Raw genomic sequence first — 57,671 nt, 5'->3', positions numbered from 1 at the left:
GGAAGCGTGGACTTCGGCTCTTCGGCCGGAGCGGCGGCACTTATGGCAAAAGGTAATAACGCGCCGATCAAAAATGTGTATATTTACTCTCAGCCGGAGTGGACGGCGCTCGTCACAGCAGAAGACAGCGATATTGATTCCGTTGAGGACCTTGCCGGCAAGCAGGTCGCAGCTACGCTCGGAACAGATCCGTATATTTTCCTGATCCGCGCGCTTGATGAAGCTGGTCTTTCCGAAGAAGATATTGAAGTCGTGCCGGTTCAGCACAACGACGGCGCGAACCTGCTCGCCAATGGAGAGGTGGACGCCTGGGCCGGGCTTGATCCGCACATGGCGAGACAGGAGCTGGAGATTAACGCTGATCTGTTCCACCGCAACAAAGACTTTAATACGTACGGATTTTTAAATGTAACAGAGGATTTTGCCGAAGCGCACCCGGAAGCTGTGGAAACAGTCATCGAAGCTTACGAGGAAGCTAGGCAGTGGACGCTCGACAACCCGGAAGAAACGGTAGAAATTATGGTGCAGGAAGCCGGCATCGATCCTGCGGTAGCAGAGCTGCAGCTGGAGCGGAACACGTTTGACAATCCAGTGCCCGGTCAGGAGCATGTTGACAGCCTGACGGCAGCAGGAGAAGTTCTGCAGAAATCAGGCAACCTTGATGAGAGCCTGGATGTGGAAGAACTTCTGGATGACTTGATTGATCCATCCTTTGCTGAGAATGTAATCAACGATTAACAAGGAGGAACTACGATGGCAGTAACGCATGATACAACCGCAGACAGAGCCTTGGCAGAGGTGCCGGGCCGTATAAAGAAGGAGCAGCGTGCGCTGCCGTCGTTTTTGAAAACAACCGGACTGGCTCTTTTGTTCCCGATGCTGCTGCTCCTCATCTGGGAAGGAACGGTCCGTTTTGAACTCGTTGCAGGTCACCTGCTGCCGGCGCCCTCCGAGGTTGTCGGCACAATCGGAGCCATGGCGGCAGACGGATCGCTCTGGGGCCACATCGGCATCACGCTGTACCGGCTGCTCTGGGGTTTCTTCTGGGGCACACTTGCAGCCGTGATACTTGGCTCTATTGTAGCGATGTCCCGTAACGCAGAAACGATGTTTGATCCGCTCATTCAGGCGTTTCGGGCGATTCCGTCCCTTGCCTGGGTGCCGCTCTTTATTCTGTGGCTCGGCATCGGCGAGCCTTCCAAAGTAACGCTGATCGCACTCGGGGTGTTTTTCCCGGTTTACTTAAATGTTGTCGGAGGCATACAGTCAGTCGACCGCAAGCTGATCGAGGTCGGCAAGGCATACAGCCTGTCCCAGTTTCAGCTTGTTCGGCGCATCATACTGCCCGCCTCGCTTCCGTCCTTTATCACCGGCCTGCGCAGCGGTCTCGGCCTCGGCTGGATGTTCGTTGTAGCAGCAGAACTTCTCGGTGCAAGTCAGGGACTCGGTTATCTGCTCGTACTTGGACAAAATACGCTGGCACCAAACGTGATTCTCGCGAGCATTGTGTTATTTGCGATCATGGGGAAGCTGACAGACTATGCGCTTAAAAAAATCCAGACACGCGCCCTGCACTGGCAGGACAGCCTGAAAACGTAAGGAGGAAAGCCGTATGAGTATACAAGTAGAACGGTTCGGCCGCTCGTTTGACGGCGTTACAGCTGTAGAAGATATTTCGTTTCAGGCAGAGCCGGGTGAAATTATTGGCCTGCTTGGCACGTCCGGCTGTGGAAAGAGTACGATTCTCCGCGGGGTCGCGGGTTTGGATACAGATTATGAAGGAACGATCCGGATCAGCGGCAAAGAAGTAAACGGGCCTTCCGGAGAGCTCGGTATTATTTTTCAGGAGCCTAGATTGATGCCGTGGCTGACTGTGCTTGATAACGTCTGCTTCGGCCTGGAAGGTCCGAAAGAGGAGCAGAAAGAAAAGGCGCTTGAGATTTTGAAAGTCGTCGGTCTGGAAGATTTTACAGGCCACTATCCGAAGCAGCTTTCAGGGGGCATGGCCCAACGGACAGCGATAGCCCGGGCGCTCGTGACAGAGCCGTCCACGCTGCTTCTGGACGAGCCGTTCAGTGCACTGGACGCGTTTACGAAACTGCAGCTGCAGGACATGGTGCTGGAGCTCTGGGAACGCTACAGCCCGACGATGATCATCGTCACCCATGATATCGATGAAGCGCTCACGCTCTGCGACCGGATCGTGATTCTAAAAGGACAGCCGGGAGAGCTGCATGACAACGTAAAAGTGACACCGGCCAAGCCTCGGCGCAAAAGCGATCCAAAGCTTGCCGAATTAAAGGAATACATTCTTGAAAGCCTTGATATGACAAGAAATGCGCAGAAGGAGGTCCGTGCATGAACGTTCTGAACCCATCTCCGCTTACGGCGGCGAATGCAAACATTACGATTGACCGCCAGCAGGGAAAAACGAGCTGGGAAGACGCCGTTAACTGGCTCGGTAAAGTGCCGGAGGGAAAATGGAATGCAGCATATGAGTGCATTGACCGCCACGTCGACGACGGCTACGGAGACCGGACGGCGCTGCTTTATACCGACAGAACAGAAGAAGCTGTGTACACGTTTGAGCAGGTGAAGAATATCACCGATCACTATGCGCGCGTTCTGAAGGCGGAAGGAGTGCTGCCTGGGGACCGCGTATTTATTTTTCTGCCAAAATCACCGGACTGCTACTTTGCTGTGCTTGCCGCTATAAAAGCCGGCGCAGTGGCCGGGCCTCTCTTCGAAGCGTTTATGGAAGAAGCGGTCAAGGAACGGATGCACGACTGTGAAGCGCAATATTTGATTACCGACGATGAGCTCGGCAAACGAGTTCCGGCAAGCGAATTGCCGCACTTGAAAAAAACGTGGCTGATCGATGAACTTCAGGCAGCAGCGGTTCCTGACGAAGAGGATCCCGTTGTGTGGCGCGGAGAACAAGATGGCATGCTTATTCATTACACGTCCGGCTCTACCGGCAAACCGAAAGGCGTGCTGCATGCGCAAAAGGTACTGCCGCATCACGTCATCAGCGGCCGCTGGGTGCTTGATATTAAAGAAGATGATGTATACTGGTGCACCTCGCATCCGGGCTGGGTGACAGGCAGCGTGTACGGCGTGTTCGCTCCGTGGCTGAACAGAGCGTCTGTTGTTATCCATGGAGGCCGCTTTGACGCTGCCGACTGGTACCGGCTGATTGACCGCTTCGGCGTGACGATCTGGTACAGCGCTCCAACTGCGTTTAGGATGCTGATGAGTGAAGGCAATCTGCATAAGCAGTTCAGCCTGAAAAGCCTGCGACATATTCTGAGTGTAGGAGAGCCGCTGAATCCTGAAGTGATTCACTGGGCATACAGAGAGCTCGGTGTCCGCATTCACGATACGTGGTGGATGACCGAAACGGGCGGACATCTGATCGTGAACCTGCCGTCTGACACGATTAAACCAGGATCGATGGGAAAAGCGTTCCCGGGCATTGAGATTGGGATTCTGGATGAGAACAATCAGCCGCTTCCCGCAGGCAGACAAGGGAAGCTTGCCGTGCGCTCACCGTGGCCTGGATTAATGAAAGAAATATGGAAAAACGAGGCGAAGTTCCGCTCGTATTTCACGGAAAACGGCTGGTATTTATCCGGTGATACCGCGTTGCAGGATGAGGACGGCTACGTCTTTTTCCAGGGGCGTGAGGATGATTTAATTAAAACGGCCGGCGAGCAGGTCGGCCCGTTTGAAGTAGAGTCGAAGCTGATCGAGCATGAAGCCGTGGCGGAAGCCGGCGTGATCGGCAAGCCTGATGAGATTCGCGGCCATATTATAAAAGCATTTATTACGCTTCGCTCAGGCTATGAGGCACGGGAGGGGCTGTCCGAAGAAATACGTCAGTTTGTAAAACAGAACCTCGCCGCACACGCTGCTCCGAAAGAAATCGAAATTGTCGACGAGCTGCCGAAGACGAAAATCAGCGGAAAAATATTACGGCGGGAATTAAAGCGCCGTGAACTGGAGAAGGAGGCTGCAACATGAGTACGAGAAAATTAGGGATCCTTGGATTTGGAACCGTCGGAAGCGGTGTTTACGAAAGCCTGGAGAAGGAACGGAAGCGTGTCGAGACGCTTGCAGGCTTTTTCACGATTCCAGTCGTCGTTGTTAAAGATGCGTCAAAAGCCCGCGCCACCGGACCGGATACGCTCGTAACCGACCGGCTCGAGGCGCTGTTTGAAGCAGAGGTGGACACCGTTGTAGAGGCGGTGACAGATGCGGAGGAAGCCTATCCCGCCGTCCGGAAGCTGCTGCAAAAAGGGATCTCGGTGATTTCAGCCAATAAGGAACTGATTGCCCGGCACGGGGAAGAGCTGCATCTGCTCGCAGCAGGGTCCGGCAGCAGATTGTTCTATGAAGCGGCTGTTGCCGGCGGCATCCCCATCCTGACTTCGATCCGGCATACGCTGAAAACAAACCGCATCCTGCGGGTGGAAGGCATCGTCAACGGCACCTCTAACTTTATTTTGACGAAAATGCGGGAGGAAGGCACCGCATTTGAAGCGGCACTGGAGGAAGCAACAGCACTTGGATATGCAGAAGCGGTGCCGGATAAGGATATCGACGGATGGGATGCCTGGTTTAAAACGACGATTTTGAGCTTCTGGATCAACGGCGCGGGGCCTGAATGGACGGAAGAGCGTCCGCAGGGTATCCGGGGCATAGATGTACGCGACCTGCATTTAGCAGAAAAGCTCGGCGGACGAATCAAGCACGTTGCTTCATTAGAAGGAACGAAAGCATCTGTCGGTCCGAAGCTTGTCTTAAAGGATCATGCCCTTTACGGTGTAGAAGGCGTGAACAACGGCGTGTATGTGGAAGCATCCTTGAGCGGACCGCTTCTCTTTCAGGGACCGGGAGCCGGAAAATTTCCGACGGCAGGTGCGGTGATTGAGGACGTGATCAATCACTGGACGAATACGGCAGAGGAAGAACCGCCGTTTACAGAGCCGGCCCCTGCAGAGGAAGAACCGTTCCCGTACTGGTTTATTACCGGCAGCGCCGTTCCGGATGAACTGGAGCCTGTCAGCCGGATTGTGGAATCAGACGGCAAGTACGGAGCGGTTGTCCGCCGCAGGCCGGAAGGAAAGGCGCTTGCAGTGCTTGGCTGTCCGGAAGAGGTTTTGCAGCCGGTTTAAATACTGGCTGTTCGCTTCTCCTTTTGCTACACTACGGTCAAATGCTGAAGGAGGCTGAAAGATGAGTATAAAAGTCCGTATTTACAGCGATTTCGTTTGACCTTTCTGCTATTTAGCGGAGGCTCCGCTTTTTCGTGCAATGGAAGGAAAAGATGTTGATATAGAATGGCTACCGTTCGAGCTGCGGCCGTATCCGCAGGAAACGCTGAGTCCGCACAGCGATTATATTCAGCAGGCCTGGCACCAGCGCATCCTGCCAATTGCTGACCAGCTCGGTGTGACGATGAATCTCAATATGACCGATCCGCAGCCGCATACCCACTTGGCGCATGAAGGTCTGCTCTTTGCAAAGGAACAAGACCTGGGTAACGCGTATGCGCACCGGCTGTTTAAAGCGTTTTATGAGGAAGGACTCGATATCGGAGACTTGTCTGTGCTGGAACGTCTGGCGGAAGAAACCGGGCTGGAGTCCGCAGCATTTCGAACAGCGCTGGAGGAACGCAGGTACTCAGCTGACCGTGAAGCATCTCAGCAGCGTGCCTATGAAGAAGGTGTTCAGGCGGTACCGACCTTTTTTATCGGCGGTCAGAAATTAACCGGGCTGCAGGGACAGCAGGCGTACGAGCAGGCGCTGGCCGATGAGATGGATTAGTTTTCCATAAAAGGAGGAAATCGTTCCGTTTTCGGGACGATTTTTTGCTGTTTTCTGCATTTTTTTTCGGTTCTAAGCAAAATTGTCCGCGCGCGGTGCGCATGAATATGATAGACTGATAAGGCAGTAATTTTGACGTTAAACGATTGTTTTTTGATAGGGGACGCACGACCAGCACAGCATCAGGATGCGTAGGCGTTTACGCAGGCATCTGAGATTTTTGAGATGAACAGAGGTGTTTAAGCGTATGTTTAGTACTTTAAGAGGGATGTTTAAGGCAGGCGATCTGCGGAATAAGATTTTGTTCACGCTTTCGATCCTTGTCGTTTTCCGTATTGGCGCTCATCTTCCCGCTCCGGGAGTGAACGCGGATGCGCTCAGCTTCGACGGACTGGCCGCACTCGGCTTTCTGAATACGTTTGGCGGCGGAGCGCTCGAAAACTTTTCGATCTTCGCGACCGGAATTATGCCGTACATTACGGCATCCATCATCGTCCAGCTTCTTCGCATGGACGTCGTGCCGAAGTTTGCAGAGTGGGCGCGTGAAGGGGATGCCGGACGAAAGAAATTGGCGAATGTGACGCGTTACGGAACGATCGGCATCGCGTTTGTACAGGCGCTCGGAATGTCGATCGGGTTTAACAACCTGATGCCGGGGCTCGTACCGAATCCGTCCGTTTCGACGTACCTGATCATTGCGATCACCCTTACCGGGGGCACGGCCTTCCTGCTGTGGCTCGGTGAGCAGATTACGGCTAAAGGCGTCGGAAATGGTATTTCGATCCTCATCTTTGCCGGTATCGCAGCAGGAATTCCGAACGGCGTCATGCAGCTGTATACGATCTACATTGCCGATGCAGGAGATCAGCTCTTCTTAAACATCGTCATCGTAGCGCTGATTGTACTGGCAATTCTGGCTGTAGTCGTGTTCGTTATCTTTGTCCAGCAGGCTGAACGAAAAGTGCCTGTTCAGTATGCGAAGCAAATCGCAGCCGGCGGCCGTGCAACGGGCGGACAGTCGTCCCACCTGCCGATTAAGGTAAACGCGGCAGGGGTTATCCCGGTTATCTTCGCGATGTCGCTGTTTATCTTCCCGCCGACAGTAGCGAACTTCGTCGGAGAAGGCAGTCCGGTCTCGACGTGGATCGTGCAGACATTTGACTACACGAACCCGATCGGCATGGTCTTCTATGCGCTGCTCATCATCGCCTTTGCGTATTTCTATACGTTCGTGCAGATGAATCCGGAGCAGATGGCTCAGAACCTGCAGCGACAGAATGGCTTTATTCCGGGCGTTCGACCAGGTAAAGCAACACAGGACTACATCGTCCGCCTGCTTTACAGACTGACGTTCGTCGGATCGCTCTTCCTGGCAACAGTAGCGATTCTGCCGCTTATTTTCGGTACGCTTGCCGGCCTTCCGCCAGCGGTGCAGATCGGCGGTACCGGACTCCTCATCGTCGTCGGGGTTGCACTCGATACGATGAAGCGAATTGAAAGCCAGCTGATCGACCGGCGTTACACAGGATTTATGCGCCGTTCTTCTTAATAGCAGTACTGAAAACGCATCGGCTTATCGCCGGTGCGTTTTTCAGAGTGTGGATAAAGTCATTTTAAGTGAATAACGTTGCATCTGCCTGCATCTGCGGACACTCGCTTTCCGGAGGGAACGGCCTCAGCTAACCGCTTCCTCCTGCTGTCGGAAGCGCTGGATCTTCGCCTCGTTCTGATCCTCCTGGAGTCGAGATCCTCCGATTTGGCAGCTGGCTGTCCGGTTGAAACGCCTGGTGAGGATTCACATATGCTTGTTCCATATGGATGGAACCTTTATAAAGGCAACGCTTCGATGTCAAATAGGGATTACCTGTGCTTCAACGTATGTACCATGAAACAGTCGTATCTACCGATCGGAACGTTTTTCTCCAACAAACAAATCCATTTTCCCGTCGTGTCCGGCGTGCCCTTGGAAGCCGCGCTCTTCTTGCAGACAGGGGTTTACCCTGAGAAATAGCTGAAGGCAAGCCCACGGCAGGCTCGGTAAATAGAGGAGAAATACAACCAAACGAATAAATAGGTAAGTTGAAAGACTTTTTCAGCAGCCTGGAAAATGCATCGGCTTAGCGCCGGTGCGTTTTTGGTTTTAGCGCAATTTCAAAAATCTGTCAGACGTCTGATGTTTCCAAAGTCGCACAAAAAAGTTAGAGTTCCGAAGAAAGTCTCATAATTGCACTGACTCCCTGCTGGTACTATCAATCGTTTTTGAAGCGATTTCACATACAGACGTATAGCACCAGCTGATTATGGTAAAATCTCAAACGTAACCCTTTTTCTGTCTGGCTTCTAAGCCGGCAAAAAGAGGGCCACATACTTCAGGGGAGGTTATACATAATGGCAAAACGTTTTCCAACTTGGATGAAGCGGACAGCGCTCGCCGGTGCTGCCGGAATGATCATGTTTCCGGCTGCTGTATCAGCAGAGGAACAGCACGACTTGACGATCATGACGACGACCGACATTCACTCGTATCTGATGCCGTACGACTACATGAATGACGAGGCGGTAGACGACTACGGCTTTGTGAAAACAGCGTCGCTGATTGAACAGGTTCGGGCTGAGAAAGAAAACACGATTCTGTTCGACAACGGGGATATTTTTGAAGGAAGCATGCTCGGGGAAATGGAAATTTTGATCGAGCCGGTTGAGGAAGGCGACACGATGTCTGTCATCAAAGCGATGAACGATCTCGACTACTCAGCTGCTGCAATCGGAAACCATGAGTACAATTTCGGTCTCGATTACCTGGATAACGTGATCGAATCAGCAGACTTCCCGATTTTAAGTGCAAACGTCTATAAAGCTGGTACGGACCGGGAAGAGCACTATCACGAGCCGTATACGATCATTGAGCACGAAGTAGACGGAAAGCCGATTGATATCGGCGTCATCGGTTTTGTGCCGCCGCAGATCATGCAGTGGGACAACCTCCACCTGGAAGGCAATATTGAAGTGCGTGATATTGTGGAATCTGCTCAGCGCTACGTTCCGGATCTCGCGGAGCAGTCAGACGTAGTCGTTGCTCTCGCTCACACGGGGGTTAATACGAGCGACCGTGAAACAGAGCATGCAGCCGTATCACTCGCTGAGTCTGTAGACGGTATCGATGCCCTTGTCATGGGACACGCACACCAGACGTTCCCTGGAAACTCCGGTTATGATGAAGTAGAGGGCGTTGATGACGAGGCTGGTACGATCCACGGCATTCCGGCTGTTATGGCAGGGTCATGGGGGAGCCACCTCGGAACAATTGACCTCAGCCTGACCGAATCTGATGGGGAATGGTCAATTCAATCCTCTGCTTCTGAAGTCATCGGGGTTGAGGGCGTTGAATCAAACGACCGTATCGTTGATTTGATTATCGACGTTCATGAGAAAACAGTCGACTACATTAATGAAGTTGTCGGCTCGTTCTCGGAAGGCATGAACAGCTTTTTCTCTCTCGTTATGGATAATGAAGTGACACAGCTCGTAAACGATGCCCAGCTGTGGTACACAGAGGACTACCTGGAAGGCACAGAATATGAAGAGAAGCCGCTTCTCTCCGCAGCAGCACCATTCCGGGCCGGCTACCGCGGCGGATTCACGGAAGTGGATGCAGGTGACGTTACAATTGGTGACCTGGCAGATATTTACGTATACTCCAACACGCTGCAGGTTGTAGACATTGACGGTGCCGAGCTTGAGCAGTGGCTGGAGCGTTCTGCCGAAAATTTCGAACAGATCGATCCTGCTGCAACAGAGGATCAGGATCTGCACGCGAGCTTCTCCGCGTTTAACTTTGACGTCATCGAAGGTGTCGATTATTACCTGGATGTGACGCAGCCGGTTGGAGAGCGCGTTACGGATCTGATGTATGAAGGTGAGCCCGTCACAGAAGATATGGAATTCCTCGTCGTTACAAACAACTATCGTGCAGGCGGCGGTGGCGATCACCTGGAAGACGCGGCACTCGTTGAAGAACTGGTTGATGCAAACGTACAAAACCGACAGGTGATTGCTGAATATCTGCAGGCTCACGGTACGTATCATCCACACGCGACGTTTAACTGGGCACTGCTGCCGCAGGATATGGCAGGAGATGTTCTCTTTACGAGCTCTCCGGATGGAGTCGATCACCTGGAGCGTCTTGGTATTGATCAGGTGAGCTTCACGGGTGACTACACGGATGATGGAGACGGCGCTTACTTCGCCTACAACTTTGACGTAGACGGCACCGAATCCGATATCTATGCTGATCATCCTGGACAGACGGAAGGCGATGAAATGCCTGCTACAGCAACCGCTTATCCGTACTTGATCATTCTTGGTCTGACAGCAGCTGCTGCAGGCGCTGTGCTTCTGACTCTACGCAGACGCGCAACAGTTTAATAGGGAACATAATGAAAGCCTTCCGGTGATGCCGGAGGGCTGTTTTATATGTTGTTTGAAAAAACGGCTTAGCAGGGTCCTGCTTCTCGTTAACTGAAGACTGCCTTTAAAAGAAATGATGTTTTTACGTGAAAGTGTTCAACTTTTGAAGCAAAAGCATGAACACCATCTGTAATAAATTCACCTTTTTTCTCAAAAGGTTCAAGACTCTCTGTAATATGTTTACGAGCTTCAACTTAGAGCTGATATAACGAATAAACGTTCATCCTGTTCCGCCAAATCATTAACTTCTCAGGGAAAACGTTCAACTTTAGTCGAGTTCAGCTTTCTGTTTACGTGCCCGTGCTCCATCCCCAAGTCATCTGACGCAGCTATTGGAATGGCAATCAAAAACCCGCCGAACACTGCCGGCGGGTGTTGGATCGTCATCCTTTTTTACGAAGCAGAACTCGTTTCCAAAGCGGTGGCTTTGCAGCCTGCTTTTCGAGTTTTTCAGAGTCGGCGCGGCTATAAAGCACACCTGCAATGACCGCGGTCAGCGGAATCGCGTAGATCAGACCGATGCTTCCGGCCAGAATCCGGATGATTTCCGTTGCCATCGCTTCCATGTTGATAACCCGGTTAAAGGATACGTTGTGTGCATTCAACACGAGCAGCAGCGTCATGGAGGCTCCGGTATAGGCGAGAATCAGCGTGTTTGCCATCGTCCCCATGATATCCCGGCCGAGATTCATGCCGGATTTGATCAGCTGTCTGGCTGTTGCCGCCGGGTTGGACCGCTTCACTTCATCAACAGCTGAAGCAATGGACACACCGACGTCGAGCACTGCACCGACGGCTCCGATGATCATGCCTGCCAGAAGCAGTCCCTGAAAATCGAACGACGTGTTCGGAACGTACATAAGCATCTGAGCATCATCCGCGCCGAATCCGGTCAGCCTCGTCACGCGGGTCATCACGGAGGCGAGTACGCCGGCCAGAATCACGCCGCCTATCGTGCCGAGTACAGCGGCCGCGGATTTCCGGTTCCACCCGCTGATCAGCAGGACGGAAGCAACGGTAATAATCGACGCGATGACGATCGTCGTAAAGACTGGCGGCATTCCGCCTAAAATAAGCGGGATGAGCAGCTGCATAATCAGGAAAATAGTGAAAGCAAGGGAAATAACCGTCTTAATGCCCTTCAGTCCCCCAATCAACACGAGAGACAGAGCGAAAAAGATGCCGAGGTACATTAAATAATGATCCCGCGCAAGCTCTCTGACAAGGGAGCGGGTGATAGTGCCGTCTTCGCTTTCTATGTACACGAGCACGCGGTCGCCGGTACTGTAATAAAAATCCTGTGCCGGGTTGCCGGAGAGCGTCTGCTCCACCGTCACCGTTTCCCCGGAAAACTCTCCTTGATCAATCAGGATTTCCATCCGCTGGAAGCCGGGAGACTCTTCTTCCATCACGATGATTTCCCCGCGAACGGTCTCAGCCTCCTGTGCGGTTGCCACAGCAGGCCAGACAGCAAATGCTGTCAAAAAAGCAAGTACTATCAGTAAAGAATGTTTCAAACGTATCACGCTCCAACTTACGGCTGCTGTCATTGTATCACAGAGCCGAATGAGCAGGAGGAGCTGACAATTAAAAAAAGAAAACAGACTTTTTTTAATTTTTAGTTGCATAAACGTCAATAATTTACTATAGTAAAAGTAGTGAAAGCGCTTCTTTTTTTCATGTAAAAATGAATGAGCATTCATTCAAAAAAGAGTATTCAGGGAGGTAGCTTATGACCCGTCATATTAAAAAGGCAGCAGTTCTCGGATCCGGCGTAATGGGTTCCGGCATCGCTGCCCATCTAGCGAATATCGGTATTCCCGTGCTGCTGATGGACATCGTACCGAAAGATGCGGAAACGTCAGGCAGCCAGGTAGCCACGTTAGAGAGAAAGAAAGTACGCAATCAGCTGTCGCTTGAGGCGATCAAAAAGCTGAAAAAACAAAAGCCGGCACCGCTTGCTCGTCATGAAAATGCTGATCTCATTGAAGCAGGAAACTTTGAGGACGACATGCACCGGCTTTCAGAAGTAGACTGGATTATTGAAGTTGTCGTTGAGAACCTTGATATTAAACAAAAAGTGTTCAGTCAGGTGGAAGAGCACCGTCGTCCAGGCACGATCGTCAGCTCGAACACATCCGGCATTTCGATTGAAGCGATGGCGGAAGGCCGCTCAGAGGACTTCAAGAGTCATTTCCTCGGCACCCATTTCTTTAATCCTCCGCGCTATTTGAAGCTGCTTGAAGTGATCCCGACACAGCAGACGGACGAGCAGGTGACATCATTCATGAAGCAGTTTGGTGAGGATGTACTCGGCAAAGGCGTTGTGGAAGCGAAGGATACGCCGAACTTCATCGCAAACCGCATCGGCACGTACGGACTGCTCGTCACCGTCCGGGAAATGATGAAGCAAGGTGTAAGCGTGGGCGAAGTAGATTCCGTTACCGGACCTGCTCTCGGCCGACCTAAGAGCGCAACGTTCCGTACGCTTGATGTCGTCGGACTCGATACGTTTATGCACGTTGCGAAAAACGTGTACGATCAGGTTGAAGGAGACGAAAAAGACGTCTTTGATCCTCCTGCTTTTATGAAGAAAATGATCGAAGAGAAGATGCTCGGCAGCAAGAGTGGAAAAGGGTTTTATCAAAAAGTGAAGACCGATTCAGGGAGTGAAATTCAGGAGCTCAATTACGAAACGATGGAATATGAGTCCCGCCGAAAAATGAAAGCGCCTTCTGTTCAGCAGAGCAAGCAGGCGAAAGGAAAAGCGGCTAAAATGCAGGCGCTCGTTTATGCTGACGATCAGGCAGGTCAGCTCGTCTGGAACATTTTAAAGCCAACGCTTCTTTACGCAGCTGAGAAAGCCTACGAAGTAGCGGATTCGATTTATGACGTCGATCAGGCAATGAAGTGGGGCTTCGGCTGGGAGCTCGGTCCTTTCGAAACGTGGGATGCGATCGGACTTGAAAAGTCTGCAGCCCGCATGAAAGAAGAAGGCGAAACGCTTCCGGACTGGGTGGAAGAGATGCTATCCTCCGGGAAAACGAGCTTCTACGACGGATATGCTACCTATTACGAGAACGGCAGCTACCAAAAAGCCGCCATCAACGAAAAAGTGATTCACCTGAAGTCGTGGAAGGATGACAGCACGGTGATCATGAAAAACACCGGTGCTTCCCTCACTGATATCGGAGATGACGTGGCAGTACTCGAATTTACGTCGCCGAACAACTCGATCGGACTAGACGTGATGCAGATGATCAACAAGTCGATTGAAGAAGTAGAGAAAAACTACAAAGGGCTTGTCATTAACAACCAGGGTAAAAATTTCTGTGTCGGTGCGAACCTGATGATGATTCTGATGGAAGCACAGGACATGAACTACCCGGAAATTGACCTCGTTGTCCGTCAGTTCCAGCAGTCGATGGCTAACATCCGCTACTCGGAAAAGCCGGTCGTAACCGCACCGTTCCAGATGACGCTCGGCGGCGGAACGGAGATTGCACTTCCTTCAGCAGGGCTTCAGGCATCGATGGAAACGTACATGGGGCTTGTAGAGACCGGTGTCGGACTTATCCCTGGAGGCGGCGGAAACAAAGAGCTGTACCTGCGCCACCTGAAAGCCATTCCGGAAGGTACGAAAGTCGATTTACAGGCAGTCAGCAACAATGTATTTGAACTGATCGCGATGGCAAAAGTCAGTACAAGCGCGCATGAAGCACAGAAATACGGCTTCCTGCGACCGCAGGACGACATCAGCATCAACGACGACCACCTGCTGCACGACGCGAAGCAGAAGGCTCTTTACCTGTATGAGCAGGGGTATCGTGCGCCGAAGCGGGAGAAGATTCCTGTTGTCGGTGAACGCGGATATGCGACGATGCTGCTCGGTGCAAAAACCTTGCAGTATGGCGGACATGTATCCGAGCACGATGTGAAAATAGCACAAAAGCTGGCGTTTGTTCTCGCCGGAGGACGCGTTCCTTACGGTACAGAAGTAGATGAACAGTACCTGCTTGATCTGGAGCGGGAAGCGTTCCTCAGCCTCGTAGGAGAAGCGAAGACACAGCAGCGTATGCAGCACATGCTTACAAAAGGGAAGCCTTTGCGCAACTAGTCAAAAGGAGGGGTCGGAGTGAACGAAGCAGTTATAGTAGCAGGCGCGAGAACGCCTGTCGGAAAAGCAAAAAAAGGAACGTTTGCCAGCGTGCGGCCGGATGATCTGGCTGCCGTAACGATAAAAGAAACATTAAGCCGTGCCGGGGATTTTGATGCCTCGCGGATCGAGGATGTCATCATCGGCTGTGCGATGCCGGAAGCAGAGCAGGGCATGAACATGGCCCGTAATATTTCGGCGCTGGCAGGTCTGCCGGACCACGTACCGGCGATCACGATTAACCGCTACTGCTCATCCGGGCTGCAGAGCATTGCCTACGGGGCGGAACGGATCATGCTGGGACATTCAAGTGCAGTGCTTGCAGGCGGTGCGGAATCGATGAGCTTGATCCCGATGGGCGGTCACGTGATTGCACCGAATCCGCACCTCGTTGAAGAAGCGCCTGAATATTACATGGGTATGGGCTTTACAGCAGAGGAAGTCGCCAAGCGATTCGGCGTTTCTCGCCGTGACCAGGACGAATTTGCTGCAGAAAGCCACAAGCGTGCGGCAGCAGCAATTAAAGGCGGAAAATTTGAAGATGAAATCGTGCCGGTACCAGTGACGCTTCGCGGCGTTGATGAAAATCACAAGCTCGTTGAACGAGAAGTGACACTGGCTCAGGATGAAGGCGTCCGCGAGGATACGACAGCGGATACGCTGGCCAAGCTTCGGCCTGCGTTTAACCAGCACGGTGGCACGGTTACAGCCGGTAACGCCTCACAGATGAGTGACGGAGCAGCCTCTGTACTCGTGATGGACCGGGCAGCAGCAGAGCAGGACGGCCTGACTCCGCTCGTGAAATTTCGCTCCTTTGCGGTTGCCGGCGTCGCGCCGGACATTATGGGAATCGGTCCAGTAGAGGCCGTTCCAAAGGCTGTTAAGCAGGCAGGCCTGCAGATGGAGGATATCGGCTTATTCGAACTGAATGAAGCATTTGCCTCTCAGGCTCTGCAGGTGATCCGGCATTTAAACCTGGATCATGACAAAGTGAACGTTAACGGCGGAGCAATTGCGCTTGGACATCCGCTTGGCTGTACAGGAACGAAGCTTTCGCTCAGCCTCATTCACGAAATGAAGCGCCGCGGTGAGCAGTTTGGTGTCGTAACGATGTGTATTGGCGGCGGTATGGGAGCTGCAGGAGTATTTGAGCTAGTCTAATCCAGAAAGGATGATCATCATGGCAACAACGGAAAAGGTAAAAGGCGGCGGATTTCTGCTCGACAGCCAGACAGCAGAGAACGTATTTACACCGGAGGATTTCAGTGAAGAGCATAAGATGATTGCGAAGACGACAGAAGACTTTGTTAAAAACAAAGTAGTACCGGAAATCGAGCACATCGAGAACCATGAGTTTGACCGCTCCGTCAGACTGCTGAAGGAAGCTGGAGAATTAGGTCTGCTTGGCGCAGATGTGCCGGAAGAATTCGGTGGCATTGGTCTCGATAAAATCAGCTCCTCACTGATCACAGAAAAGTTTGCGCTTGCGGGATCTTTCTCGCTGACGCAGGGAGCACATGTCGGGATCGGCTCTCTCCCAATCGTTTTCTTCGGTAATCAGCAGCAGAAAGAGAACTACCTGCCAGCACTGGCTTCCGGTGAAAAGATTGCAGCTTACGCTCTGACAGAGCCAACTTCCGGCTCCGATGCGCTGAGCGCGAAAACGACGGCGAAGCTGACAGAAGACGGCAGCCACTACGTGCTTACAGGTGAAAAGCAGTGGATTACAAACGCCGGTTTTGCAGACGTGTTTGTCGTATACGCAAAAGTAGACGGTGAACACTTCAGTGCATTCATCGTAGAGCGCGATTACGAAGGCGTTTCGGTCGGCCCGGAAGAGAAGAAGATGGGCATTAAAGGATCCTCTACCCGGACACTGATTCTAGACGAAGCGAAAGTACCGAAGGAAAATCTGCTCGGTGAAGTCGGCAAAGGCCACGTGATTGCTTTCAACATCCTGAACGTCGGACGCTATAAGCTTGGCGTCGGCTGTATCGGCGGCGCAAAGCGTGCGATTGAGCTGTCTGCCAAGTACGCCAATGAGCGCAAACAGTTTAAAATTCCGATCTCCAAGTTTACGCTGATTCAGAAAAAGCTTGCGGAAATGGCAGCGAAAACGTACGCGATGGAATCAACGATTTACCGTACAGGTGGTCTGATTGACCAGGCGTTTGAAAACCTGTCGGAAGAAGAGCAGAAAGACGGCGCTGCTATTGGAAAAGCAATCGGTGAATATGCGATTGAATGCTCACTGAATAAATTCTTTGGCTCAGAAGTTCTCGACTTTGTTGTCGACGAAGCAGTACAGATCCACGGCGGGTACGGTTTTATGGCGGAGTACGAAGTAGAAACGATGTACCGGAACTCCCGCATCAACCGTATTTTCGAAGGAACAAACGAAATCAACCGCATGCTCGTTCCGGCTACAATTATGAGAAAAGCAATGAAAGGCGAACTGCCGCTTCTGGAGCAGGCAGGAGGTCTTCAGGAAGAGCTTATGATGATGATGCCTCAGGAAGTCGGCGATGAGCCGCTTGAGCAGGAGCGTTATCTGCTGGAAAATGCGAAGAAAGTATTCCTCATGATTGCGGGCACCGCTGCACAAAAGTACGGCGAAAAGCTGCAGAAGGAGCAGGAGCTGCTCGCGAACGTAGCGGATATCGTAAACGAAGTGTTTAACATTGAGTCGATGATTCTCCGTACCGAAAAAGCAATGGCTCGCGACGGTGAAGAAAAAGCCGCACAAAAGCTTCTCATGACGCAGGTTTACTCACAGGAAGCGTTTAATAACATTGAAGCGGTGGCGAAGGAATCGCTTGTGGCACTTGAAGAAGGGGACAGCCTGAGAACGATGCTGTCTATTCTGAAAAAGCTGACGCGCCACAATCCGGTGAACCTGATCGCAAAAAAGCGTGAGCTTGCGCAGAAGATCATTGCAGAAGAGCGTTACGTCGTTTAATTGTTAACCACTTTAGGGCGGGATGCCGCCCTAAAATAATTATAATCTTCTTTCTGGCAGCAGAAAGACATTCTCTCAGAAAACCCCGGTCCTCCTGTCTCCCCACAGGCGGATCGGGGTTTTCACATGCTTGCAGATTCGACGATTCTTCTGGCAGCGCGCTGTGCACCGGCAATGTTTCTCGCTGACGGACCAATTTCCAGTTCAGCTAAGGCACCGGTAACATACAGGCGGTCTGTCCACATAAGCGATGGGGAAAGCTTTGGATACCCGCAGTCTGCGCAAGGAAGCGAGTATGCCTCAATGAGCGGTTTGAGCCAGGATGAGCCGGGAAGCTCTCTGGAAAAGCCCGTACAGGCTGTGACCGTTTCAGCCTGGAGACTGCATCCGGATGAAAGTGCAAGCTCTATCATACCGTCCTCATGACGCGTAGAGCTTACCGCTTCATCCTGTAATATCGTCAGCCTGCCTGCGCGCTCCATTCTGCGCAGCTTAAATAAGAGTTCACGTGTCATCGAGCCGGTCCGTCTCTCCTGATGCAGACACGTCCGGCGACTGCGGTCGTCCATACGGCTGAACGCCTGCATCCGCTTCGGACCAAGCCAGCCTGGGTCACTGTCAAACTGGGAAACCTGCAGAGGCCTGCGGTGCAGCAGAACCGGTTCAGCGTCTGCCTGCTCTGCCAGAAAAACAGCCGTGTGAGCTGCTGAAATTCCGCCGCCGACAACGATGGCTCTGCCGGTTACAGCTGCCGGATCAAAAGCAGGGTCATAGACATGCACAGCGTGGGGCTGCAGAGCTTCCGGAATTATAGGCTTACTGCCGCCGCCCGGAGCTAAAAGCAGGTTCGTGGTCGAAACGATCGTGTTGTTCCCGTACACTTTCCAGCCGTCCTTGCTTTTTTCAGCCTTCACAACGGTATCCTGAATCCAGCTGTTCTGCAGGCCTGCTTCGTGAAGCAGATCCATCGACGTGTTATAAAACATGGAGCGGGAAGGACGTTTGTAGCGGCCGAGAAAGCTGTCCCCCCGCTTCTCGAGCTCCAGCGGATCCGGTGACAGATGGTGAACAAACGAGGAGCGCAAATAGGGCATTCTGATTTTTTCCGTCCGTTCCTTCCATACAGCAAGCGGTTCGGCATGCGGATCGATGACAGCAATCTTGTCAGCGGGAATGCCGGCCTTTCGGCGCAGATGAACAGCTGCCGTCATGCCTTGTATACCGCCTCCAACGATGAGCCAGGAAACGTGCTTCATTCCAATCAACTCCTAATGATCATCTTAAAACGAAATAATTACGATTTGTGAAAAGTATATCGAAATTACGTTACGTGTGCAACAGAAGATAGAACAATCGCGCAAGATACGGTAAACTTAATGAGGAAAGGAGTGAGAGCGATGAGCATGACGTTTTATCATTATCCGAAATGCACGACGTGTAAAAAAGCAAAAAAGTGGCTGGAAGGTGAAGGAGTCGAACTGGAAGAGGTACATATTGCAGAGAATCCGCCTTCCAAAGATGAGCTGAAACAGCTGCACGAACAGAGCGGTCTGCCTTTAAAGCGCTTTTTCAACACAAGCGGTCAGAAATACCGCGAGCTTGGATTAAAAGACAAGCTATCCGACATGTCTGAGGAGGAACAGCTGGAGCTGCTTGCGTCAGACGGCATGCTGATCAAACGTCCGATTGCAGCAGCAAATGGAAAAGTAACGGTCGGCTTCCGCGAAGCGGACTACGAGAAAACCTGGAAATAAGCTTCCGCCGGTTGCGGTGTCCGCGACTGTTATATTATAGTGGAAGAGGAAGTGTTTGTTTACTTACTACGCAGATGGAGGGATCCGGAGCATGAGCCTGCCAAAGGATTATAAGTATTCAGAAGAGCACGAATGGGTCAAAGAAGAAGACGGGAAAGTACGAATCGGAATCACTGATTTCGCCCAGAGTGAGTTAGGAGATATCGTATTCGTTGAGTTGCCGGAAGTTGGAGATGAACTTCAGGCAGATGAGCCATTTGGAAGCGTCGAATCGGTTAAAACCGTTTCCGAGCTTTACGCACCAGTGAGCGGAAAAGTCGTTGAAATCAATGAGGAACTGGAAGATTCTCCAGAGCTCGTGAACGAATCTCCGTATGAGCAGGCGTGGATGGTCGTCGTGGAAGTGTCCAGTCAGGGCGACGTCGACAAGCTGATGGACGCGGATGCCTACCAGAATATGATTGATCAGGACTAGTTTCTGTTAATGAAGCTTGGGTAAAAGCGTTTAAACACATGAAAAACCGGATTATCTGCTGAAGCTCGTATCAGAGCTTCAGGATAGTCCGGTTTTTGTTTTCATAATATGGGCAGCCGTCTTATCATGCAGATCCGGAAATCCTGGTGATCGTTCTGTTCCGGTCTTCAATAAAGTGATAAATACCTTCTGATGATTACAGGCATACAGATGTATTGACGGGAAACAGACTAAGCTGGAGCGGAGATGTAACAGCTACTTGAGGGCACAATCTTTTTTATTGACAACCCTAAAACGCAGTGATAACATCCATAACAGACGAAAAAAACGAATACTCTTCTTATCATGAGAGGTGGAGGGACTGGCCCGATGAAACCCGGCAACCACTGTACAGGCGTACAGAAGGTGCCAATTCCTGCGGATGACGATCATCCGGCAGATGAGAAGAAAGCTTTTCTTTCACAAGGAAGCCTTTCTGCTCATCTGTTTGGCAGAAGGGCTTTTTTCGTATGTAATATTTTTTTGCTTAAACGCGTCTGTGCGTTAAATAGACTAAAGAGGTCTGTTTAATTGCAAATAGATGGAAAGGGGTTTCTCAGTTGATTACGCTCTCGAAGCTCGCGAAAATCTTCCATACAAAGGACGGCGATGTCCGTGCGGTGGATGATATTGATCTGACAATTGATAAAGGAGAAATATTCGGTGTGATCGGCTACAGCGGTGCGGGAAAAAGCACGCTGATCCGCATGCTGAACATGCTTGAAGCGCCAACTTCCGGTGAAGTGGATGTAGCGGGCAGGCCGATGCACAGTTTATCCAAAGGAAAGCTGAGAGAAGCCCGCCAGGAAATCGGCATGATCTTTCAGCACTTTAACCTGCTCTGGTCGCGTACCGTTGCAGAAAACATTGCATTTCCGCTCGAAATTAAAGGGGTATCAAAGCAGGATCAGAAAAAAAGGGTTGATGAATTGATCCAGCTCGTCGGTCTTGACGGCAGGGGAGGCTCTTACCCGTCCCAGCTCAGCGGGGGACAGAAGCAGCGGGTCGGCATTGCACGTGCGCTTGCTAACGATCCGAAAGTCCTCTTGTGCGACGAAGCAACGTCTGCGCTGGATCCGAAAACAACGGACTCGATTCTTGATCTGCTCGTTGATATAAACGCAAAACTTGGACTCACGATCGTTCTGATCACGCATGAAATGCACGTAATTCGGAAAATCTGTCACCGGGTTGCAGTGATGGAAGCAGGTAAAATTGTCGAGCAGGGAGACGTGCTTGATATCTTCCGGCGTCCAAAGCAGGCGATGACGAAAGAATTCGTGAAGCAGGTTACGGAGCCGGAAGAAACGGAAGAGGCGCTGAACCACCTCCTGGACAGAGAAGGAATTGGCCACGTGCTGCAGCTGACGTTTGTAGGAGGCGATACTCAGCGGCCGCTGATTACGGACGTTGTGCGCAAGTTTGATGTTGACATTAGTATTCTGCAAGGGAAAATTTCGCAGACGCAGCACGGCTCTTACGGATCGCTGTTTGTCAGTATGAACGGGGAATCAGCAACCGTTCAGCAGGCGGTCGCCTATATCCGCGAGCAGGAAGTAGAAGTGGAGGTGATCCACGGTGGATAATGTGCTGATACAAGCAGCATTTCTCGGAGATGTGAACTGGGATAACATGTGGAATGCAACGGTTGAAACTTTATATATGTCCGTCGTTGCACTGCTGTTTACCTTTCTTTTTGGAATTGTACTTGGACTGCTTCTCTTTTTAACCGATCGAAAGCAGCTTTGGGAAAATAAAGCCGCACACTTTGTGATTGGGGCATATGTCAATATATTCCGATCGATTCCGTTCATTATCTTAATCGTGCTGCTCATACCATTTACACGCTCCATCGTCGGAACCTTTCTCGGTCCGTCTGCTGCACTGCCGGCGCTGATCATCGGGGCAGCTCCGTTTTATGCACGGATGGTGGAGATTGCTCTTCGGGAAATCGATAAAGGAGTTATTGAAGCATCGAAAGCGATGGGTGCAACCAATGGCCAGATTATTCGTAAAGTACTGCTTCCGGAATCGATGCCTGCGCTCGTATCAGGTATCACAGTAACTGCGATTGCACTCGTAAGCTATACGGCAATGGCAGGTGTCATCGGAGCCGGCGGACTTGGGGACCTTGCCTTCCGCGACGGCTTCCAGCGAAACAATCCGGAAATTACGCTTACAGCAACAGTGATTATTCTTGTAATTGTATTTGCCCTGCAGTTCATCGGCGATATGATTACGAATAAAATAGACAAACGATAAATCAGGAGGAATGAATCAAATGAAACGAACTATTCAACTCGCAGGTATCAGTGCTCTTTCACTCGCTTTTCTAGCAGCGTGCGGAGAAGGAGAAAATAATAACACGACCGAGATCAACAGCGGCGATAACGCCAACAACGTCGAGGACGTAGAAAACAACAGTGAGGCTGAGAACAATAATGCTGACGAAGCGAACGAAGAAAATGATGCTAATGCAGGAAACGAAGAAGCTGCCGAAGATTTCGAGCCGTTTACGGTAGGAGCTTCCAATATTCCGCACGCTGAAATTCTGGAATTTGCCGCTCCAATGCTTGAAGAGGAAGGCATTGAGCTTGAGATTGTGACATTTAACGACTACATTCTTCCTAACCAGGCGCTCGATGAAGGAGAGCTGGACGCGAACTACTTCCAGCACGTTCCGTATCTCGAATCGCAAATTGATGAGTTCGGCTACGACTTCGTAAACAAAGGCGGCATTCACATCGAGCCAATCGGTCTTTATTCTCAGGACTACGATACGCTTGAGGATCTGCCGGAAGGTGCAGATATTATCATGAGTGATTCCGTAGCTGACCACGGACGTATTCTGACAATGCTTGAAGAAGAAGGTCTTATTACGCTGGAGGAAGGTGTCGGTATTGAAGCAACTGTCGACGATATCGCAGAAAACCCGAGTGACTTTAACTTCCAGGCAAACGTAGAGGCAGCACTGCTGCCGACTGCTTACGAGAACAACGAAGCAGATGCGATTCTGATCAACTCGAACTACGCGCTTGATGCAGGACTCAATCCACAGGAAGATGCGATCGCCCTGGAATCCGCTGAAGACAATCCGTATGCTAACGTCATTGCTGTCCGCGGTGAAGACGAAGAAGATCCACGAGCGGATATTCTCGTCGATGTCCTGCTTTCTGACGATGTCCGTGACTTTATTGAAGAAGAATACGAAGGCGCCGTTATTCCAGCCGAGTAATGACGTCATCCACCAGGACCGTCCTTCACCTGAAGGGCGGTCTTCAAAGTGTTGATAAAGTCATTTTAGGTAAATAAGATTGCATCTGCCTGTATCTGCGGACACTCGCTTTCCGGAGGGAACGGGCTCAGCTAACCGATTCCTCCTGCTGTGGGAATCGCTGGATCTTCGCCTCGTTCTGATCCTCCCGGAGTCGAGATCCTTCGATGCCGGCAGCTTGCAGTGCGTTTCATGTGCTCGTTATGAAGGCACGATCGGCTTCAATACAGGATCGAATACATTTCGATGTTAAATAGGGATGCCCGTCCTTCATCGAATTCATGATAAATGGAATGAAAGCAGTCGCGTCTGCCTGTTGTGACGTTGTTCTCCACGAATCAGAGCCGTTTCCCCGATGTGTCCGGCGGAGGCGCAACAAGCAGTCTGAAGATTCAGTGCCGTTCAGATCTGCGAACGGCATCAACGCACGAGCGGAGCCGGACTGGCTTTTGAAGGCTTCTTGTAAGAAGCCTGTGTCCGAGTGAAGCCTCATAGCCGTTCGATCTTGAACGGCATGAAAAGCGCGAGTGGAGCCGGACCGGGTCTTAAAGGCTTCTCGCGAGAAGCCTGTGTCCGAGTGAAGCCGTGCCCTTCTTCTTTTGATCCAGGGGTCACCCTGAGAAATAGCTGAAGACAAGCCCACGTCAAGCTTCCGCCGGTAAACAGAGGGGAAATACCATCAAACGAATAGATAGGTAAGTTGAAAGACTTTTTCAACAGCCTGGGGACCGTCCTTCACCTGAAGGGCGGTCTTCCGTCTGTCCAAAACATCCTTTCTCTCTATGCGTTTATAATTCGATGGCATAAGGTCAGCTGCCGGAAATGTATGATCCAAAAGCAATTGAACTCGCAGCTAAAGCAACACTGCGCCCTGAAAAGCCGCACCCGCTCGAATGTACGACGAATTCATGCAGAGGAACAGCTGCGGGCAAGTGCGCAAGTTAGGCAGATAAGCGAAAGAGAGGTGCGTCATCGTAAATGGGTGTTTCTATGTTAATCCACATTTCAAAGACTTCCTTCTCAAAAAGACGCCTTTTCCTATGACCAGGTTTTTTTCATGCCCTAGCTTCCTGCGTTTGAAAAGGGAGGTTTTCCTCCTTTTCAAGGAGGGGAGGCGTAAGCTGGGATCCTTACGGGCCCAAGGGATAGACAAGTACGTCACTATGTAAGCGCTTCATTTGTGAAATGCAGAGCATATGAGAGAAAATATGCCAAAATGTACAGATAGACGACTTGAATCCGGAAAATGAGTAAGGAAAGTGAATTGTCAGAAAATATAACGTTCCATGCGCATTGGTTCACATACGATTCCATACTATACTTAAAGCATCCCTTAAACCAAGAGGACAAATTATCTGGAAGGAATGTGATGAGCTATCCATCTTATTGCGACGAAACACACTGTAGAAATGGAAAAGGCAATGCAGTCATCCCACGGAATGTGCTACGGAGAATATAATTCCAAGCTTGAGAACAGAATGCAGGTAGAAGCTGCAAGGGATCAGGAGTATGCAGAGAGCCAGAAAATCGTACAGCAGTTTCTTCACGGATAGAACAAAACAGCCATCCTATACATGAAAAAAAGCATGCCGGGACAGAAGTCTCCAGGCATGCTTTTTATGTGCTGCGCGAAACATAGCGCTTTTAATTAAGATTGATTATCAATTACAATTAAAAAAGCACATTCTATTGAGAATGTACAAGCTGGGATGTTCAGTAAAAAGGATGTTATAAAACTTCCGGATTAGCTGATACAGCTGACTTACTATGAATTTATCTCTTTTCCTTGAACTCAGTTAATAGATAAGATAAGATTAGAATGAAAATAATTTGAGAATCTATTGAAGGTTCCTATGTTATGATAGAAACGTGCTGCGGCACAGCGTTTATTATAACATGTCTATAAACTAACTTTCAAAAAATATGGAGGTATCATTCATGACTAAGCCAAGCCTGAGTGTGAAAGATCTGCACGTATCCATCGAGGAAAAAGAAATTCTGAAAGGATTCGGCATTGAAGTAAAAGGTGGCGAAATTCACGCTATCATGGGACCAAACGGTACAGGTAAATCAACACTTGCCTCTGCCCTTATGGGACACCCTAACTATGAAGTAACGAGCGGGGAAGCAACGTTCAATGGTGAAGACCTGTTTGAAATGGAAGTTGACGAGCGTGCTCGCGCCGGACTTTTCCTGGCGATGCAGTATCCAAGTGAAGTATCTGGTGTGACAAACGCAGACTTCATCCGTTCTGCTATGAACGCAGACCGCGGCGAAGATGACCAGGTTTCCCTCATGCAGTTCATCCGTAAGATTGATGAAAAGATGGGCACGCTTGAGATTGACCAGTCGTTCCAGCACCGTTACCTGAACGAAGGTTTCTCCGGCGGTGAAAAGAAGCGGAACGAAATTCTGCAGCTGCTCATGCTTGAACCGAAAATCGCTATTTTGGATGAAATTGACTCCGGTCTGGACATCGACGCACTGAAAGTAGTAGCAAAAGGAATCAACGAACTTCGCAGCGACGACTTCGGCTGCATGATTATCACGCACTATCAGCGTCTGCTCAACTACATTCAGCCGGACTTCGTTCACGTTATGATGCAGGGCCGCATCGTGAAATCCGGCGGACCTGAGCTTGCTCAGAAGCTGGAAGAGCAGGGTTATGACTGGATTAAAGAAGAGCTCGGTATCGAAGACGAAACGGTTGGGCAGTAATCACTGCAGGAGGAGGATGTAGACTATGACAACGGAATTGACGTTTCCAGTAACAGAACAGCAGCTGCAAAGCTTTTCCCAAGGTCGCGATGAGCCGAAATGGTTCACAGACCAGCGTCTTGCAGCGCTTGATAAGGCAGGGAAGCTCGAGCTTCCGAAGCCGGATAAAACGAAGATTGCGAAGTGGAACTTCACTTCTTTCTCATATGATGCAGATACAGAAGCGACTTCTTCCTACAGCGGACTGTCTGATGCTGTCCGCACGCTTGTAGGAGAAGAAGCGGACGTTGGCAACCTGCTGACGCAGAAAAACGGCGTGACTCAGTTTGGGTCCGTTCAGGACGAGCTGAAGGCAAAGGGCGTCGTTTTCACCGATATGGCTACTGCGGTAAAAGAACATGGAGATCTCGTTCAGAAGTATTTCATGCAGGATGCTGTATCTTCAGATGAACACAGCCTGACAGCAGCACACGCTGCTTTGCTTAACGGCGGAGCATTCATCTATGTTCCGGAAGGTGTCGAAGTGGAAGCACCGCTTCAGGCTATCTTCGCTCATGAAGGCAGCTTCGGTTTGTTCAACCACGTGCTGATCGTGGCAGAGGCGAACAGCCGCCTTACGTATATCGAAAACTACCTGAGCGAAGGCTCCGGCGATGCTGCTGTTGCCAACATCGTTTCAGAAGTGTACGTCGGTGATGGAGCAGTCGTTCGCTACGGGGCCGTTGATAACCTGACGGACAGTGTCACAACGTACGTGAACCGCCGCGGCTACGTAAGCGGCATCGACGCGAAGCTCTACTGGGCACTCGGTCAGATGAATGACGGAAATACAGTATCTGAAAATACAACGTATCTGCACGGACAAGGTTCCTATGGCGACACGAAAACGGTATCCATCGGACGCGGCAAGCAGATTCAGAACTTTACGACGAACGTGATCCATTTTGGAAAAGATACAGACGGCCAGATCCTGAAGCACGGTGTCATGAAGGAAGCAGCCACGTCGATCTTTAACGGTATTTCGAAAATTGAGCACGGCGCTACAAAAGCAAACGGAGAGCAGACGGAACGCGTTCTGATGCTGAGCGAAAAAGCACGCGGCGATGCGAACCCGATTCTTCTTATTGATGAGGACGACGTAACGGCAGGCCACGCTGCATCTGTCGGACGAATCGATCCGCTGCAGATGTTTTACCTGATGAGCCGGGGACTCAGCCGTACTGAGGCAGAGCGCCTGATCATTCACGGTTTCCTGGAGCCGGTTGTGGGCGCACTTCCAATCGACTCTGTAAAAGAGCAGCTGTACGACGTGATTGAAAGGAAAGTGTACTGATTATGAATGTGCAGGACGTCCGCAAACGTTTCCCGATTCTGGACCAGGAGGTAAACGGTCATTCGCTCGTTTATCTTGACAGCGCAGCGACTTCCCAGAAGCCTTCCTCGGTCATTGAAGCAGTAGAGGACTATTACAACCGCTACAATTCGAATGTTCACCGCGGCGTCCACACACTCGGTTCAATGGCTACGGACGGCTACGAAGGTGCCCGTGAAAAGGTTCGCCGGTTCATCGGTGCCTCCAGCATGGAAGAAATCATCTTTCTTCGCGGCACGACGACAGCGATCAATTTGATTGCATCGAGCTACGGAAAAGAGAACGTCGGACCTGGAGATGAGATTGTCATCACCCCGATGGAACACCACAGTAATATTATTCCATGGCAGCAGCTGGCGAAAGCAACCGGAGCGGAGCTGAAGTATATTCCGCTGCAGCCAGACGGCACTATTTCGATAGAAGAAGCTGAAGAGACGATCACGGATAATACGAAGATCGTTTCGGTCATGCACGTTTCAAACGTGCTCGGCACCGTAAATCCGATTCAAGAGCTGACAGAAGCGGCTCACCGCCATGGTGCGGTGATGGTCGTGGACGGTGCTCAGTCGGTACCGCATATGAAGGTCGATGTTCAGGAGCTGGATGCAGACTTTTATGCTTTTTCCGGTCATAAAATGTGCGGACCAACCGGTATCGGCGTGCTTTACGGCAAGAAGAAGCTGCTGAAAAACATGGAGCCGGTTGAATTCGGCGGTGAGATGATTGATTTTGTTGACCTGTATGACTCGACGTGGAAAGAGCTCCCGTGGAAATTCGAAGGCGGCACACCGATCATCGCCGGGGCCATCGGACTGGCAGCAGCAATCGATTTCCTGGAGGAAATTGGTCTTGACCACATCGAGGCTCACGAGAAAAAGCTTGCGCGCTATGCGCTTGAGCAGCTTAAAGACGTGGACGGTGTAACGGTTTACGGACCGGAAGACCGAGCTGGAATCATCACCTTTAACGCTGATGACGTCCATCCGCACGATCTCGCTACCGTTCTCGACTCTGAAGGTGTCGCTGTCCGCGCAGGTCATCACTGTGCACAGCCGCTCATGAAGTGGCTGGATGTGACAGCAACGGCAAGAGCTAGCTTTTATCTTTATAATACGGAAGAAGATGTGGACCGCTTCGTCGCGTCTCTTCACAAAGCAAAGGAGTATTTCGGCGATGTCTTTGGGTAATCAGCTGGACACACTCTACCGTCAGGTAATTATGGATCACTATAAAAATCCGCGTAACAAAAAAGTGCTTGAAGGCGATACGCTGTCGGTTGACATGAATAACCCGACTTGCGGCGATCGTATTCAGCTTCAGATGAAGGTCGATGACGGTCACATCGCCGAAGCTGCTTTCACTGGGGACGGATGCTCCATCAGCATGTCTTCCGCGTCGATGATGACACAGGCAGTTAAAGGCCTTCCGGTGGACGATGCTCTGCGGATGTCCAGTCTTTTTTCTGACATGATGCTCGGAAAAGAAATTGAGACAGCAGGCCTTGATCTCGGGGATATCGAAGCGCTGCAGGGCGTTGCGAAATTCCCGGCGCGGATTAAATGTGCCACTCTCGCATGGAAAGCGATGGAACAGGGACTTGAAGAAGAGGATCAGTCATAGTCGTTTTTTGTAAGTGATGCCGATATGATGTAAAATGAACCTACAGCGTTTAACAACGCCTGAATGAACAGGAACGAACAGACCGTCAGTGCTGTTTTTTTGCAGATAGATTTATAAGGAGGGTTTCACCATGGCGAAGAAAATGCCGGAAATGGAAGAGTATCAGTACGGCTTTTCGGATAAGGACGTTTCGATTTTCCGTTCGAAAAAGGGTCTGACCGAAGAGATCGTGCGCGAAATCTCCAAGATTAAAGATGAACCTCAGTGGATGCTCGATTTCCGACTGAAGTCACTGGAACAATTTTATAAGATGCCGATGCCTCAGTGGGGCGGCGATCTTTCCGAGCTCGATTTTGATGAGATCACGTATTACGTGAAGCCGTCCGAGCGTTCCGAGCGTTCTTGGGATGAAGTGCCGGAAGAAATTAAGAACACGTTTGACAAGCTTGGTATTCCGGAAGCAGAGCAGAAGTACCTTGCTGGTGTGTCTGCACAGTATGAATCTGAAGTTGTGTATCACAACATGAAGGAAGAACTGACCGAACAGGGTATCATTTTCAAGGATACCGATACAGCGCTTAAAGAAGATGAAGAAATCTTCCGCGAGCACTTCGGTAAAGTCATTCCTCCATCAGATAACAAGTTTGCTGCGCTGAACTCTGCCGTATGGTCCGGCGGTTCCTTTATCTATATTCCTAAGGGAATTAAAACGGACACGCCGCTTCAGGCCTACTTCCGAATTAACTCAGAGAACATGGGTCAGTTCGAGCGTACGCTGATCATCGCGGATGAAGACAGCTCCGTGCACTATGTGGAAGGTTGTACAGCACCGGTTTATACAACGAACTCTCTCCACAGTGCCGTTGTTGAAATCATCGTAAAGAAAGACGCTTATTGCCGTTATACGACGATTCAGAACTGGGCACCGAACGTATTCAACCTGGTAACGAAGCGTGCCGTTGCGGAAGAAAATGCCGTAATGGAGTGGGTCGATGGAAATATCGGTTCGAAGCTGACGATGAAGTACCCGGCTGTCGTGATGAAAGGCCGCGGTGCACGCGGAAACGTTCTTTCCATTGCGATTGCAGGTAAAGGTCAGCATCAGGATGCTGGTGCTAAGATGCATCACCTTGCTCCGGACTGTTCTTCTTCGATCGTATCGAAGTCCATTTCCAAGCATGGCGGTAAAGTAACGTACCGCGGGATCGTGCACTTTGGCCGTAAATCAGAGCGTTCCCGTTCCAACATTGAGTGTGATACGCTCATCATGGACAACGAGTCAACGTCTGATACGATTCCGTACAACGAAATTTTAAACAACAACATTTCGCTTGAGCACGAAGCGACTGTTTCCAAAGTATCGGAAGAGCAGCTCTTCTATCTGATGAGCCGCGGTGTTTCCGAGCAGGAAGCTACAGAAATGATCGTAATGGGCTTCATTGAGCCATTCACGAAGGAGCTTCCAATGGAATATGCGGTTGAAATGAACCGTCTCATTAAATTTGAGATGGAAGGTTCAATCGGTTAAGACGCATTTGCTCTGAAGCGGATCTGCCTGTCGGCGGATCCGCTTTTTGTTTCGAATTCTCTCTTCCCGGGGAAAAGAAGGTCAGAGCAAATAAGCGAAAAAGCACTTGAAAGGAGCAGGTATCATGGGCAGAATAGATGTAGGACTGACCGGCTGGGGGGACCATGACTCGCTGTACGAGGATCTTCCATCGAAAGCATCCAAGCTGGAGGCATATGCCGGCCACTTTCCGGCAGTTGAACTGGATTCGTCTTTTTACGCCGTGCCGCCTGCAAAAAACATTCAGAAATGGATCAGTGAGACGCCGGTAGGTTTTCAGTTTATCCCTAAAGCCTATCAGGGTATGACCGGCCATCAGCGCGGCAAAAATCCGTTTGATTCACGGGAGGAAATGCTCGAAGCCTTCAGGCTTGCGTTTAAGCCGATGCTGGAAGCCGGCAAGCTCGCCTATGTGCTCTGTCAATTTCCGCCCTGGTTTGACTGCACACAAAAGCACGTGCAATACATAAAGTGGCTCCGGGAAGAGCTGCGGCTTTTTCCGGCGGCTCTCGAATTTCGTCATGCCTCGTGGTATGAAGAAGCGTACAAGGAAAAAACGCTAGACTACATGAAGCAGGACAACTGGATTCACAGCGTCTGTGATGAACCGCAGATCGGTGAACGGTCGATTCCATGGGTAGGAGAGGCCACGCAGGAAGACCATACGCTGGTGAGGCTGCACGGGCGGAACAAAGCAGCCTGGCAAAAACCTGCACCGGGACAGAAATGGCGGGAAGTCCGCTATTTGTATGACTACAACGAAGAAGAACTCCACGATATACTCGAAAAAATACAGGAATTAACGAACCAATCACGCACGGTGACAGTCGTATTTAACAACAATTCAGGAGGTCACGCAGCCGGCAACGCAAAGCGGCTGCAGAAAATGGCCGGACTGCCGGTAAAGGGTCCGGCTCCAAAGCAGCTTGGATTATTTGATAACGAAGACTGACATCCGCTGCTTTACAGAGGAGTACGTTACGGATGGAATGGATTGCACTTGCCGTCCTCGGTCTTGCTGCTGCGATAATCGGCAGCGTCATGGGCCTTGGGGGAGGCATTATTATTGTACCGGCACTGATGGTGCTGGGAGGCTATACGGAACTGCTGAGCGGAATCACACCGCAGACAGCAGTAGGAACATCGCTGCTTGTGATGATCTTTACCGGTCTGTCCTCCACCCTCGCTTACATGAAGCAGAAGGTGGTTGACTTGAAGAGCGGACTGCTGTTTTTTGCAGGCAGCGGACCCGGAGCGCTGTTTGGCGTCTGGCTGAACAGCGGCATTGATGTTGCAAGCTTTTTAATCGCCTTTGGTGTGTTTATCATTATCGTATCGTTTATTCTGCTGATCCGGCATCGGATTAAGCCGATTCCGCTTCGCCCGGGAGGCATTAAAAGGACCTTCCGCGAGCCGGACGGCACGATCCGGGAATATGGCTATGAAGCGTGGCTAGGCATTTCAATCGCTTTCTTTGTCGGCATGTTTTCCGGACTTTTCGGAATTGGCGGAGGCTCGCTCATGGTGCCCGCGATGATCATTCTCTTTGCGTTTCCGCCTCATTTTGCCGTTGCAACTTCCATGTTTCTCGTTTTCCTGTCTGCGCTCGTGAGCTCTGCATCGCACGTAGCCCTCGGAAACGTCGACTGGGTGTACGCAGCTGCTCTTATTCCGGGGGCCTGGTTCGGCGGTAAAATCGGAGCGTGGATCAACCGGCGTTTGAAAAGCGATACGCTCGTCCTTGCCCTGCGCGTCGTGCTTCTGCTGATCGGAATCAGGCTGATTTATGAAGGCATCACCGGGCTATAATAAAGGAGGTCTCTGCGTGGCGACAGTAACGATACTGCATACAAACGATCTTCACAGCGAGCTGGACCAGTGGCCTTCTGCCGCTGCGCTGCTGAAGCAGAAACGAAAAGAAGCAGAGGCAAGAGCAGAACACGTGCTTTTATATGATATAGGGGACCACTGTGACAGAGTTCATCCATTAACAGAAGGATTGATGGGGCGGGGAAATACTGAGCTGTTAAACGAAATGCGCTATGATGCGGTGACAATCGGCAACAATGAAGGAATCACGCTTCCTAAAAAGGCGCTGGAATCCCTTTATGAAAACGCGAATTTTGATGTGCTCGTTGCAAACCTGTTTCATCCGGATGGTTCCCGGCCTGCCTGGTGCAAGCCTTGGGAGCTGTATACGCTCCCAAACGGATACCGGCTTGCGGTCGTTGGATTAACGATTCCGTTTTATCAGTTTTACGAAGAACTGGGCTGGAAAGTGGAGGATCCGCTAAAAGAAATGGGCGGACTTCTTCCCGAAATGAAGCTGAAGGCAGACGGTATCATCTGCCTGTCTCACCTCGGCCTGCGGCTTGACCGCGAACTGGCCGAGGCATTTCCGGATATCTCGATTATTCTGGGGGCACATACGCACCACGTCCTTGAGAACGGGGAGCTTCATCATCAGACGTGGATTCATCAGTGCGGCCGTTCCGCTTCACATGTCGGCGAAATCTCGATAAAAGCAGAGCAGGGAAGTCCTGTACACGTGGAGAATATTCATACGCATGAAGTGAAGGGTGTGAAAGGAGACGGTGAAACAGGACGTCATCTGGAGCGGCTGGAGGCCGAAGCGCTGCCTCAGCTTTATCATCCGGTCGCTGAGCTTCCGGAGGCGCTGCACGTCTCCTGGTATGAACCGTCTCCGCTGACTGCTCTTGCTGCACAAGGTCTGCGGGAATGGTGCGGTGCAGACGCCGCTATGTTTAATGCGGGACTTTTATTAAACAGTCTACCTGCAGGTCAGATTACGCGGCACCATCTGCACCAGATTTGTCCGCATCCGATTAATCCGGCTGTTGTGAAAATCGAAGGAACCGACTTAAAGAAGATCATCCGCCTTTCCAATGAGGAAACAATGATTCACTACCGCCTGCGAGGCTATGGTTTTCGAGGGAAGGTGCTTGGAATGACAGCTTTTTATGGAAGGGAAGGCTTTATAAATGGAGATGCCGAGCGGTTGATTGAGGACCGCCGTATATACAGTCTGGCGGTTCCGGATTTATTCACGTTCAGTCACCTTTATCCGCTGATGAACGATCTTCATTCGAAACAGTACTTTATGCCGGAATTTTTACGTGACGTGCTTGCCTGGAAGCTGGAAACGACATATGGAAAGGCGTCACCGGTGACGAAATAAAAGGAGGATTCTCATGAAAACCTATCACGATTTATGCAGGCATGTCCTTGAGAACGGAACTGCTAAAGAAGACAGGACTGGAACGGGCACAATCAGCACGTTCGGGTACCAGATGCGCATGAACCTGGAAGAAGGCTTCCCGCTTGTGACGACAAAAAAGATGGCTGTAAAAGCGATGATTTACGAGCTACTCTGGTTTATCAAGGGCGATACGAATGTGAAGTACCTGCAGAATAACGGCGTGCGAATCTGGAACGAGTGGGCCGGGGAAGACGGAGATCTCGGACCGGTATACGGCAGACAGTGGAGAAGCTGGCCGGCACCGGACGGCAGACAGATCGACCAGCTCCGGAACGTGATTGAAACGATCAAAACAAATCCGGATTCACGGCGGATGGTCGTCAACGCCTGGAACGTTGGCGAGCTAGACCAGATGGCGCTTGCGCCGTGTCACTGCCTGTTTCAATTTTATGTGGCAGACGGAAAGCTCTCCTGTCAGCTCTATCAGCGTTCGGCAGACGTGTTTCTCGGGGTGCCGTTTAATATCGGCTCCTATTCTCTGCTGACGATGATGATTGCCCAGGAATGCGGTTTGAAGCCTGGAGATTTCGTGCATACGTTTGGAGATGTACACATCTACAACAATCACGTGGAGCAGGTGAAAGAGCAGCTGTCCCGTGACCCGCGTCCACTGCCTGTCATGACGCTAAATCCGGACGTGAAGCGAATCGAAGACTTCACGTTTGACGACTTTGAGCTGTCCGGCTATGATCCGCACCCGGCAATTAAAGGGAAGGTATCGGTATGATTTCGATGATTGCAGCGATGGACCGCGGCAGAGTCATCGGCAAAGACGGGGGCATGCCTTGGAGCCTTCCGGGAGATCTGGCCTTTTTTAAAGCGACGACGCTCCATAAAACAGTCGTGATGGGAAGGAAAACGTTTGAATCGATCGGCAGACCGCTTCCGAAACGGCGAAATATCGTCCTGACGCGAAACAGCTCGTTTTCGCATGAAGGAATCGAAGCGCTCAGTGACATGAACGAGATCCTCGCGCTTGCAGCGGAAGACGAAGAAGTCGTCATTATGGGCGGAGCAGAGCTGTACGAAATGTTTCTTCCCTATGCGGCACGAATGTACCTGACGCGAATTGATGCCGAATTTGAAGGGGATACGTTCTTTCCTGCATTCGACGAAAAGGAGTGGGCCGTGACGGCAGAAAAAACCGGTCAGACGGATGAAAAAAATCAGCATCCTCACACTTTTCAGACTTTGGAGAGAGTGGTTGATGACGGGCAAAATCTGTGATATGATTCCACAGTCATAATGAATATTTGGTAGATACCTCACGTCACGTGAGGTGGAGGAGCAGCTGCGATCAGTACTGAATCCGAGTCCGGCAGGGCAGGGACGATTCAGGAAAGGCAAAGCTGCCGAAGCGAATGGACTGCCGGTCTGTTCAGCTGGGGCTTTATTGAACAAATAAAGCACTGTCACAGGGAACTGTGGAGAGCTGCCTGACGGAGGAATCAACTGTGATACAAAGAGCAGGGGCTTCCCCTGCTCTTTTTGTATGGATAAAAGGGAGGATGACGAACGTGGAACATGGTATTTTATCACTGCTGCCGCCGGTGCTCGCACTCGTACTCGTATTAATTACAAAGCGTGTGCTGCTGTCACTTGGAGCAGGGATTATTGTCGGTGCGCTGATGGTGCATCAGACAGAGGATATGTTTGTAAATGCGGCAATTGCCGATATAGCAGGAACCGTTACGTCTATATTCTGGACAGCTGACGGAGTGAATACGTGGGAATTTTACATCATCCTGTTTCTCTTTCTGCTCGGCATGATCGCAGCCTTGATCACGATCACCGGTGGCGGCCGTGCATTTGGCGAATGGGCGCTTGCGCGTGTGAAAACCCGGGCAGGAGCACAGTTCACTGCTGGTTTTCTTGGCATCATCATCTTTATCGACGATTATTTCAACAGCCTGACTGTTGGAAACGTGAGCAGGCCGCTGACGGACCGGCACCGTATCTCGAGGGCAAAGCTTGCTTACGTCGTCGATTCGACAGCAGCGCCGATGTGTGTCATTTCACCAGTGTCCAGCTGGGGAGCGTACATCATTACGATCATCGGCGGGATTCTGGCCACTCACGGTGTAGCTCAGTACGGCTCGCTGCAGGCTTTTCTAATGATTGCACCGATGAACTTCTATGCGGTATTTGCGATTATCGCCGTATTTGCCGTCGCCTACTGGAAGCTGGACATTGGGCCGATGCGCACGCATGAACACCGGGCAATGGAGACAGGCGAACTGGTGGACCGCTCCCGCGGGGCTATTCCCGGCGAAAACGAAGAGACTGTTCCGCAAACGGATGGGAAGGTTGCCGATCTGGTTATCCCGATTTTAATTCTCATTGGTGCAACCGTTCTGTTTATGGTGATCACTGGCATCCAGGGAACCGAAGGAGACGCCGGACTTCTGGCCATATTTGAAAACACAGACGTCGCAGCCGCCCTCCTGTACGGCGGATTAATCAGCTTCGCCTCTGCGCTGATTCTTGCTTTCGTCCGCCGCATCCGGGTCTCTCAAATCGGTCTCGGGCTTTGGAGCGGTGTGAAGTCGATGCTTCCTGCCGTTTATATTCTCGTGTTTGCATGGACGATTATTGAAGTCATTGATGCGCTTGGGACAGGAGAATATTTGGCATCGCAGGTGGATACATTTATTCCAGCAGCGCTGCTTCCGGTTCTGCTCTTTGTACTGGCAGGGTTCATGGCGTTTAGCACAGGGACATCCTGGGGCACGTTTGCCATCATGCTTCCGATTGCAGGCGACATCGCTGCAGCTGTCGATATCACGCTGATGCTGCCGGTGCTCGCAGCTGTTCTGGCAGGCTCGATCTTTGGCGATCACTGCTCGCCAATTTCAGATACGACGATTCTTTCTTCAGCCGGTGCAGGAAGTCATCATATCGATCACGTACTGACACAGCTGCCGTATGCGCTGTTAATTGGTATCACAGCCTGCGGCTCGTTCCTCGTACTCGGTCTGACCGGCAGTACGCTGCTCGGACTGGCTACGGGAGCCGCACTGCTGGCACTGCTTCTGTTTGCAGTTCGAATCTACACCAAGCGCTTGGATAACAGTTCAGCTGCAGTATCCTAAGCTGAAGCTCATTTACTACAGAGTGTCTTTCCGTCTCATAGCGGGAAGACACTCTTTTTTGACGTGTAAGGAGGATGGAAGAAGAATGGAGCATGTACGAAGTGGTTTAGTGTGCGCCATTCTTTCCTGGGTGGAATCATTTATACGCGCGTGTATACATTATGAGAAAAAAATAATTAAATTTCTGCAGGAGATTCGCAAATCGTGTAGAAAACCGTCGAAAACGTTGATATATCAACGAAAATTTCAATTTTCTACATAAAAGAAATATTCAGAAAAGTCTTTGACAATTTTCCATTATATAATTATAATGAAATAGCAAAGAAGCCTTTTTTTGATTAATTATGGAAATCGATAAGGAGGGAAGTATCAGGGGGAGATCATACGAATAGAGTGCCATGGTTCGATAAATAGAGAGGGAGGGATTTCATCGTGGTTACCAATCAACGTGAACAATTTGCTACAAAACTTGGCTTTATCCTTGCGGCAGTTGGGTCCGCTGTCGGACTCGGAAACATCTGGCGCTTTTCCTATGTCGCCGGCGAAAGCGGGGGTGCCGCTTTTCTGCTCATTTATGTGCTGTGTATCTTCCTGATCGGTCTGCCGGTTCTGCTTGCGGAATTTTCTGTCGGACGCCGCGGTCAGTCTGATGTAGTCGGTTCCTACAACAATATTGCTCCAGGGAAACCATGGGTCATCGGTGGTATTCTTGGGGTTCTGACATCCTTTTTGATTTTGTCCTTTTACGGCGTTATCGCCGGCTGGGTCGTGTACTACTTTTTCGCCTATCTGACGGGACAGGCAACTGGTGTCGGGGAAGGCAATTATGCTGATTTCTTCGTTACCTTTATCGGCGGAGCTACAGCACCGGTCGTCTGGCAGGTCATTTTCATGGCGCTTGTGCTCGGTATCGTCTTCTTTGGAGTAAAGAAGGGGATCGAGCTGTCAAACAAAATCTTTATGCCGCTCCTTGCCATTATTCTTATTTTCCTTGCTGTTTACAGCCTCACGCTTGACGGCGCAGGAGAAGGTCTTGCCTTCCTCTTCACACCGGACTGGTCCGCGTTTGCTGAGCCTGGTGTATGGTCTTCAGCTGTCGGCCAGGCGTTCTTTACGCTCTCACTCGGTATGGGAGCAATGATCACTTACAGCAGCTATCTGTCGCGTGAAGCGAATCTGACAACTGCAGCAGGAAGTGTTGTCACGCTCGATACGTTGTTTGCAATTGTCGCTGGTATCGTGATTTTCCCAGCTGTGTTCACGTTCGCTAACGTAGAGCCGGATGCAGGTCCTGGATTGATCTTTATCGTGCTTCCGGAAGTCTTCAACCAGATGGGCGGAGCAGGAACAATCTTTGCGATCTTCTTCTTCTTCCTGGTTGCAATCGCTGCGCTTTCTTCTGCGATTTCCCTGCTGGAGGTAAGCGTATCGTATGTGATGCGACAGCTGAACTGGAATCGTCGGAAAGCAACGCTGCTTGCAGGTATTGCGGTTACCGTATTCGGTATTCCGTCGGCACTCAGTCAGGGCGGACCGCTCACGTTCGAATTTTTCGGACTGCCGTTCCTGGATCTGATCGACACAGTTACGGATCAGTATACGCTTCCGCTGGCCGGAATGATCGTAGCGCTCTTTGTCGGCTGGGGCTGGAACCAGGTTGATGCTCTGAAGGAAACAGGTCTGACGAATTCACCATTCGGCGTTCTCTGGCTCTGGTTGCTTCGCATCGTCGCGCCGCTCGGAATCGCCTGGATCCTGTTCCAAAACATTTTCGGAGCTTAAACACTACTGAAAAAACTGGTATTGAACGAGTTTATTTCATGAGAGCAGCCCATATTTAGGGGGCTGCTTTTTTTATAGTAACCTCCAGCTTCAGGAGTTTTTCACTTTACTAGGCTTTCAGCGGGACACTCATTTTCACACGAAGCGCTATCACGGTGACCTGATGGAGCAGGTTACGGAGGATGGTGCAGGAAAAAGGAACGAGTTCTTGCATAAATCACACCTCGTACCTTGGAGAAGAATGCATTATTATGGTAAAGTAATAATGAATCTAATGAAGGGGCGTGAGCTTCTATGGCGAAGCAGGAGGAGTATCTGCGCAAGCCCGAGTGGTTAAAGATAAAGCTGAATACGAATGAGTCTTATAAAGGGTTAAAAAAGCTGATGCGGGAAAAACGTCTTCATACAGTGTGTGAAGAAGCAAAATGTCCGAATATCCACGAGTGCTGGGCAGAACGTAAAACGGCAACATTTATGATTTTAGGAGATATCTGCACGAGAGCCTGCCGGTTCTGTGCCGTAAAAACAGGTCTCCCGAACGAGCTTGACTGGGATGAGCCGCAGCGAGTAGCGGAATCCGTTCAGGTAATGGGACTGAAGCACGTTGTTATTACAGCTGTAGCGCGCGATGATCTTCGTGACGGCGGAGCCGCTGTGTTTGCCGAAACGGTCCGTCAAGTCCGCGCCATGAATCCCGGTACGAGCATTGAAGTGCTGCCTTCTGACATGGGTGGTAAAGAAGAGAACGTCAAAACGCTGATTGATGCGAAGCCGGAAATTTTCAACCATAATATTGAAACAGTCCGCAGTCTGACGCCGCGTGTACGTGCACGAGCCACATACGACCGTACGCTCGGTGTACTAAAAAAGGCGAAGGAGCTGGACCCGACGATCCCGACAAAGTCGAGCCTCATGATCGGCCTCGGTGAAACGAAGGAAGAAATCATTGAAGTGATGGACGATCTTCGCGCAGCTGATGTTGATATTATGACAATCGGACAGTACCTGCAGCCGACGAAGTCTCATTTGAAAATCAAAAAATACTGGACGCCTGAAGAATTTGCAGAGCTGAAAGAAATTGCGCTCTCAAAAGGGTTCAAGCACTGTGAGGCAGGACCGCTTGTCCGTTCCTCTTATCATGCAGATGAACAGGTGAACGCAGCGCAGGCGAACGCCTGAGTAAGCAACATTAACTCAGACATCAGACAGGGAGGTGAAGCCGTTGATTACAATATCAGGAAATACGTATGAAATCGTAGAAGACGTACGGGACGGCTGGGACGAAGAAGCATTTAAAAACCGTTACAGCGATATTTTAAATAAGTATGACTATATCGTAGGAGACTGGGGATATGAGCAGCTCCGTCTGAAGGGCTTCTTTGAGGAGCAGCATCGTAAATCGTCTCCTGATACGAAGATCAGCTTTCTGCAGGAGTATATCTATGAATATTGTAATTTTGGCTGCGCCTACTTCGTCTTGCGAAAAACGAAGGCTAAAGAAAAGGGAAGCTCTGAAAGCAAACAGGAAGCAGAGCAAGTATAATAAAAGCACGTCCGGATACCGATTCCGGACGTGCTTTAGTTGCTATTCGGTTTCCTGAAGATGCGGCTTGCGGTTAAGGCGGTGGTGGGCTTTAATAAAGCGCACGGTACCTGTTTTCGCCCGCATCACGATCGTGTCGGTTTCCACAAGATCCTGACCAAGAAAGCGGACCCCCTCCAACAGCTCGCCGCTTGAAACACCGGTAGCAGCAAAGATGGCATCTTCTCCTTTTACAAGATCGTCCAGTCCAAGCAGGCAGCGCGGATCCTTCAGCCCCATACTGACACACCGCTCATACTCGTCGTCGTTGTGAGGAACGAGCCTGGCCTGCATATCCCCGCCGAGCGCTTTGATCGCAGCGGCTGAAATAACACCTTCCGGCGCGCCGCCGGTTCCGACAAACAAATCAATACCGGTTCTGGGCATGACTGTCGCAATGGAAGCGCCGACGTCCCCGTCACCAAACAGCTTGACGCGAGCTCCTTTTTCCTGAACACGGCGGACGAGATCGCTATGCCGCTCCCGTTCCTGAATGATGACTGTCATATCACGGACGCGCTTATCATTCATTTTTGCGACGATGTCAATTGTCTTTTCAATCGGATCATCCAGCCTGACCAGACCTGCCGCTTCCGGACCGACAACGAGCTTTTCCATATACATATCAGGTGCATGAAGCAGGGTCCCCCGATCACCGACGGCAATAACGGCCATGGCATTTGGATGACCTTTTGCCACGATATTCGTGCCTTCAAGCGGATCGACGGCAATATCGACTTCCGGGCCGTTCCCGGTGCCGAGCTTTTCGCCTATGTAAAGCATAGGAGCCTCATCCAGCTCCCCTTCCCCGATTACAACAGTTCCGTTCATATTGACGGAATCAAACATGCTTCTCATCGCTGTCGTAGCTGCATCGTCCGCCTCGTTCTTCAATCCTCGTCCCATCCATTGAGCAGAAGCAAGTGCCGCAGCTTCCGTCACCCGTACGACTTCCAGTGCCAGTTCTCTGTCCATTCTCATTCCTCCAAATCATTCATAAAAACATGTATAATAGAGTCGTTATGTAAATCCTTACTTATAGTATCAAACAATACATACAAATTAAACGATATTCAGGCAATAAATGATGAATATTTCGGTTAAACGCTTTCAATGTGACATACTAATTAAGGAGGCAAGGTTATGTATTTTGTAGATCGGAAGCTGATAGAAGAACGGCTTCAGTATATAGAGACACTAACAGATTATCTTTACAGCGATTCGCGAACCGACACCACAGCTGGAAAGCTTGCGTTTGAGCGGGCTGCTCACATGACGGTCGAAACGATGATGGATGTCGGCAATCAGATGATTGACGGATTTATCATGCGCGATCCCGGGAGCTTTGAAGACATTGTGGCGATCCTGCTTGATGAAAAAGTCGTGACAAAAGAAGAAGCAGACAGCATTGAAAAGCTGCTTCCGCTTCGTAAAAAGCTATTACAGGATTATACGAGAACGAATTGGGAGGAGCTTACGACGATGGCTGATGCAGGAAAACAGGCGGTTGAGTCCTTTCCAAGCCGTGTTCGGACGTACCTGACAAACGAGCTGGGCCCTGTCTCCGCTTTCCTGCCCGAGGAAGAGGATCGGTCATGAAGCAGTTCACCGGTTACCTGCTGGACCTTGATGGCACGATGTACCGCGGTACAGAGAGAATCGATGCTGGGAAGCGGCTCGTGGACCGGCTTGCAGATGCGGGCATTCCCTATTTATTTGTGACGAACAATTCGTCGAAAACGCCGGAGCAGATCGCGGAGAAACTGCAGGAAATGGAGATTAAAGCAGAACCGTCGCAGGTGATGACGTCGGCAGAAGCATGTGCTTCGTATTTAAAGCGCAAGCACGGTGAACTGAATGTGTATGCGATCGGTGAACATGGTCTGCTGACGGCACTTGAGTCGGAAGGACATACCCGTGTAAGTGAAAAGGCAGATGCTGTCGTGATGGGGATCGACCGCCAGCTGACGTATGAAAAATTGGCAGACGCCTGTTTGCAGGTGAGGAATGGAGCGAAGTTCGTTTCTACAAATGCGGATAAGGCGGTCCCGACCGAGCGGGGGATGCTGCCCGGTAATGGTTCTCTCACATCCGTCGTTCACGTTTCCACCGGCGTGGAGCCGCTGTTTATCGGCAAGCCGGAGGCGATCATTATGGAAGAGGCGATGAAGCGTCTCGGCACGGATCCTTCCTTAACGGTCATGGTAGGAGATAATTATGAAACGGATATCATGGCAGGAATGCGTGCAGGCATTGCCACACTGCTCGTATTTTCTGGTTTCACGAGGCCGGAAGACCGGGCATGGCAGGTAAAGAGACCTGATTTTACGGTCACGACCCTTGACGATTGGAGTGTGTAAACGACATGACCAGACCTTATGTATACGTGACGAGAAAGCTTCCTGACGAACACCTGGAGTCGCTGCGGGAACATGCGGAAGTGGAATGCTGGGAGAAAGCGGATGAGCCTGTTCCGCGGAACATTCTGCTTGAAAAAGCAGCCGGAGCAGATGCGCTGCTGACGATGCTGAGTGATCAAGTGGATACAGAACTGCTCGAGCAAGCACCTAACCTGAAGGCAGCTGCGAATCTGGCGGTCGGGTTCGACAATATCGATGTCGATGCTTGCAGCAGGTATGGCGTTGTTGTCTGCAACACACCAGACGTGCTGACGGAGGCGACAGCTGATCTGGGATTTGCGCTTCTGATGGCCTCAGCGCGCAGGATGACAGAAGCTGAGCAGTATATAAAAGACGACAAATGGACGCAGTGGGGACCTTACATGTTTGCGGGAGCAGATGTTTACGGAGCTTCTTTGGGCATCATCGGTATGGGTCGAATCGGGGAAGCGGTAGCTGCACGAGCTTCCGGCTTCCGGATGAAGGTGAGCTACAACACACGTACCCGGAGAAAGCAGGCCGAGAACGAACTCGGTGTCACGTACCAGGATAAAGAAACGTTATTGAAGGAAAGTGATTTTGTTATGCTGACGGCACCGCTGACCCCGGAGACGAAGCATATGATCGGCCGCAATGAACTTGCACTCATGAAGCCGGAAGCACATTTAATTAATATCGGACGAGGACCTCTGGTGGACGAACAAGCGCTGTACGAAGCTCTAAAAAATAAGGAGCTTGCCGGAGCCGGACTTGACGTTTTTGAAGAGGAGCCGATACGCGCATCGCATCCATTGCTCGAGCTGCCTCAGGTGACTGCACTTCCTCATATCGGAAGTGCGACGACCAGTACACGAAATGAAATGATCCGGCTGGCTGCCCGTAACATAGCGGGGGTACTGAGCGGGGAGGGAGCTTTGACGCAGGTTAACGGTGCAGAAACACAATAACAAAAGAAAAAACGCTGCCTGTAACGGCAGCGTTTTTTTATGCGGTATGTGAGTTAGAATACCTGTTCAAGCTCGGTGAAGCCTGGCACTTCTTCAAGAAGGGCACGCTCAATACCAGCTTTTAGTGTGATTGTCGAACTTGGGCATGAACCGCAGGCGCCCATCAGACGAACTTTGACCACACCTTCTTCAATATCTACGAGCTCTACGTCACCGCCATCACGAAGAAGGAACGGACGCAGTTTATCGAGTACTTCCTGAACTTGTGACTCCATTGTATCTGTTGTCATAACATACACTCCTTTCCTTTGTTCCCATTATAGTATTAGTCAGTTTAAAAATCTATGTATGAGGCTTAAAATCTTTCCGACTTGTTTTGGGAAATGGTAAAATGAAGGCAGGAAAGGGAGTGGGAAGGCATGAAAGTAACCGTATACGGGGCCGAGCAGAAATGTGCCAGCTGTATCCACCTGCCGAGCGCGAAAGAGACGATGGAATGGCTCGAGGCCGCTGTGTCGAGAAAGTATCCGGACCGGGAGATACATTTTCGTTACGTGGATATAGAAGCACCGGAATCCGATGAAGAAAAATCGTATGCTGAACGAATTTTAGACGACGAATATTTCTACCCGCTCGTCGTATTAAATGGAAAAGTCATTGCAGAAGGAGACCCGCGGCTGCCGCAAGTGTATAAATCGATCGAACAAGCACATCCCGAATAAAAGATATCATTGATGCCATACACTCGAATTTGTTGACAGACTGACGCACCGGCTCCTTGCTGGTGCGTTTTTCAAAGTTATTAAAACGGATTATTTACTCGTATACAGTTGAATGGATTCATCTTCGCATGGTTGGTTTTTGAATGAAATACGTTCAGATAACCTGCCAGCTTGAACAGTAACGGTAGTCGAAGGGAAAGCAGCTTAACGCCATGTGAAAGGAACGTAACGGCGAGTAATAGGAACACAGCAGCGAGCAAACGCAGCGGACGCAACTTAACAGAGCGTTATAACGAATAAAACAACGTAAGCCCTCTTAATAGGAACGTAAAACCGTTCGAAAGCAACTTTCACCGCCAGCCAGAATATCAGGCCAGTACCCGTTTTTCTCGAATGAAGCCGACGAGGAAGCTTTCGGCTTGAACAGCGAGAGGCAGCAGCCTTAAAAAACTTCCTTGCTGCCTTTATCAACACATCAAAGAACGCACCGGCAGTGAGCGGGTGCGTTCTTCTGCTTACGTGCTAAAACGCTGCTGTGGATCAGGAGCCTGAATGATGCTTGTACATCCAGAGCACGCCTGATTTGAGTACGCGCGGTACGCGGCCGATCAGCTGACGTTCACCCATGAGGCCGAAGCCGTGCTTTTTGCCAAGTGATCCAAGGACGCCCTTAAGCTTCATTTTTGGCATCGTCTCCGGATACGGCTGGCCGTTCCACTTGTGACGGAGCAGAACAGCAATCTGATCTCCTTGCGCTTCTGCCAGCTGGGCGCTTGGAGCATGATCAGAGGCAGCGCAGTCGCCGACCATGAAAACATTATCGAATCCGGGAATCGTATGGTACTTTGTCACATGGACACGGCCGATCCGGTCCGTTTCAAGGTTGTGCCGCTCGGAAATGTCGCGCACGAGCTTGTTCGGCTGAATCCCGGCTGTCCAAATGATGGCATCGAGTTCTTCCGGTTCTCCGTGGTTATACAGTGTTTTCCAGTCCACCTCTGTGATATTGGCCCGATTGATAATGGTAATGTTATTATCAATAAACCAGTCCGTCACATAGTTGTACAGCTTGGGAGGAAACATGGATAAAATGTTTTCACCGCGGTCATAAAGACGAATGTCGAGGTCAGTGCGGCTTTCACGAAGCTCGCTTGCTGTTTCAACACCGCTTAATCCGCCGCCTACAATGGCAACTTTTCCGCCATGAGGCACGTTTTGAATGATCTGGTTTGTTTTTCGCGCACGGCGCATACTTTGAATGCTGAGTGTTTTTTCCTGGGCTCCGGGTACACCGTGATGCTTGTCTTCGCATCCGAGCCCGATGAGGAGGTCATCGTAGGAGAGGACGGTACCGGATTTGAGTTCTACTTTTTGTGCGTCAATATCAATCGATGTGACGGTTTCGCAGAGATGCTCGATACGGTCGTCGTCCGGAAAAGGAATCCGCAGGTGTCTGTCTGCCACTGTACCTGCTGCCAGTGCATAAAACTCGGTCTTTAAACTATGATACGCTTCCCGCTCGACCAGAGTTATTTTAACATCGTTCACTTCTTTATCGGCTAATAATCTCTGGATGACGCGAAGCCCTCCGTAGCCACCACCTAATACAACAAGATGATGCACGGGATCACCCCTTTCCATCGTGCAAAAGGAGAAAAAACGGCTGCACATCGCTTCTCTCTTCTGAACTTAGTTAATTATTTTCAACACCAGTATCAATATACCAGTTTTTAATGGTAACTACAATAAATAGTGAAAGCGTTTTAACTGCCGGTCCAGCTTCTGTGAAACATCATTGTTGACAAATGACAGGGCAGGGACGTAGCATATACAAAGATACAACAGCTGTGAGGTGAGAAAGTATGAAACCAATCATTGAATTTTGCGTCAGCAACCTCGCCAGCGGAACCCAGCAAGTGATGGAGGAGCTCGAAAAAGACCCGGATCTTGATGTCATCGAATACGGCTGCCTGAGCTACTGCGGCATGTGCGCTCGTAATCGCTATGCGCTTGTAAACGGTGATATGGTCGTTGGAGATACGAACGATGAACTCCTTCAGAATATATATCAGCACCTCGAAGAAAACCCAATGTTTTGATGAGGGGGTACAGCACTGGTGAAAATAATTCCATTCGACCATACATGGCCATATGAGGTGCAGATGGGGGACATTTACGTAGATGAATGTCCGTACTGCGGTGCATACAGCGTTTTGACGCACATGAAGCAGGCGACGTTGAAGCGTGCGCGTGACGGCATTAAAACGCGGTTGAATCTGCCCTGCTGCCGCAGCACGATGGTGATATTGGAAGCTGATGACGACTACTTCTGGGCGGACGAACCGCTGCGAAAAGCATAAAGCATGAGAAAAGACCGGTACTGGAATTCTCCAGACCGGTCTTTTTTTAGTAAGTTTTAATGACGTTGTAAAAGGTATCGCGCTCCACCGGTGTTTTGCCGGCGCCTTTAATCATGTGTACAAGCTCGCTGCGCGTCAGGCTCTGAGAAGTCAGTGCGCCAACAGAGTGTGAAATGCGCTCTTCGATAAGCGTCCCGTGAATGTCCGAGCTTCCGAAAGTAAGCGACATCTGCGTGAGCTGAACTCCGATGTTAATCCAATACGCTTTAATATGATCGAAGTTGTCCAGCATTAAACGGCTGATCGCAACGGTGCGGAGATCATCATAGGCAGACGTGCGTCGCTTCAGACCGGCTGTTGCTTTACGCGGCTGCATCGCCAGTGGAATAAATACCATGAATCCGTTTGTTTTATCCTGCAGCTGGCGGAGACGATCCATGTGAATCAGGCGCTCCTCTTTCGACTCAATGGAACCGTAAAGCATCGTTGCGTGTGTTTTCATACCAAGATCATGGGCAATTTCATGTGCCTCGAGCCACTGATCTGTCGATGCTTTATCCGGGCTCATCTTCGCGCGGTAGTTCTCCGTCAGAATTTCAGCGCCTCCGCCTGGAAGCGTATCAAGTCCGGCTTCCTGGAGCTGTTCAAGCACCTGGCGCATCGTCTGATTCGAATGGCGGGCAAAGAACTCAATCTCTGCTCCGGTATAGGCTTTGATGGTCACGTTCGGATAGTGTTTTTTAAGTGTGCGGACCGTGTTCAGGTAGTAATCGAACGGAACATCGGTGTTATGGCCGCCAACGATGTGAAATTCCTGGATGTTGTCATTCCAGCGCTTCTGAACGTAATCAAGAAGCTCTTCTTCGTGCATCGTGTAGGCGCCTTCTTCACCCGGTTTACGCTTGAAGCCGCAAAACGCACAGCTTGCTTCACAGACGTTGGTCGGGTTTATATACAAATTCTCGATAAAATAAACATTGTTTCCATTGATGCGGTCGTTAACCATGTTGGCCATCTGAGCTACGCCAAGCAGATCCGGCGTCTCATAAAGCTTCAACCCGTCTTCGATCGTCAAACGTTCTCCGCGCTCTATCTTTTCCCGTATCTCATGCAGCTGATCATCCATTATGATCGTACTCATTATCTCAATCCCCTGCCTTTTGTAAAATGACACGTACATGCGCTTCGCAGTACGAAACTTCTTTCATTCTATCACCTTCCGTGACGGGTTGCCAAACAGAACTGCTGAACGGCACATTTGCCGACGAGGGGGGACTGCTGATATACTTAATACACAATAAAGCTATATAGAGGAGGAATCCGCATGATTACCATTACAGAAGCAGCGACTGCTCAAATCAAAACGATGATGGAGCAGAATGACGAGGCTAATTATATGCGTGTCGGCGTTCAGGGCGGCGGATGCACCGGTCTTTCCTACGGGATGGGATTTGAATCTGACGTGCACGATGACGATCAGACGCTTGAAGTGAACGAGATTAAGCTCGTCGTCGATAACGAAAGTGCGCCAATGCTTGACGGCGTTACGATTGATTATAAAACGAACATGATGGGCGGCGGATTTACACTCGACAATCCAAACGCCATTGCCAACTGCGGATGCGGGGCGTCTTTCCGCACAGCGACAAACGCAGGCACACCTGAAAACTGTTAATAGACAAAATGAAGAGCGATTCCAAACTGGAATCGCTCTTTCAGACTGTGGATAAAGTCATTTTACGTGCATAAGATTGCATCTGCCTGTATCTGCGGACCCTCGCTTTCCGGAGGGAACGGGCTCAGCTAACCGCTTCCTTCTTCCGTCGGAAGCGCTGGATCTTCTCCTCGTTCTGATCCTCTCGGAGTCGAGGCCCTTCGATGTCGGCATCTGCAGTGCGTGTCACGTGCCTGGTTAGGACTGCACGATCGGCTTCCGTACAGGATAGAACCTTCCCGATGAGACGTTTCAATGTTGAATAGGGGTGTCCGTACTTCCTAGAAATCATGATACACGTAAAAAAGCAGTCGCGTCTGTCGTGACGTTGTTCTCCACGAAGCAGAGCCGTTTTCCCGATGTGTCTGGCGGAGACGCCAGTGGAAGCCGCGCAGTCTGAAGATCCTTTCTCAGGGGTCACCCTGAGAAATAGCTGAAGGCCAGCCCACGGCAAGCTTCCGCCGGTGAGTAGAGGGGAAATACAATCAAACGAATAAACATGTAAGTTGAAAGGCTTTTTCAACAGCCTGGAAGAGCGATTCCAAACTGGAATCGCTCTTTTTAGTGCGAAGACGGTATAGCTGCTACAGAGTTTGGCTCCGATGTGAAGAGCGTCTGTTCAACAAATAAAAAACCCGCCCTGACTATAGGCGGGTTCGAATTTTGTTAAAAGAGGCTTGTGCTGTGGCCGGCTGTCGCTTTCGCTTTCGGGTCTACTAGCACCTTCGCCTTGTTTACCGCGGTAGGGGCTTCCCCAAAGCCTGTGGCGATCAGCTTCGCTTTGCCGTCATACGTGACGATGTCACCGACACCGTAGATGCCTTCGATATTTGTCTCTGTATTGGAATCGACGACGATTGAATTCTTTTCAATATTCAGCCCCCACGTTTTGATCGGACCGAGGTTTGAAACGAATCCGTAGTTGACGATGAGCGAATCAATATCGACCTGCTCCGTAACTTCGCCGTCTTTATGCTTGAGCGTAACGCTCTTGATCTTTCCGTCTTCTACATGCAGCTCTTCCACGCTGAACGGAGTTTTGATGTTGATTTTCTCGGAATCCTCCATCTGGCTGACACTGTGCTCATGCGCCCGGAACTTATCGCGCCGATGGACAATCGTGACCTCTTCAGCAATATCCTCGAGCATCAGCGTCCAGTCAACGGCTGAATCTCCACCGCCGGCAAGCACAACGCGGTCACCTGCAAATTGATTAATATCGTTAACAAAGTAGTGCAGGTTAGCATCCTCAAACTGCTCGGCACCTTCGATTTTCAGGCGGCGCGGCTGGAAGGCACCCACTCCTGCTGCAATAACGACTGTTTTCGTATAATGTTCCTCTTTATCCGTGCGAAGTGTAAAGATTCCTTCAGCATCCTTCTCAATGTCCTGTACAGACTGATCAAGAACAACCTCCGGATCGAACTGCATTGCCTGGTCTGTTAAGTTATCGACAAGTTCCTGAGCACGGACTTTCGGATATCCGGCAACATCATAAATGTACTTTTCCGGATACAGCGCGGACAGCTGTCCGCCGAGCTGTGGCATGGCTTCAATGATCTTCACGTTCATTTGTCGAAGTCCTGCATAAAATGCCGTATATAATCCGACGGGGCCGCCGCCGATTATCGTTATATCATATACTTCCCGTTCGTGTGACACGTTCATCAGCACCTCCGTGTTATTGATTGTACGAACCTATTATAGACGCTATGCGGATGAAAGAAAAGGCGCCTGCCTGCAAAACAGCGCTTTTCTTGAACGAACAAGCCGGAAACGTTAGAATAGACACTATAGATGAAATAGTTCAGACAATGTTCAAAAAGTAGTTGAAATGCGGCTTTAAACGTCCTATGATTGTAGAGGGTTTTACCTTAACATGGATGAATCACGTGCAGCTCATCTTCAACTGCGTTTCTTTTTGCCATAGTACGTGAATAAAATCACATTCTATTGATCTTCTTCTCTTACTTGCAGAGCGGGAGATGAAGCTGTAAATTATTCGACTGGAGTGAGTGGAATGAAGAGTAAGCCGAAAATAGTCATTCTCGGTGCCGGGTACGGCGGTATGATCGTAGCAGCCCGCCTGCAGAAATCAACGGTCGTAAAAGATGCGGAAGTTACGCTTGTTAACAAGCATAACTACCATTATCAGACGACGTGGCTGCACGAACCGGCAGCAGGAACGATGCATCATGACCAGACTCGCATGAAGATCGATGACGTTATTGATACGAAAAAGATTAACTTTATTAAAGATTCTGTCGTGGAAATTAAGCGCGACGAAAAGAAAGTAGTATTAAAGGACTCTGTACTTGATTACGATTATCTTGTATTAGGCCTCGGTTCCATACCGGAAACGTTCGGTATCCCGGGTGTCCAGGAACACGCCTTTTCCATTCGCAGCGTGAACTCTGTCCGTCTCATTAAAGAGCACATTGATTATCAGTTTGCGAGCTACAACAAGCAGGATGAGAAATTTGATGAAACACTGACATTCGTTGTTGCAGGCGCAGGCTTCACCGGAATCGAATTTGTCGGAGAAATGACGGACAGAATTCCTGAGCTCTGTGAAGAATACGACATTCCGCGCGACAAGGTCCGCCTGATTTCAGTAGAGGCAGCACCGACAGCACTTCCAGGCTTTGATGAAGAGCTGGTTGAGTACGCGATGAACGTACTGGAGTCCCGCGGTGTGGAATTCATGATCAATACGCCGATTAAGGAAGTACGCGAAAACAGCGTTGTACTCAACGATGATTCTGAAATCAAAACGAATACAATTGTCTGGACGACGGGCGTGCGCGGCAACCCTGTGGTAGACAATTCCGGATTCGATGCAATGCGCGGCCGTATTAAAGTAACAGACGATCTCCGAAGCCCGGAGAACGATGACATTTTCGTTATCGGCGACTGCGCGCTTATTATCAATGAAGAAACAGAGCGGCCTTACCCTCCAACAGCCCAGATTGCGATTCAGCAGGCATACACGACTGCGAACAACCTGAAGGCACTCGTTGAAGGAAAGAAAGAGCTTGAGACATTTAAGCCTGACATAAAAGGAACCGTAGCCTCACTCGGCGGAAAAGAAGCGATCGGTGTGGTAGGCAAGCGTAAAATTTACGGCAATTCGGCATCTGTTGTGAAAAAGATGATCGATAACCACTATCTGTTCCTTCTTGGCGGCATGCCGCTTGTCATTAAAAAAGGAAAGCTTAAAATGTTCTAAACAATATACAAGCAGAAGGGCTGTCCGCCAGACGGGCAGCCCTTTTTTACGTGAGGCAGGGGCAAAGCTTTTCATCAGCCGGAATGGCACTTTCCTGACACCAAGGCAACAATCGCTGTGGAAAGCTAAACGGAAATAACGTGAAAATATGCGAAAAAACTATTATGTTGCAGGAAAAGAATGATGATTACGCTTACATGAACGCTTTTAAGCGATAAAGAAGTTTTGTCTTTGTCAGATTATCTGATATATTATCAGAAATATCAGATAATTATAAAAGGAGAGATAGATGATGTACCAGCGTAAGCATACGAAACGAACGCAGTGTCCATATTGCTCGGGTAAAGGATATTATCAGCTGCTGCTTGGCGGTACGGAAACGTGTCCAGCCTGCGGGGGGTCCGGAAGACCTCAATAAGTAGCTGGTGATTGACGTTTCGCTTTCGATTCAGTACACTGATTCTGACTGAAAGAAAGGGGAACATCACCGTGCTATCCATTCCACAGCTCATTATTGCTGTTCTGCTCTATTTTGTTTTGTTTTTTGGAATTGGCTTTATTTTGAATATGCTTCTCCGTTCCACGTGGGTGATGGCTGTGCTTTACCCGATTGTCATCATTTTTCTTGTTACGGATATCGGTTTTTTCAGTGTATTTACGTCACCGGTTAATACGCTGTCAAGTGTCGGGGGCAGCCTGGCTTCGCTGGCACTGTCCGACATTGTTATTCTGTCAGCAGGGATGATCGGCGCCATTCTGGCCGGTATTGCGATTCGTATGCTGCGGGTGAGAGGTTACCAGATGTTTTAAATGCACAAAAAACGGATCGGGCGGCTGCCCGGTCCGTTTTTATTAGATGTGCATATACTGCGGCTCTTTTATACCGGGAAGATCATGTAAAATGTAATTGAGATGACAACCCCGAGCAAGCCACCGAAAAATACTTCGATCGGCTGATGGCCGAGAAGTTCTTTCAGTTCGTTCCGCTTCTCTTCAGCCTGCTTATCAGGCCAATGCTTCATTTCCTCGCTGAACTTATTAAAATCGGTTACAAGCTGATTCACGACAGTAGCCTGATAACCAGCGTGGCGTCGAATTCCTGTTGCGTCAAACATGACGATAATGCCAAAAATTGCTGAAATAGCAAAGTAGGGGGAATCGAACCCGTATTCAATAGCCAAAGCGGTAGCCAGGGCGGTTACAGCCCCGGAATGCGAACTCGGCATGCCGCCTGTACTCGTTAAGAGCTCCCACTCGACTTTACGTGTGGCAATGTACTGCAGCGGCACTTTAATAAACTGCGCGAATCCGATTGTAAAGAGTGCGATTAACAGCGGGATATTTGCGAAAAACTCCATCGGGCGGATCGTCCTTTCTCCGTTTCAGCATCGCTGGACTTTGTACAGTTTAGTATACCACAAGGGCCCTGTGCAAAAACGAGGCTTTCTTTGATTGATCAAAAAACGAAGAATGCGGAACAAATGTTTAAAAAGATGTCAGATCGGGAATTTGGCAATCAAGGCGGCATGTGCCTGAATTGTACGTTGTGGACAGATGTCTCATCGTAAGTCGTTCTGAGCAGGTAATTTGGCTGAAAAACGCGACATACCGATTTTGTGGTGTCGACAGGCTTGTATTATCCTATTTAATAGGAGTACTGACGGTACTTTCGGGCATGCTCTACATACTATATAGGTACCGTGAGTTTAAAGGAAACAACATCAAACTTGTTTCCTTTCTTCTTTTTAGAAGGAAATAGGGAGCTCCAGAGCGAAATACTATGCATGAAAGTAGAAGGGGGGATGGGCATTTGAAAAAGGGTATGCAATGGCTTGGAGCTGCATTGATAGCAGTGTGGGGAGTGGTGCGAAAAGGACTGCTCTTTCTGGACTCGGCGCTCCATTCGGTTGAACTGTTCATTTTGAAGTGGTCGATTATTGCGATTTCCGTCCTGACGTTTGGAAATGTTATTTACCGGATGGTCACAGGAGACAGCTGGTTTTTTGCAGCAGAGCTGAGCAGACTTTCTGTTATCGTGGCGAGCTTTATTGGAATCAGCTATGCCGCACGTAAGGGACGGCATATCAGCATGTCGGCATTTTTTGATCTTTCACCTCGGAAAGTTAAGAAAACCCTTGCTATCATCATTCCGTTTGTTACTGCAATCGTTCTGTTTGCAGTCGGATACTATGCGGTACTTTACACGCACGGTATTTACGTTAGCGGGAGAACGACTGCTGCAATCGGATTTCCTTTCTGGCTGATGGTAGTCGCTATTCCAATCGGATGCTTCCTCGGAGGGATTCAGTTTTTACGGAATATGTGGATTAACCTCGTTAATAAAGAAATCTATCTTGCCCAGGACAAAAAAGACTATAGTGAACAGTAAAGCCGCATAAGAGGCAGAGAGGAACATGCTATGCTTTGGACATTATTAGGGGTCATGGTGCTTCTGCTCCTGCTGGGCTTTCCAATGATGATACCGCTCATTGCAGGACCGCTCATCATCATCCTCTTTTTCATGGATGGACTTGAGCCGACCATCATGATCCAGCAGATGGTGGAAGGGATATCTTCCTATGTACTGATTGCCGTCCCGCTGTTTATCTTCGCGGCAGACATCATGACGTCAGGGCGCACCTCCCAAAAGCTTCTGGACTTTGTTGGCGCCTTCGTCGGACATCTTCGCGGCGGGTATGCAATTACGACGGCCGCAGCTTGTACGATGTTTGGTTCCATCTCAGGGTCAACCCAGGCGACTGTTGTCGCGATCGGTAAACCGATGCGCGAGCGTCTGCTGAAGGTAGGGTACAAAGATTCCAGTGCAATCGCGCTTATTATTAACTCGAGTGACGTGGCGCTGCTTATTCCGCCAAGTATCGGAATGATCATTTATGCACTCGTGGCAGATGCCTCAGTAGGGGATCTGTTTATTGCAGGTATCGGACCTGGTGTACTTATTTTTATCTTTTTCGCTGTTTATTCTTATATTTACGCAAAGATTTTTAACATACCGCTCGCTCCAAAACTGCCTTGGAAAGACAGAGGGGACGTCACCTTAAAAGCACTTCTGCCTCTCGGGTTTCCTATCATTATTATCGGTGGTATTTATACGGGGCAGTTTACGCCGACCGAGGCAGCTGGAGTATCCGTGTTGTACGCACTGATTCTGGAAGTGTTCATTTTCCGCTCTATTAAACTGACGGAAATACCGAATATCGCTTTATCTTCCGGGATTGTAACAGCAGCGGTTTTTGTGCTCGTTGCAGGAGGCCAGGCGTTCTCGTGGGTCATCTCGTTTGCCCGTATTCCGGGAATGCTGACAGACGCCGTTCTGCCGGCGGATCCGACTGCGCTCAACGTGCTGATTATCGTTGCAATCTTTTTCTTTATCGGATGTATGTTTGTCGACCCGATCGTCGTCATTCTCATTTTGACACCAATTTTTGCACCAATCGCAACAGCTGCAGGAGTCGATCCGATTCACCTCGGTGTCGTTATCGTTTTCCAGGCAGCACTAGGTTCGGCTACGCCGCCGTTCGGGGTGGATATCTTCACCGCCAGTGCGGTGTTCAACAAGTCCTATCTGGACGTTATCAGGGGGACACCGCCTTACATTATCATGCTGTTGATTATTTCAGTGCTTGTTATACTGTTTGAAGATATTTCTCTCTTCCTGCTGAATATCTTTTAATCAGCAGGAAGAGCAGGGAGTATTTTTAAAATATTAACTACATTTTATTTGGGGGTATTTACTTTATGATGAAAAAGACTGGACTGATTACAGGTGCTCTGTCGCTTAGTCTTGTACTTGCTGCCTGCGGCGGCAATGATGAAGGGAACGTAAACGAAGACAACAACGGCGCAGACAACAATGCCGGCGGAGATGAGGAAGCAGCAGATGGGGAAGCAGCTGACGTTGAGCCGCAGCAGTGGCGCTTTGTCGTAGAAGAAACACAGGGGCAGGTGCAGTACGTTTACGCTGAAGAATTTGCAGAGCTTGTCAGTGAAAAATCAGATGGTGCACTTGAGATTGATGTATATGAGTTTGGTGCACTCGGCAGTGAGGTCGACCAGGTTGAACAGCTGACGGACGGCATTGTGGAGTTTGCTATTATTTCTCCAGGTTTCACGGGTACGCTTGTGCCGGAAGGAAATATTTTCGCACTTCAGTTTCTCTTCACTGATGATCAGGAAGTTAATCAGGATATTCTGAATGAATCAGAAGCAATTAACGAGCATCTTGCAGCCCGTTACGAAGAGCAGGGCATAATGCCGCTCTCATTCTGGACAGAGGGTGCTATGCAGTGGACTGGTAACTCAGAGCTGCGCACGCCGGATGACTTTCAGGGATTCCAGATGCGTACACAGGAATCTCCTTTAATTCTTGAATCCTACCGTGCCTACGGTGCCAGCCCGACAGCAATGAGCTGGGGCGAGCTGTACACAGGTCTTCAGCAGGGAGCCGTTGATGGGCAGGAGAATCCAATCTTCTTTATTGCAGACGCAAACTTTAACGAAGTTCAGGATCACATGACGATTTCAAATCACAACATGTATGTCACGATGACGACCGTTAACCCGGATTTCTACAACGGTCTGGATGATGCAACACGTGATATCATTGATGAAGCAACGGAAGAAATGCGTCAGCGTGGATTTGATATTCAAGAAGAGCAGAACGAGGAATTTCTCGCTCAAATTGAAGATGACGATGAGAACCCAACTGAAATCTACGAGCTTTCTGAAGATGAGCGCGATGCCTTCCGTGAGTTGGCAATCCCGGTTCGAGACATCTACCGCGATGAAGAAGGCGGCGAAGAGGGTGAAATGATCCTCGATATGCTTGAAGAAGAAATTGCGGATATGTCCGGTGAAGATCCAACAGAGACCGATGGCGATACAGAAGAAAACGAAGACGAAGAATAAACGTAAAAAGCCTCGCGATCCTTTTAGGAACGCGAGGCTTTATTTTGGTTCAGGCGGCTTTTCGAAGGGCGGGTCTGGAGGTGTGATGCGGCTTCAGTTTGACAGCGAGGGCCGCTGTGAAGAACACGAGAATAAAATCTTTAATGAAAAAAGGTATCATCCCGGCAGCGACTGCCCAAAACGCAAGATCAGGCACGCCAAGAATAAACGTAGAGTGTAAGTAGACGTAAGGGACGCCTATTCCATAGTTTGCCGCGAGCCCGGCAAGGCCTGCCGTGAAGTAGACCGCCTTCGTGCTTGAAGCTGAACGGTCTGAGATCAACCCTGTGACAAAGGCGATAACCGGAAAGGATAAAATGAAGCCGAACGTAGGGGAGGCGAGTGCCGCCATCCCGCTGGAGAAACCAGCAAACACTGGAGCACCTGCGGCACCGAGCAGAATATAGCCGATAATTGCAAACGTACCGAGCTTTCTGCCTAAAATAAGACCGGCGAGAACTGCGACGACTGTTTGAAAGGTGAGCGGGACCGCGCCGATTGTAACGATAGCGGCCATGTTTGCGCCGATTGCCATCAGCGCAATGAACATCGCAGCAAAGGTGATAGCACGCGCTTTCGAATAATGCTTCATTAGTAAACACTCCTTTAAGATAATTTGTTAACCAAAATAAATATGTAAGGTTAACAAAAGAGTAAGACGAAAGCTGAACTTTGTCAATTCTTTCTTTCATCATTCAGGTGAAGAAGGTGATGAGGGTGATGAAACATAGGTATAAAGCTTTCGTGGGTCGCCCGCAGAATTAATTCAGCATCATACAGTAAAAATGTAAACGAGGCGATGCATTGTATAAGAGTCTGGTTTATTGTGCGGAAGAACTTCAATCTGCAGGTTGCGGCTGTTTATCCGGATCGCTGCTCGTGTCAACAGTGTATTTAATATAGGAGTGAGATCTTCTTTCACCAGTGGCATCAGCCTTGAAATATGTTTTTGTGGATAAAGAGCGTATAGAATGCCTTCTTGGACAAAACATAAGGGTACAAGGAAAATCTGCTAAATCATTATTGACTTTCCATCTTACAGCTATTAGAATATGAAAGGTCGTCAAAACGGCAACATTTACTCATTCAAAAAAGAGTAGAAAAAAATAATATAATCTATTGCGAGCCAGATATTATCGTGATATATTATTAACTGTCGCTCAAGACGGAGCGCGAAAACACAGCGTTTTTCTTGATAAAAAGTTATTGACGGCTAATCATCATAAATGCTATGATTAAAAAGTCGCCAAAACGAGCGGCGCCAAGCAATACGGCCCTTTGAAAACTAAACAAAAGACGAGAAGAAGGAAAGAGAATGAATCATTCTCTGTCAATTTTTGAAATACAGGAATCTTTAGCCAGATTC

The 57,671-nt window shown here is 49.9% G+C and carries 55 protein-coding genes, 1 pseudogene and 2 riboswitches (1 of these 58 running past the window's edge); of the genes and pseudogenes, 44 read left to right on the top strand and 12 right to left on the bottom strand.

The window, feature by feature from the left end:
- From HCN83_RS12130 to secY, 7 genes and pseudogenes are all read left to right on the top strand, one after another.
- Window positions 1-738, top strand: partial view of an aliphatic sulfonate ABC transporter substrate-binding protein gene (locus tag HCN83_RS12130; protein WP_168007664.1) — the 3' portion only. 246 nt of this gene lie to the left of the window's left edge; the window shows 738 of its 984 coding nt (coding positions 247-984); its start codon lies off the left edge, out of view; its stop codon occupies window positions 736-738.
- 15 nt (window positions 739-753) lie between these two features.
- Window positions 754-1,599, top strand: coding sequence for an ABC transporter permease (locus HCN83_RS12125; RefSeq protein WP_168007662.1), 846 nt, complete (start codon window positions 754-756; stop codon window positions 1,597-1,599).
- A 13-nt stretch (window positions 1,600-1,612) separates the two neighbouring features.
- The gene (locus HCN83_RS12120) at window positions 1,613-2,362 is read left to right on the top strand and encodes an ABC transporter ATP-binding protein (protein WP_168007660.1); all 750 of its coding nucleotides are present in this window, start codon (window positions 1,613-1,615) and stop codon (window positions 2,360-2,362) included.
- Complete coding sequence (gene acsA, locus HCN83_RS12115) at window positions 2,359-4,023, top strand: acetate--CoA ligase (RefSeq protein WP_168007658.1); 1,665 nt, start codon at window positions 2,359-2,361, stop codon at window positions 4,021-4,023. Before HCN83_RS12120 ends, acsA begins: the two co-directional genes overlap by 4 nt.
- Window positions 4,020-5,177, top strand: coding sequence for a homoserine dehydrogenase (locus HCN83_RS12110; protein ID WP_168007656.1), 1,158 nt, complete (start codon window positions 4,020-4,022; stop codon window positions 5,175-5,177). Before acsA ends, HCN83_RS12110 begins: the two co-directional genes overlap by 4 nt.
- A gap of 112 nt (window positions 5,178-5,289) precedes the next feature.
- Window positions 5,290-5,829: pseudogene (locus HCN83_RS12105) on the top strand (DsbA family oxidoreductase); the annotation flags it as partial.
- A 247-nt stretch (window positions 5,830-6,076) separates the two neighbouring features.
- Window positions 6,077-7,378, top strand: a complete 1,302-nt coding sequence (secY, locus tag HCN83_RS12100; RefSeq protein WP_168007652.1) for a preprotein translocase subunit SecY — start codon at window positions 6,077-6,079, stop codon at window positions 7,376-7,378.
- Between the two features lie 130 nt (window positions 7,379-7,508).
- On the opposite strand, the gene HCN83_RS18620 is transcribed toward secY, so the two are convergent.
- Complete coding sequence (locus HCN83_RS18620) at window positions 7,509-7,643, bottom strand: hypothetical protein (protein ID WP_281351728.1); 135 nt, start codon at window positions 7,641-7,643, stop codon at window positions 7,509-7,511.
- A gap of 574 nt (window positions 7,644-8,217) precedes the next feature.
- On the opposite strand from HCN83_RS18620, the gene HCN83_RS12095 reads away from it, so the two are divergent.
- Window positions 8,218-10,254, top strand: a complete 2,037-nt coding sequence (locus HCN83_RS12095) for a bifunctional 2',3'-cyclic-nucleotide 2'-phosphodiesterase/3'-nucleotidase (RefSeq protein WP_168007650.1) — start codon at window positions 8,218-8,220, stop codon at window positions 10,252-10,254.
- Window positions 10,255-10,545: 291 nt separating this feature from the next.
- Here HCN83_RS12095 and HCN83_RS12090 read toward each other — a convergent pair whose 3' ends face one another.
- Both HCN83_RS12090 and HCN83_RS12085 read right to left on the bottom strand, forming a co-directional pair.
- On the bottom strand, window positions 10,546-10,683 hold the full coding sequence (locus tag HCN83_RS12090; RefSeq protein WP_168007648.1) for a hypothetical protein: 138 nt from the start codon (window positions 10,681-10,683) through the stop codon (window positions 10,546-10,548).
- Window positions 10,680-11,813 carry a YibE/F family protein gene (locus HCN83_RS12085; RefSeq protein WP_168007646.1) on the bottom strand — a complete coding sequence of 378 codons (1,134 nt, stop codon included), beginning with the start codon at window positions 11,811-11,813 and terminating at the stop codon, window positions 10,680-10,682. The genes HCN83_RS12090 and HCN83_RS12085 overlap by 4 nt, the downstream gene beginning before the upstream one ends.
- Before the next feature lie 215 nt (window positions 11,814-12,028).
- Between HCN83_RS12085 and HCN83_RS12080 the strand changes: the two genes are divergently transcribed.
- The 3 genes from HCN83_RS12080 to HCN83_RS12070 are packed head-to-tail and all read left to right on the top strand — an operon-like array spanning window position 12,029 to window position 17,411.
- Window positions 12,029-14,413, top strand: coding sequence for a 3-hydroxyacyl-CoA dehydrogenase/enoyl-CoA hydratase family protein (locus HCN83_RS12080; protein WP_168007644.1), 2,385 nt, complete (start codon window positions 12,029-12,031; stop codon window positions 14,411-14,413).
- 18 nt (window positions 14,414-14,431) lie between these two features.
- On the top strand, window positions 14,432-15,613 hold the full coding sequence (locus HCN83_RS12075) for an acetyl-CoA C-acetyltransferase (RefSeq protein WP_168007642.1): 1,182 nt from the start codon (window positions 14,432-14,434) through the stop codon (window positions 15,611-15,613).
- Between the two features lie 19 nt (window positions 15,614-15,632).
- On the top strand, window positions 15,633-17,411 hold the full coding sequence (locus HCN83_RS12070; protein ID WP_168007641.1) for an acyl-CoA dehydrogenase family protein: 1,779 nt from the start codon (window positions 15,633-15,635) through the stop codon (window positions 17,409-17,411).
- 122 nt (window positions 17,412-17,533) lie between these two features.
- Here HCN83_RS12070 and HCN83_RS12065 read toward each other — a convergent pair whose 3' ends face one another.
- Window positions 17,534-18,667 carry an FAD-dependent oxidoreductase gene (locus HCN83_RS12065; protein WP_168007639.1) on the bottom strand — a complete coding sequence of 378 codons (1,134 nt, stop codon included), beginning with the start codon at window positions 18,665-18,667 and terminating at the stop codon, window positions 17,534-17,536.
- A gap of 141 nt (window positions 18,668-18,808) precedes the next feature.
- On the opposite strand from HCN83_RS12065, the gene HCN83_RS12060 reads away from it, so the two are divergent.
- The 5 genes from HCN83_RS12060 to HCN83_RS12040 all read left to right on the top strand — a co-directional run bounded on the left by HCN83_RS12060 (window position 18,809) and on the right by HCN83_RS12040 (window position 22,914).
- Entirely contained in the window at window positions 18,809-19,165 is a 357-nt protein-coding gene (locus HCN83_RS12060; protein WP_168007637.1) for a Spx/MgsR family RNA polymerase-binding regulatory protein, read from the top strand.
- Window positions 19,166-19,256: 91 nt separating this feature from the next.
- Window positions 19,257-19,640 carry a glycine cleavage system protein GcvH gene (gene gcvH, locus HCN83_RS12055; protein WP_168007635.1) on the top strand — a complete coding sequence of 128 codons (384 nt, stop codon included), beginning with the start codon at window positions 19,257-19,259 and terminating at the stop codon, window positions 19,638-19,640.
- A gap of 337 nt (window positions 19,641-19,977) precedes the next feature.
- Window positions 19,978-20,086: riboswitch (SAM riboswitch) on the top strand.
- A 153-nt stretch (window positions 20,087-20,239) separates the two neighbouring features.
- Window positions 20,240-21,265, top strand: coding sequence for a methionine ABC transporter ATP-binding protein (locus HCN83_RS12050; RefSeq protein WP_168007633.1), 1,026 nt, complete (start codon window positions 20,240-20,242; stop codon window positions 21,263-21,265).
- A gap of 7 nt (window positions 21,266-21,272) precedes the next feature.
- Window positions 21,273-21,941 carry a methionine ABC transporter permease MetI gene (locus HCN83_RS12045; protein WP_168007676.1) on the top strand — a complete coding sequence of 223 codons (669 nt, stop codon included), beginning with the start codon at window positions 21,273-21,275 and terminating at the stop codon, window positions 21,939-21,941.
- 19 nt (window positions 21,942-21,960) lie between these two features.
- Window positions 21,961-22,914 (top strand): MetQ/NlpA family ABC transporter substrate-binding protein, encoded by a 954-nt coding sequence (locus tag HCN83_RS12040; protein WP_168007631.1) that lies wholly within the window; start codon window positions 21,961-21,963, stop codon window positions 22,912-22,914.
- Window positions 22,915-23,143: 229 nt separating this feature from the next.
- Here the strand turns inward: HCN83_RS12040 and HCN83_RS12035 are convergent, their stop codons facing one another.
- Window positions 23,144-23,374 carry a hypothetical protein gene (locus HCN83_RS12035; protein ID WP_168007629.1) on the bottom strand — a complete coding sequence of 77 codons (231 nt, stop codon included), beginning with the start codon at window positions 23,372-23,374 and terminating at the stop codon, window positions 23,144-23,146.
- Window positions 23,375-24,362: 988 nt separating this feature from the next.
- On the opposite strand from HCN83_RS12035, the gene HCN83_RS12030 reads away from it, so the two are divergent.
- From HCN83_RS12030 to HCN83_RS11960, 15 genes are all read left to right on the top strand, one after another.
- Window positions 24,363-24,506, top strand: coding sequence for a hypothetical protein (locus tag HCN83_RS12030; protein ID WP_168007627.1), 144 nt, complete (start codon window positions 24,363-24,365; stop codon window positions 24,504-24,506).
- A gap of 385 nt (window positions 24,507-24,891) precedes the next feature.
- Window positions 24,892-25,671: a Fe-S cluster assembly ATPase SufC gene (gene sufC, locus HCN83_RS12025; RefSeq protein ID WP_168007625.1), complete on the top strand. Its 780-nt coding sequence runs from the start codon at window positions 24,892-24,894 to the stop codon at window positions 25,669-25,671.
- Between the two features lie 25 nt (window positions 25,672-25,696).
- On the top strand, window positions 25,697-27,004 hold the full coding sequence (gene sufD / locus HCN83_RS12020; RefSeq protein ID WP_168007623.1) for a Fe-S cluster assembly protein SufD: 1,308 nt from the start codon (window positions 25,697-25,699) through the stop codon (window positions 27,002-27,004).
- 2 nt (window positions 27,005-27,006) lie between these two features.
- Window positions 27,007-28,230 carry a cysteine desulfurase gene (locus tag HCN83_RS12015; protein WP_168007621.1) on the top strand — a complete coding sequence of 408 codons (1,224 nt, stop codon included), beginning with the start codon at window positions 27,007-27,009 and terminating at the stop codon, window positions 28,228-28,230.
- Window positions 28,217-28,663 carry a Fe-S cluster assembly sulfur transfer protein SufU gene (gene sufU / locus HCN83_RS12010; RefSeq protein ID WP_168007619.1) on the top strand — a complete coding sequence of 149 codons (447 nt, stop codon included), beginning with the start codon at window positions 28,217-28,219 and terminating at the stop codon, window positions 28,661-28,663. The genes HCN83_RS12015 and sufU overlap by 14 nt, the downstream gene beginning before the upstream one ends.
- A 130-nt stretch (window positions 28,664-28,793) precedes the next feature.
- Window positions 28,794-30,191: a Fe-S cluster assembly protein SufB gene (gene sufB / locus HCN83_RS12005; protein ID WP_168007617.1), complete on the top strand. Its 1,398-nt coding sequence runs from the start codon at window positions 28,794-28,796 to the stop codon at window positions 30,189-30,191.
- 124 nt (window positions 30,192-30,315) lie between these two features.
- Window positions 30,316-31,182, top strand: a complete 867-nt coding sequence (locus tag HCN83_RS12000; RefSeq protein WP_168007615.1) for a DUF72 domain-containing protein — start codon at window positions 30,316-30,318, stop codon at window positions 31,180-31,182.
- Window positions 31,183-31,214: 32 nt separating this feature from the next.
- A complete protein-coding gene (locus HCN83_RS11995) occupies window positions 31,215-32,039 on the top strand; it encodes a sulfite exporter TauE/SafE family protein (RefSeq protein ID WP_168007613.1) in 825 nt (274 codons plus the stop codon).
- A 16-nt stretch (window positions 32,040-32,055) separates the two neighbouring features.
- The gene (locus HCN83_RS11990; RefSeq protein WP_168007611.1) at window positions 32,056-33,429 is read left to right on the top strand and encodes a 5'-nucleotidase C-terminal domain-containing protein; all 1,374 of its coding nucleotides are present in this window, start codon (window positions 32,056-32,058) and stop codon (window positions 33,427-33,429) included.
- A gap of 13 nt (window positions 33,430-33,442) precedes the next feature.
- Window positions 33,443-34,237 (top strand): thymidylate synthase, encoded by a 795-nt coding sequence (locus tag HCN83_RS11985; RefSeq protein WP_168007609.1) that lies wholly within the window; start codon window positions 33,443-33,445, stop codon window positions 34,235-34,237.
- Window positions 34,234-34,737, top strand: a complete 504-nt coding sequence (folA, locus tag HCN83_RS11980; RefSeq protein ID WP_168007607.1) for a type 3 dihydrofolate reductase — start codon at window positions 34,234-34,236, stop codon at window positions 34,735-34,737. The genes HCN83_RS11985 and folA overlap by 4 nt, the downstream gene beginning before the upstream one ends.
- Before the next feature lie 45 nt (window positions 34,738-34,782).
- Window positions 34,783-34,953, top strand: a riboswitch (Lysine riboswitch).
- A 74-nt stretch (window positions 34,954-35,027) separates the two neighbouring features.
- Window positions 35,028-36,602, top strand: a complete 1,575-nt coding sequence (locus HCN83_RS11975) for a Na+/H+ antiporter NhaC family protein (RefSeq protein WP_168007605.1) — start codon at window positions 35,028-35,030, stop codon at window positions 36,600-36,602.
- A 429-nt stretch (window positions 36,603-37,031) separates the two neighbouring features.
- On the top strand, window positions 37,032-38,384 hold the full coding sequence (locus HCN83_RS11970; protein WP_425483622.1) for a sodium-dependent transporter: 1,353 nt from the start codon (window positions 37,032-37,034) through the stop codon (window positions 38,382-38,384).
- Between the two features lie 294 nt (window positions 38,385-38,678).
- Window positions 38,679-39,563 (top strand): lipoyl synthase, encoded by an 885-nt coding sequence (gene lipA, locus HCN83_RS11965; protein ID WP_168007601.1) that lies wholly within the window; start codon window positions 38,679-38,681, stop codon window positions 39,561-39,563.
- Between the two features lie 43 nt (window positions 39,564-39,606).
- Window positions 39,607-39,927, top strand: coding sequence for a YutD family protein (locus HCN83_RS11960; protein ID WP_168007599.1), 321 nt, complete (start codon window positions 39,607-39,609; stop codon window positions 39,925-39,927).
- A gap of 42 nt (window positions 39,928-39,969) precedes the next feature.
- On the opposite strand, the gene glpX is transcribed toward HCN83_RS11960, so the two are convergent.
- A complete protein-coding gene (gene glpX, locus HCN83_RS11955; protein WP_168007597.1) occupies window positions 39,970-40,941 on the bottom strand; it encodes a class II fructose-bisphosphatase in 972 nt (323 codons plus the stop codon).
- A gap of 168 nt (window positions 40,942-41,109) precedes the next feature.
- Here glpX and HCN83_RS11950 point away from each other — a divergent pair, with 168 nt between their 5' ends.
- The 3 genes from HCN83_RS11950 to HCN83_RS11940 are packed head-to-tail and all read left to right on the top strand — an operon-like array spanning window position 41,110 to window position 43,312.
- Complete coding sequence (locus HCN83_RS11950) at window positions 41,110-41,565, top strand: DUF86 domain-containing protein (protein ID WP_168007595.1); 456 nt, start codon at window positions 41,110-41,112, stop codon at window positions 41,563-41,565.
- Window positions 41,562-42,326 (top strand): TIGR01457 family HAD-type hydrolase, encoded by a 765-nt coding sequence (locus tag HCN83_RS11945; protein ID WP_168007593.1) that lies wholly within the window; start codon window positions 41,562-41,564, stop codon window positions 42,324-42,326. The genes HCN83_RS11950 and HCN83_RS11945 overlap by 4 nt, the downstream gene beginning before the upstream one ends.
- A gap of 5 nt (window positions 42,327-42,331) precedes the next feature.
- Window positions 42,332-43,312, top strand: a complete 981-nt coding sequence (locus tag HCN83_RS11940; protein ID WP_168007591.1) for a 2-hydroxyacid dehydrogenase — start codon at window positions 42,332-42,334, stop codon at window positions 43,310-43,312.
- A gap of 53 nt (window positions 43,313-43,365) precedes the next feature.
- Here the strand turns inward: HCN83_RS11940 and HCN83_RS11935 are convergent, their stop codons facing one another.
- The gene (locus HCN83_RS11935) at window positions 43,366-43,602 is read right to left on the bottom strand and encodes a NifU family protein (protein WP_168007589.1); all 237 of its coding nucleotides are present in this window, start codon (window positions 43,600-43,602) and stop codon (window positions 43,366-43,368) included.
- A gap of 129 nt (window positions 43,603-43,731) precedes the next feature.
- On the opposite strand from HCN83_RS11935, the gene HCN83_RS11930 reads away from it, so the two are divergent.
- Window positions 43,732-44,034 (top strand): YuzD family protein, encoded by a 303-nt coding sequence (locus HCN83_RS11930; protein ID WP_168007587.1) that lies wholly within the window; start codon window positions 43,732-43,734, stop codon window positions 44,032-44,034.
- 540 nt (window positions 44,035-44,574) lie between these two features.
- Here HCN83_RS11930 and HCN83_RS11925 read toward each other — a convergent pair.
- Window positions 44,575-45,657 (bottom strand): FAD-dependent oxidoreductase, encoded by a 1,083-nt coding sequence (locus HCN83_RS11925; RefSeq protein ID WP_168007585.1) that lies wholly within the window; start codon window positions 45,655-45,657, stop codon window positions 44,575-44,577.
- Between the two features lie 239 nt (window positions 45,658-45,896).
- Here HCN83_RS11925 and HCN83_RS11920 point away from each other — a divergent pair, with 239 nt between their 5' ends.
- Complete coding sequence (locus tag HCN83_RS11920; protein WP_168007583.1) at window positions 45,897-46,133, top strand: YuzB family protein; 237 nt, start codon at window positions 45,897-45,899, stop codon at window positions 46,131-46,133.
- 18 nt (window positions 46,134-46,151) lie between these two features.
- Window positions 46,152-46,394, top strand: a complete 243-nt coding sequence (locus HCN83_RS11915; protein WP_168007581.1) for a hypothetical protein — start codon at window positions 46,152-46,154, stop codon at window positions 46,392-46,394.
- Window positions 46,395-46,440: 46 nt separating this feature from the next.
- On the opposite strand, the gene mqnE is transcribed toward HCN83_RS11915, so the two are convergent.
- Window positions 46,441-47,535: an aminofutalosine synthase MqnE gene (gene mqnE / locus HCN83_RS11910; RefSeq protein WP_168007579.1), complete on the bottom strand. Its 1,095-nt coding sequence runs from the start codon at window positions 47,533-47,535 to the stop codon at window positions 46,441-46,443.
- Window positions 47,536-47,718: 183 nt separating this feature from the next.
- Here mqnE and HCN83_RS11905 point away from each other — a divergent pair, with 183 nt between their 5' ends.
- Complete coding sequence (locus HCN83_RS11905; protein ID WP_168007577.1) at window positions 47,719-48,069, top strand: HesB/IscA family protein; 351 nt, start codon at window positions 47,719-47,721, stop codon at window positions 48,067-48,069.
- 705 nt (window positions 48,070-48,774) lie between these two features.
- On the opposite strand, the gene HCN83_RS11900 is transcribed toward HCN83_RS11905, so the two are convergent.
- Window positions 48,775-49,770: an FAD-dependent oxidoreductase gene (locus HCN83_RS11900; RefSeq protein WP_168007674.1), complete on the bottom strand. Its 996-nt coding sequence runs from the start codon at window positions 49,768-49,770 to the stop codon at window positions 48,775-48,777.
- Between the two features lie 358 nt (window positions 49,771-50,128).
- Between HCN83_RS11900 and HCN83_RS11895 the strand changes: the two genes are divergently transcribed.
- The 3 genes from HCN83_RS11895 to HCN83_RS11885 all read left to right on the top strand — a co-directional run bounded on the left by HCN83_RS11895 (window position 50,129) and on the right by HCN83_RS11885 (window position 52,147).
- Entirely contained in the window at window positions 50,129-51,337 is a 1,209-nt protein-coding gene (locus HCN83_RS11895; protein ID WP_168007575.1) for an NAD(P)/FAD-dependent oxidoreductase, read from the top strand.
- A 292-nt stretch (window positions 51,338-51,629) separates the two neighbouring features.
- Window positions 51,630-51,755 carry a YuiA family protein gene (locus tag HCN83_RS11890; protein WP_168007574.1) on the top strand — a complete coding sequence of 42 codons (126 nt, stop codon included), beginning with the start codon at window positions 51,630-51,632 and terminating at the stop codon, window positions 51,753-51,755.
- A 71-nt stretch (window positions 51,756-51,826) separates the two neighbouring features.
- Window positions 51,827-52,147 (top strand): YuiB family protein, encoded by a 321-nt coding sequence (locus HCN83_RS11885; RefSeq protein ID WP_168007573.1) that lies wholly within the window; start codon window positions 51,827-51,829, stop codon window positions 52,145-52,147.
- Window positions 52,148-52,215: 68 nt separating this feature from the next.
- On the opposite strand, the gene HCN83_RS11880 is transcribed toward HCN83_RS11885, so the two are convergent.
- Window positions 52,216-52,695, bottom strand: coding sequence for a divergent PAP2 family protein (locus HCN83_RS11880; RefSeq protein WP_168007572.1), 480 nt, complete (start codon window positions 52,693-52,695; stop codon window positions 52,216-52,218).
- A gap of 452 nt (window positions 52,696-53,147) precedes the next feature.
- On the opposite strand from HCN83_RS11880, the gene HCN83_RS11875 reads away from it, so the two are divergent.
- From HCN83_RS11875 to HCN83_RS11865, 3 genes are all read left to right on the top strand, one after another.
- Window positions 53,148-53,726, top strand: a complete 579-nt coding sequence (locus HCN83_RS11875; protein ID WP_246238217.1) for a TRAP transporter small permease — start codon at window positions 53,148-53,150, stop codon at window positions 53,724-53,726.
- A gap of 30 nt (window positions 53,727-53,756) precedes the next feature.
- Complete coding sequence (locus HCN83_RS11870) at window positions 53,757-55,031, top strand: TRAP transporter large permease (protein ID WP_168007571.1); 1,275 nt, start codon at window positions 53,757-53,759, stop codon at window positions 55,029-55,031.
- 65 nt (window positions 55,032-55,096) lie between these two features.
- Complete coding sequence (locus tag HCN83_RS11865) at window positions 55,097-56,266, top strand: DctP family TRAP transporter solute-binding subunit (protein ID WP_168007570.1); 1,170 nt, start codon at window positions 55,097-55,099, stop codon at window positions 56,264-56,266.
- Between the two features lie 49 nt (window positions 56,267-56,315).
- Here the strand turns inward: HCN83_RS11865 and HCN83_RS11860 are convergent, their stop codons facing one another.
- Window positions 56,316-56,897 carry a biotin transporter BioY gene (locus HCN83_RS11860; RefSeq protein WP_168007569.1) on the bottom strand — a complete coding sequence of 194 codons (582 nt, stop codon included), beginning with the start codon at window positions 56,895-56,897 and terminating at the stop codon, window positions 56,316-56,318.
- Between the last annotated feature and the right edge of the window lie 774 nt (window positions 56,898-57,671).

The organism is Alkalicoccus luteus (assembly GCF_012034335.1).
Taxonomy (GTDB): domain Bacteria; phylum Bacillota; class Bacilli; order Bacillales; family Salisediminibacteriaceae; genus Alkalicoccus; species Alkalicoccus luteus_A.
This window is presented reverse-complemented; position numbering and strand designations above follow the sequence as displayed.

What these genes read in the sequence shown, in the direction of transcription:
- sufC (WP_168007625.1), top strand. Translation starts at nt 24,892, where the DNA reads ATGACTAAGCCAAGCCTGAGTGTGAAAGATCTGCACGTATCCATCGAG.
- HCN83_RS12090 (WP_168007648.1), bottom strand. Translation starts at nt 10,683, where the DNA reads ATGACGATCCAACACCCGCCGGCAGTGTTCGGCGGGTTTTTGATTGCC.
- HCN83_RS12035 (WP_168007629.1), bottom strand. Translation starts at nt 23,374, where the DNA reads ATGCCGTTCGCAGATCTGAACGGCACTGAATCTTCAGACTGCTTGTTG.
- sufB (WP_168007617.1), top strand. Translation starts at nt 28,794, where the DNA reads ATGGCGAAGAAAATGCCGGAAATGGAAGAGTATCAGTACGGCTTTTCG.
- gcvH (WP_168007635.1), top strand. Translation starts at nt 19,257, where the DNA reads ATGAGCCTGCCAAAGGATTATAAGTATTCAGAAGAGCACGAATGGGTC.
- HCN83_RS11940 (WP_168007591.1), top strand. Translation starts at nt 42,332, where the DNA reads ATGACCAGACCTTATGTATACGTGACGAGAAAGCTTCCTGACGAACAC.
- HCN83_RS11865 (WP_168007570.1), top strand. Translation starts at nt 55,097, where the DNA reads ATGATGAAAAAGACTGGACTGATTACAGGTGCTCTGTCGCTTAGTCTT.
- HCN83_RS12125 (WP_168007662.1), top strand. Translation starts at nt 754, where the DNA reads ATGGCAGTAACGCATGATACAACCGCAGACAGAGCCTTGGCAGAGGTG.
- HCN83_RS11935 (WP_168007589.1), bottom strand. Translation starts at nt 43,602, where the DNA reads ATGACAACAGATACAATGGAGTCACAAGTTCAGGAAGTACTCGATAAA.
- HCN83_RS12095 (WP_168007650.1), top strand. Translation starts at nt 8,218, where the DNA reads ATGGCAAAACGTTTTCCAACTTGGATGAAGCGGACAGCGCTCGCCGGT.
- HCN83_RS12015 (WP_168007621.1), top strand. Translation starts at nt 27,007, where the DNA reads ATGAATGTGCAGGACGTCCGCAAACGTTTCCCGATTCTGGACCAGGAG.
- acsA (WP_168007658.1), top strand. Translation starts at nt 2,359, where the DNA reads ATGAACGTTCTGAACCCATCTCCGCTTACGGCGGCGAATGCAAACATT.
- HCN83_RS12110 (WP_168007656.1), top strand. Translation starts at nt 4,020, where the DNA reads ATGAGTACGAGAAAATTAGGGATCCTTGGATTTGGAACCGTCGGAAGC.
- HCN83_RS18620 (WP_281351728.1), bottom strand. Translation starts at nt 7,643, where the DNA reads ATGGAACAAGCATATGTGAATCCTCACCAGGCGTTTCAACCGGACAGC.
- HCN83_RS11985 (WP_168007609.1), top strand. Translation starts at nt 33,443, where the DNA reads ATGAAAACCTATCACGATTTATGCAGGCATGTCCTTGAGAACGGAACT.
- HCN83_RS12030 (WP_168007627.1), top strand. Translation starts at nt 24,363, where the DNA reads ATGGAAAAGGCAATGCAGTCATCCCACGGAATGTGCTACGGAGAATAT.
- HCN83_RS11995 (WP_168007613.1), top strand. Translation starts at nt 31,215, where the DNA reads ATGGAATGGATTGCACTTGCCGTCCTCGGTCTTGCTGCTGCGATAATC.
- sufD (WP_168007623.1), top strand. Translation starts at nt 25,697, where the DNA reads ATGACAACGGAATTGACGTTTCCAGTAACAGAACAGCAGCTGCAAAGC.
- HCN83_RS11920 (WP_168007583.1), top strand. Translation starts at nt 45,897, where the DNA reads ATGAAACCAATCATTGAATTTTGCGTCAGCAACCTCGCCAGCGGAACC.
- HCN83_RS11890 (WP_168007574.1), top strand. Translation starts at nt 51,630, where the DNA reads ATGTACCAGCGTAAGCATACGAAACGAACGCAGTGTCCATATTGCTCG.
- sufU (WP_168007619.1), top strand. Translation starts at nt 28,217, where the DNA reads ATGTCTTTGGGTAATCAGCTGGACACACTCTACCGTCAGGTAATTATG.
- mqnE (WP_168007579.1), bottom strand. Translation starts at nt 47,535, where the DNA reads ATGAGTACGATCATAATGGATGATCAGCTGCATGAGATACGGGAAAAG.
- secY (WP_168007652.1), top strand. Translation starts at nt 6,077, where the DNA reads ATGTTTAGTACTTTAAGAGGGATGTTTAAGGCAGGCGATCTGCGGAAT.
- HCN83_RS11930 (WP_168007587.1), top strand. Translation starts at nt 43,732, where the DNA reads ATGAAAGTAACCGTATACGGGGCCGAGCAGAAATGTGCCAGCTGTATC.
- HCN83_RS11880 (WP_168007572.1), bottom strand. Translation starts at nt 52,695, where the DNA reads ATGGAGTTTTTCGCAAATATCCCGCTGTTAATCGCACTCTTTACAATC.
- HCN83_RS12080 (WP_168007644.1), top strand. Translation starts at nt 12,029, where the DNA reads ATGACCCGTCATATTAAAAAGGCAGCAGTTCTCGGATCCGGCGTAATG.
- HCN83_RS12065 (WP_168007639.1), bottom strand. Translation starts at nt 18,667, where the DNA reads ATGAAGCACGTTTCCTGGCTCATCGTTGGAGGCGGTATACAAGGCATG.
- folA (WP_168007607.1), top strand. Translation starts at nt 34,234, where the DNA reads ATGATTTCGATGATTGCAGCGATGGACCGCGGCAGAGTCATCGGCAAA.
- lipA (WP_168007601.1), top strand. Translation starts at nt 38,679, where the DNA reads ATGGCGAAGCAGGAGGAGTATCTGCGCAAGCCCGAGTGGTTAAAGATA.
- HCN83_RS12120 (WP_168007660.1), top strand. Translation starts at nt 1,613, where the DNA reads ATGAGTATACAAGTAGAACGGTTCGGCCGCTCGTTTGACGGCGTTACA.
- glpX (WP_168007597.1), bottom strand. Translation starts at nt 40,941, where the DNA reads ATGGACAGAGAACTGGCACTGGAAGTCGTACGGGTGACGGAAGCTGCG.
- HCN83_RS12040 (WP_168007631.1), top strand. Translation starts at nt 21,961, where the DNA reads ATGAAACGAACTATTCAACTCGCAGGTATCAGTGCTCTTTCACTCGCT.
- HCN83_RS11870 (WP_168007571.1), top strand. Translation starts at nt 53,757, where the DNA reads ATGCTTTGGACATTATTAGGGGTCATGGTGCTTCTGCTCCTGCTGGGC.
- HCN83_RS11860 (WP_168007569.1), bottom strand. Translation starts at nt 56,897, where the DNA reads ATGAAGCATTATTCGAAAGCGCGTGCTATCACCTTTGCTGCGATGTTC.
- HCN83_RS12070 (WP_168007641.1), top strand. Translation starts at nt 15,633, where the DNA reads ATGGCAACAACGGAAAAGGTAAAAGGCGGCGGATTTCTGCTCGACAGC.
- HCN83_RS11950 (WP_168007595.1), top strand. Translation starts at nt 41,110, where the DNA reads ATGTATTTTGTAGATCGGAAGCTGATAGAAGAACGGCTTCAGTATATA.
- HCN83_RS12060 (WP_168007637.1), top strand. Translation starts at nt 18,809, where the DNA reads ATGAGCATGACGTTTTATCATTATCCGAAATGCACGACGTGTAAAAAA.
- HCN83_RS11895 (WP_168007575.1), top strand. Translation starts at nt 50,129, where the DNA reads ATGAAGAGTAAGCCGAAAATAGTCATTCTCGGTGCCGGGTACGGCGGT.
- HCN83_RS11905 (WP_168007577.1), top strand. Translation starts at nt 47,719, where the DNA reads ATGATTACCATTACAGAAGCAGCGACTGCTCAAATCAAAACGATGATG.
- HCN83_RS11945 (WP_168007593.1), top strand. Translation starts at nt 41,562, where the DNA reads ATGAAGCAGTTCACCGGTTACCTGCTGGACCTTGATGGCACGATGTAC.
- HCN83_RS12000 (WP_168007615.1), top strand. Translation starts at nt 30,316, where the DNA reads ATGGGCAGAATAGATGTAGGACTGACCGGCTGGGGGGACCATGACTCG.